This window comes from Rhodococcus sp. NPDC019050 (assembly GCF_055664235.1).
This window is the reverse complement of sequence record NZ_JBVOON010000023.1, coordinates 1-57,671: the sequence shown is the minus strand read 5'-3', so window position 1 is coordinate 57,671 and position 57,671 is coordinate 1. Positions and strand designations below refer to the sequence as shown.

At 66.4% G+C, this 57,671-nt stretch carries 51 protein-coding genes and 1 pseudogene (1 of these 52 running past the window's edge); 23 read left to right on the top strand and 29 right to left on the bottom strand.

Translation table 11 applies throughout. From position 1 onward, the window contains the following. From argJ to infC, 9 genes are all read right to left on the bottom strand, one after another. On the bottom strand, window positions 1-1,026 hold the 5' portion of the coding sequence (gene argJ / locus AC0B44_RS19615) for a bifunctional glutamate N-acetyltransferase/amino-acid acetyltransferase ArgJ (RefSeq protein WP_471904477.1). 207 nt of this gene lie to the left of the window's left edge; the window shows 1,026 of its 1,233 coding nt (coding positions 1-1,026); its start codon is at window positions 1,024-1,026; its stop codon lies beyond the left edge, outside the window. Between the two features lie 32 nt (window positions 1,027-1,058). Then, window positions 1,059-2,132: an N-acetyl-gamma-glutamyl-phosphate reductase gene (gene argC, locus AC0B44_RS19610; RefSeq protein ID WP_471904466.1), complete on the bottom strand. Its 1,074-nt coding sequence runs from the start codon at window positions 2,130-2,132 to the stop codon at window positions 1,059-1,061. Window positions 2,133-2,179: 47 nt separating this feature from the next. Then, window positions 2,180-2,596, bottom strand: coding sequence for a PspA/IM30 family protein (locus AC0B44_RS19605; protein ID WP_471904465.1), 417 nt, complete (start codon window positions 2,594-2,596; stop codon window positions 2,180-2,182). A gap of 78 nt (window positions 2,597-2,674) precedes the next feature. Further along, window positions 2,675-5,161 (bottom strand): phenylalanine--tRNA ligase subunit beta, encoded by a 2,487-nt coding sequence (gene pheT, locus AC0B44_RS19600; protein ID WP_471904464.1) that lies wholly within the window; start codon window positions 5,159-5,161, stop codon window positions 2,675-2,677. Between the two features lie 51 nt (window positions 5,162-5,212). Then, entirely contained in the window at window positions 5,213-6,283 is a 1,071-nt protein-coding gene (gene pheS, locus AC0B44_RS19595) for a phenylalanine--tRNA ligase subunit alpha (protein WP_471904463.1), read from the bottom strand. Window positions 6,284-6,376: 93 nt separating this feature from the next. Then, window positions 6,377-7,207 (bottom strand): TrmH family RNA methyltransferase, encoded by an 831-nt coding sequence (locus AC0B44_RS19590; RefSeq protein WP_471904462.1) that lies wholly within the window; start codon window positions 7,205-7,207, stop codon window positions 6,377-6,379. 38 nt (window positions 7,208-7,245) lie between these two features. Then, the gene (gene rplT / locus AC0B44_RS19585; protein WP_169622984.1) at window positions 7,246-7,626 is read right to left on the bottom strand and encodes a 50S ribosomal protein L20; all 381 of its coding nucleotides are present in this window, start codon (window positions 7,624-7,626) and stop codon (window positions 7,246-7,248) included. 72 nt (window positions 7,627-7,698) lie between these two features. Continuing rightward, window positions 7,699-7,893 (bottom strand): 50S ribosomal protein L35, encoded by a 195-nt coding sequence (gene rpmI / locus AC0B44_RS19580; protein WP_072698932.1) that lies wholly within the window; start codon window positions 7,891-7,893, stop codon window positions 7,699-7,701. Between the two features lie 70 nt (window positions 7,894-7,963). Further along, window positions 7,964-8,665, bottom strand: coding sequence for a translation initiation factor IF-3 (gene infC, locus AC0B44_RS19575; RefSeq protein WP_206037422.1), 702 nt, complete (start codon window positions 8,663-8,665; stop codon window positions 7,964-7,966). Window positions 8,666-9,003: 338 nt separating this feature from the next. Between infC and AC0B44_RS19570 the strand changes: the two genes are divergently transcribed. Continuing rightward, a complete protein-coding gene (locus AC0B44_RS19570; RefSeq protein ID WP_471904461.1) occupies window positions 9,004-9,369 on the top strand; it encodes a DUF1844 domain-containing protein in 366 nt (121 codons plus the stop codon). Between the two features lie 65 nt (window positions 9,370-9,434). On the opposite strand, the gene uvrA is transcribed toward AC0B44_RS19570, so the two are convergent. Then, complete coding sequence (gene uvrA, locus AC0B44_RS19565) at window positions 9,435-12,359, bottom strand: excinuclease ABC subunit UvrA (protein WP_471904460.1); 2,925 nt, start codon at window positions 12,357-12,359, stop codon at window positions 9,435-9,437. Between the two features lie 119 nt (window positions 12,360-12,478). Here uvrA and AC0B44_RS19560 point away from each other — a divergent pair, with 119 nt between their 5' ends. From AC0B44_RS19560 to AC0B44_RS19550, 3 genes are all read left to right on the top strand, one after another. Then, window positions 12,479-13,168 carry an MBL fold metallo-hydrolase gene (locus AC0B44_RS19560; protein ID WP_471904459.1) on the top strand — a complete coding sequence of 230 codons (690 nt, stop codon included), beginning with the start codon at window positions 12,479-12,481 and terminating at the stop codon, window positions 13,166-13,168. A 124-nt stretch (window positions 13,169-13,292) separates the two neighbouring features. Continuing rightward, window positions 13,293-13,424, top strand: a complete 132-nt coding sequence (locus tag AC0B44_RS19555; protein WP_471904458.1) for a hypothetical protein — start codon at window positions 13,293-13,295, stop codon at window positions 13,422-13,424. 45 nt (window positions 13,425-13,469) lie between these two features. Further along, window positions 13,470-14,639, top strand: coding sequence for a N(5)-(carboxyethyl)ornithine synthase (locus AC0B44_RS19550; RefSeq protein WP_471904457.1), 1,170 nt, complete (start codon window positions 13,470-13,472; stop codon window positions 14,637-14,639). A gap of 28 nt (window positions 14,640-14,667) precedes the next feature. On the opposite strand, the gene AC0B44_RS19545 is transcribed toward AC0B44_RS19550, so the two are convergent. Together AC0B44_RS19545 and AC0B44_RS19540 are read right to left on the bottom strand one after the other, a co-directional pair. Continuing rightward, window positions 14,668-15,705 carry a beta-ketoacyl-ACP synthase III gene (locus AC0B44_RS19545; RefSeq protein ID WP_471904456.1) on the bottom strand — a complete coding sequence of 346 codons (1,038 nt, stop codon included), beginning with the start codon at window positions 15,703-15,705 and terminating at the stop codon, window positions 14,668-14,670. A 93-nt stretch (window positions 15,706-15,798) separates the two neighbouring features. Beyond that, a complete protein-coding gene (locus tag AC0B44_RS19540) occupies window positions 15,799-16,014 on the bottom strand; it encodes a hypothetical protein (protein WP_471904455.1) in 216 nt (71 codons plus the stop codon). A 165-nt stretch (window positions 16,015-16,179) separates the two neighbouring features. Between AC0B44_RS19540 and AC0B44_RS19535 the strand changes: the two genes are divergently transcribed. From AC0B44_RS19535 to AC0B44_RS19520, 4 genes are all read left to right on the top strand, one after another. Then, complete coding sequence (locus AC0B44_RS19535) at window positions 16,180-17,847, top strand: alkaline phosphatase D family protein (protein ID WP_471904454.1); 1,668 nt, start codon at window positions 16,180-16,182, stop codon at window positions 17,845-17,847. A gap of 331 nt (window positions 17,848-18,178) precedes the next feature. Next, window positions 18,179-19,204, top strand: coding sequence for a DoxX family protein (locus tag AC0B44_RS19530; RefSeq protein ID WP_471904453.1), 1,026 nt, complete (start codon window positions 18,179-18,181; stop codon window positions 19,202-19,204). Between the two features lie 190 nt (window positions 19,205-19,394). After that, on the top strand, window positions 19,395-21,695 hold the full coding sequence (locus AC0B44_RS19525; RefSeq protein WP_471904452.1) for a HelD family protein: 2,301 nt from the start codon (window positions 19,395-19,397) through the stop codon (window positions 21,693-21,695). 128 nt (window positions 21,696-21,823) lie between these two features. After that, entirely contained in the window at window positions 21,824-22,225 is a 402-nt protein-coding gene (locus AC0B44_RS19520; RefSeq protein ID WP_471904451.1) for a DUF732 domain-containing protein, read from the top strand. Between the two features lie 30 nt (window positions 22,226-22,255). Here the strand turns inward: AC0B44_RS19520 and AC0B44_RS19515 are convergent, their stop codons facing one another. Next, window positions 22,256-22,708 carry a universal stress protein gene (locus tag AC0B44_RS19515; protein ID WP_072699162.1) on the bottom strand — a complete coding sequence of 151 codons (453 nt, stop codon included), beginning with the start codon at window positions 22,706-22,708 and terminating at the stop codon, window positions 22,256-22,258. A gap of 212 nt (window positions 22,709-22,920) precedes the next feature. Next, on the bottom strand, window positions 22,921-25,080 hold the full coding sequence (gene uvrB / locus AC0B44_RS19510; RefSeq protein WP_471904450.1) for an excinuclease ABC subunit UvrB: 2,160 nt from the start codon (window positions 25,078-25,080) through the stop codon (window positions 22,921-22,923). 106 nt (window positions 25,081-25,186) lie between these two features. Between uvrB and AC0B44_RS19505 the strand changes: the two are divergent. After that, window positions 25,187-25,694, top strand: a pseudogene (locus AC0B44_RS19505) (ribonuclease FAU-1 family protein). Window positions 25,695-25,712: 18 nt separating this feature from the next. On the opposite strand, the gene AC0B44_RS19500 reads toward AC0B44_RS19505, so the two are convergent. Continuing rightward, the gene (locus AC0B44_RS19500; protein ID WP_471904449.1) at window positions 25,713-26,849 is read right to left on the bottom strand and encodes an LLM class flavin-dependent oxidoreductase; all 1,137 of its coding nucleotides are present in this window, start codon (window positions 26,847-26,849) and stop codon (window positions 25,713-25,715) included. Window positions 26,850-26,956: 107 nt separating this feature from the next. Here AC0B44_RS19500 and AC0B44_RS19495 point away from each other — a divergent pair, with 107 nt between their 5' ends. After that, window positions 26,957-27,229: an alpha/beta fold hydrolase gene (locus AC0B44_RS19495; RefSeq protein ID WP_471904448.1), complete on the top strand. Its 273-nt coding sequence runs from the start codon at window positions 26,957-26,959 to the stop codon at window positions 27,227-27,229. 25 nt (window positions 27,230-27,254) lie between these two features. On the opposite strand, the gene AC0B44_RS19490 is transcribed toward AC0B44_RS19495, so the two are convergent. The 12 genes from AC0B44_RS19490 to AC0B44_RS19435 all read right to left on the bottom strand — a co-directional run bounded on the left by AC0B44_RS19490 (window position 27,255) and on the right by AC0B44_RS19435 (window position 41,595). Further along, on the bottom strand, window positions 27,255-28,130 hold the full coding sequence (locus AC0B44_RS19490; protein ID WP_471904447.1) for an alpha/beta hydrolase fold domain-containing protein: 876 nt from the start codon (window positions 28,128-28,130) through the stop codon (window positions 27,255-27,257). A 34-nt stretch (window positions 28,131-28,164) separates the two neighbouring features. Next, window positions 28,165-29,106 (bottom strand): NAD-dependent epimerase/dehydratase family protein, encoded by a 942-nt coding sequence (locus tag AC0B44_RS19485; protein WP_471904446.1) that lies wholly within the window; start codon window positions 29,104-29,106, stop codon window positions 28,165-28,167. Beyond that, entirely contained in the window at window positions 29,103-29,897 is a 795-nt protein-coding gene (locus tag AC0B44_RS19480; RefSeq protein WP_471904445.1) for a hypothetical protein, read from the bottom strand. Before AC0B44_RS19480 ends, AC0B44_RS19485 begins: the two co-directional genes overlap by 4 nt. Window positions 29,898-29,991: 94 nt before the next feature. Beyond that, the gene (locus tag AC0B44_RS19475) at window positions 29,992-31,836 is read right to left on the bottom strand and encodes a flavin-containing monooxygenase (protein ID WP_471904444.1); all 1,845 of its coding nucleotides are present in this window, start codon (window positions 31,834-31,836) and stop codon (window positions 29,992-29,994) included. Window positions 31,837-31,952: 116 nt separating this feature from the next. After that, a complete protein-coding gene (locus AC0B44_RS19470) occupies window positions 31,953-32,420 on the bottom strand; it encodes a VOC family protein (RefSeq protein ID WP_471904443.1) in 468 nt (155 codons plus the stop codon). Window positions 32,421-32,451: 31 nt separating this feature from the next. Further along, on the bottom strand, window positions 32,452-33,345 hold the full coding sequence (locus AC0B44_RS19465; RefSeq protein ID WP_471904442.1) for a cyclase family protein: 894 nt from the start codon (window positions 33,343-33,345) through the stop codon (window positions 32,452-32,454). Window positions 33,346-33,993: 648 nt separating this feature from the next. After that, window positions 33,994-35,892, bottom strand: coding sequence for a flavin-containing monooxygenase (locus AC0B44_RS19460; protein WP_471904441.1), 1,899 nt, complete (start codon window positions 35,890-35,892; stop codon window positions 33,994-33,996). Window positions 35,893-35,937: 45 nt separating this feature from the next. Further along, complete coding sequence (locus AC0B44_RS19455) at window positions 35,938-37,509, bottom strand: class I adenylate-forming enzyme family protein (RefSeq protein ID WP_471904440.1); 1,572 nt, start codon at window positions 37,507-37,509, stop codon at window positions 35,938-35,940. Next, window positions 37,506-38,315 (bottom strand): enoyl-CoA hydratase, encoded by an 810-nt coding sequence (locus tag AC0B44_RS19450; protein WP_471904439.1) that lies wholly within the window; start codon window positions 38,313-38,315, stop codon window positions 37,506-37,508. The genes AC0B44_RS19455 and AC0B44_RS19450 overlap by 4 nt, the downstream gene beginning before the upstream one ends. After that, window positions 38,312-39,394: an acyl-CoA dehydrogenase family protein gene (locus tag AC0B44_RS19445; protein WP_471904438.1), complete on the bottom strand. Its 1,083-nt coding sequence runs from the start codon at window positions 39,392-39,394 to the stop codon at window positions 38,312-38,314. Before AC0B44_RS19445 ends, AC0B44_RS19450 begins: the two co-directional genes overlap by 4 nt. Window positions 39,395-39,403: 9 nt before the next feature. Then, window positions 39,404-40,561 carry an acyl-CoA dehydrogenase family protein gene (locus AC0B44_RS19440; protein ID WP_471904437.1) on the bottom strand — a complete coding sequence of 386 codons (1,158 nt, stop codon included), beginning with the start codon at window positions 40,559-40,561 and terminating at the stop codon, window positions 39,404-39,406. Beyond that, the gene (locus AC0B44_RS19435; protein ID WP_471904436.1) at window positions 40,558-41,595 is read right to left on the bottom strand and encodes a Rieske 2Fe-2S domain-containing protein; all 1,038 of its coding nucleotides are present in this window, start codon (window positions 41,593-41,595) and stop codon (window positions 40,558-40,560) included. Before AC0B44_RS19435 ends, AC0B44_RS19440 begins: the two co-directional genes overlap by 4 nt. A gap of 435 nt (window positions 41,596-42,030) precedes the next feature. Here AC0B44_RS19435 and AC0B44_RS19430 point away from each other — a divergent pair, with 435 nt between their 5' ends. Continuing rightward, on the top strand, window positions 42,031-43,101 hold the full coding sequence (locus tag AC0B44_RS19430; protein WP_471904435.1) for an alcohol dehydrogenase catalytic domain-containing protein: 1,071 nt from the start codon (window positions 42,031-42,033) through the stop codon (window positions 43,099-43,101). A gap of 72 nt (window positions 43,102-43,173) precedes the next feature. Here AC0B44_RS19430 and AC0B44_RS19425 read toward each other — a convergent pair whose 3' ends face one another. Continuing rightward, on the bottom strand, window positions 43,174-44,202 hold the full coding sequence (locus AC0B44_RS19425; protein ID WP_471904434.1) for a TetR/AcrR family transcriptional regulator: 1,029 nt from the start codon (window positions 44,200-44,202) through the stop codon (window positions 43,174-43,176). Between the two features lie 365 nt (window positions 44,203-44,567). On the opposite strand from AC0B44_RS19425, the gene AC0B44_RS19420 reads away from it, so the two are divergent. From AC0B44_RS19420 to AC0B44_RS19370, 11 genes are all read left to right on the top strand, one after another. Next, window positions 44,568-45,149 (top strand): nuclear transport factor 2 family protein, encoded by a 582-nt coding sequence (locus AC0B44_RS19420; protein ID WP_471904433.1) that lies wholly within the window; start codon window positions 44,568-44,570, stop codon window positions 45,147-45,149. Next, on the top strand, window positions 45,146-46,522 hold the full coding sequence (locus AC0B44_RS19415) for an MFS transporter (RefSeq protein WP_471904432.1): 1,377 nt from the start codon (window positions 45,146-45,148) through the stop codon (window positions 46,520-46,522). Before AC0B44_RS19420 ends, AC0B44_RS19415 begins: the two co-directional genes overlap by 4 nt. A gap of 99 nt (window positions 46,523-46,621) precedes the next feature. Continuing rightward, on the top strand, window positions 46,622-47,440 hold the full coding sequence (locus AC0B44_RS19410; protein ID WP_471904431.1) for an SDR family NAD(P)-dependent oxidoreductase: 819 nt from the start codon (window positions 46,622-46,624) through the stop codon (window positions 47,438-47,440). A 156-nt stretch (window positions 47,441-47,596) separates the two neighbouring features. Then, the gene (locus AC0B44_RS19405) at window positions 47,597-48,538 is read left to right on the top strand and encodes an alpha/beta hydrolase (protein WP_471904430.1); all 942 of its coding nucleotides are present in this window, start codon (window positions 47,597-47,599) and stop codon (window positions 48,536-48,538) included. A gap of 27 nt (window positions 48,539-48,565) precedes the next feature. After that, the gene (locus AC0B44_RS19400; protein WP_471904429.1) at window positions 48,566-49,291 is read left to right on the top strand and encodes an SDR family NAD(P)-dependent oxidoreductase; all 726 of its coding nucleotides are present in this window, start codon (window positions 48,566-48,568) and stop codon (window positions 49,289-49,291) included. 78 nt (window positions 49,292-49,369) lie between these two features. Next, window positions 49,370-51,019, top strand: coding sequence for a flavin-containing monooxygenase (locus AC0B44_RS19395; RefSeq protein WP_471904428.1), 1,650 nt, complete (start codon window positions 49,370-49,372; stop codon window positions 51,017-51,019). A gap of 116 nt (window positions 51,020-51,135) precedes the next feature. Then, on the top strand, window positions 51,136-52,179 hold the full coding sequence (locus AC0B44_RS19390) for a 2Fe-2S iron-sulfur cluster-binding protein (protein WP_471904427.1): 1,044 nt from the start codon (window positions 51,136-51,138) through the stop codon (window positions 52,177-52,179). Window positions 52,180-52,388: 209 nt separating this feature from the next. Continuing rightward, window positions 52,389-53,492 carry an alkene reductase gene (locus AC0B44_RS19385; protein WP_471904426.1) on the top strand — a complete coding sequence of 368 codons (1,104 nt, stop codon included), beginning with the start codon at window positions 52,389-52,391 and terminating at the stop codon, window positions 53,490-53,492. Between the two features lie 56 nt (window positions 53,493-53,548). Further along, window positions 53,549-54,358 carry a MaoC/PaaZ C-terminal domain-containing protein gene (locus tag AC0B44_RS19380; RefSeq protein WP_471904425.1) on the top strand — a complete coding sequence of 270 codons (810 nt, stop codon included), beginning with the start codon at window positions 53,549-53,551 and terminating at the stop codon, window positions 54,356-54,358. A 69-nt stretch (window positions 54,359-54,427) separates the two neighbouring features. Next, window positions 54,428-54,937 (top strand): SRPBCC domain-containing protein, encoded by a 510-nt coding sequence (locus AC0B44_RS19375; protein WP_471904424.1) that lies wholly within the window; start codon window positions 54,428-54,430, stop codon window positions 54,935-54,937. 43 nt (window positions 54,938-54,980) lie between these two features. Next, window positions 54,981-55,730 (top strand): SDR family NAD(P)-dependent oxidoreductase, encoded by a 750-nt coding sequence (locus tag AC0B44_RS19370; RefSeq protein WP_471904423.1) that lies wholly within the window; start codon window positions 54,981-54,983, stop codon window positions 55,728-55,730. 51 nt (window positions 55,731-55,781) lie between these two features. Here AC0B44_RS19370 and coaE read toward each other — a convergent pair whose 3' ends face one another. After that, entirely contained in the window at window positions 55,782-56,999 is a 1,218-nt protein-coding gene (coaE, locus tag AC0B44_RS19365; protein WP_471904422.1) for a dephospho-CoA kinase, read from the bottom strand. 215 nt (window positions 57,000-57,214) lie between these two features. On the opposite strand from coaE, the gene AC0B44_RS19360 reads away from it, so the two are divergent. Further along, window positions 57,215-57,427, top strand: coding sequence for a hypothetical protein (locus AC0B44_RS19360; RefSeq protein WP_407440828.1), 213 nt, complete (start codon window positions 57,215-57,217; stop codon window positions 57,425-57,427). Window positions 57,428-57,671: the final 244 nt, after the last annotated feature.

The window sequence follows — 57,671 nt, the reverse complement described above, 5'->3', positions numbered from 1 at the left end:
TTCGATGGGGGCGATGCCGATGGCGGCGAGAACCCGTCCCCAGTTGGGGTCGGAGCCGAACAGAGCGGTCTTGACGAGGCTGTCGCGGGCGACGGTCCGGGCGCCGATGAGAGCGTCGTCTTCGCTCGCGGCGCCCCGGACGGTGACGGTGACGCGCTTGGTGACGCCCTCGGCGTCGGCCATCATCTGGTCGGCGAGACTGTCGCATACGGCGAGTACGGCCGCGTCGAGTTCGTCCTGCGTGGGGCTGACTCCGCTGGCGCCGGAGGCGAGCAGCAGCACGGTGTCGTTGGTGGACGTCGCGCCGTCGATGTCGAGACGGTCGAAGGTTCTCCGGGTGGCCCGGCGCAGTGCCCGGTCGAGTTGCTCGCGTCCGGCGACGACGTCGGTGGTGAGCACGCACAGCATGGTCGCGAGTGCGGGGGCGAGCATGCCGGCGCCCTTGGCCATGCCGCCGACGTTCCAGTTGCCGGCGTGGTGGAGTGCGGCCTGCTTGGGGACCGTGTCCGTGGTCATGATGGCGTGGGCGGCGTCGGTGCCGCCGGAGATGCCCCCGGCGAGTTCGTGGACGATCTCACCGACGCCGGAGAGGACCTTGTCCATGGGCAGCCGGTCGCCGATGAGCCCGGTCGAGCACACGGCAATCTCGCCCGCGCCGGTCTCGGTTCCCCAGTTGCTCAGCGCGTCGGCGAGGGCCTCGGCGGTGGCATGGGTGTCCTGGAAGCCGCCGGGGCCGGTGCAGGCGTTGGCACCGCCGGAATTGAGGATCACGGCGCGCAGTGCCCCGTTGGTGAGGACCTGCTGGGACCACAGCACCGGTGCGGCCTTGACCTTGTTGGTGGTGAACACGCCTGCTGCGGCGAGTTCGGGTCCCTCGTTGAGGATGAGCGCCAGGTCGGCGTTGCCGTTGGCTTTGATGCCCGCCCGGATGCCGGCGGCCCGGAAACCTGCGGGGGCTGTCACACCCTGGGTGCGGATGAGCCGTCCACCGGCGATCTCCTCGGCGTGTGCGTAGGCGCTGTCCACGCTGTCCTCCGTCGTGCTGTCGGTCAGGTCGGTCACGGCGCCACTCCTACGGTGGACAGGCCGGCGCCTTCGGGCAGTCCGAGCGCCAGGTTCATGGACTGCACCGCGGCTCCGGCGGTGCCTTTGGTCAGGTTGTCGAGCGCGGCGATCACGATCAGCAGGCCCGCGTCGGGATCGACGGTCACGGCGAGCTGGACGGCGTTGGAACCGATCACCGAGCCGGTGGCGGGGAGCACGCCCTCGGGGAGCAGGTGCACGAACGCTTCGTCGGCATAGGCCTTTTCGTACACGGCGCGGACCTCGTCGGCGGTGGCCGTGGTCGGCGCCGTGCAGGTCGCGAGGATGCCGCGGGGCATGGGCGCGAGAACCGGGGTGAACGACACGGAGACGTCGGTGCCGGCAAGCACCGAGAGGTTCTGCTTGATCTCGGGGGTGTGGCGGTGGGCGCCGCCGATGCCGTAGGCCCGTACCGAACCCATCACCTCGGAGCCGAGCAGGTCGACCTTCGGCGACTTGCCGGCGCCGGAGGTGCCGGAGACCGCGACGATCTGCACCGCGGGTTCCACGATGCCGGCGGCGACCGCCGGAGCGAGGGCGAGCGATGCGGACGTCGGGTAGCAGCCGGGGACCGCGATACGGGTCGCGCCGATCAGCTTGTCGCGTGCGCCGGGGAGTTCGGGCATGCCGTACGGCCAGGTGCCCGCGTGGTCGGTGCCGTACCAGCGCTTCCAGTCGTCGCCGGAATTGAGCCGGAAGTCGGCGCCGCAGTCGATGACGACCGTCGTCTCGGGAAGTTGCTCGGCGATGACCGCCGAGTGGCCGTGCGGCAGGCCGAGGAAGACCACGTCGTGCCCGGCGAGGGTCTCGAGGTCCGTGGGTGCGAGGACCCGGTCGGCGAGGGGCAGCAGATGGGAATGGAACTCGCGGAGAGTGGACCCGGCGTTCCCTCCGGCGGTGAGCGCGCCGATGACGAGCGAACCGTCTTGGTACGCGGGATGGCCGAGGAGGAGGCGCAGGATCTCGCCGCCCGCGTAGCCGCTCGCTCCCGCGACGGCCACACGTAGCGGCGACTGCGGCGTCGCCGTGAATGCCGGTGAATTACCCATACGATTGATTATGCACGATGATGCAAATCATTTCATCGAGCGGTGGATCACTCCGCGCGCAGCGACCGCCGGATCTCCGCCAGCTTGTCGGCCGCCGCCGCCTGCCGCGCCTCGTATTCGTCCTCGAGGCTCCGCCCGGACGCACCTTCGCGCGCCAGTTCCTCCGCACCGATCGCCGTGGCCGACCGGTGTTCGATCTTCTTCCGCACCGAGTCCAGCGTGGGTACTCCGTCGCGGGTGTAGCCGGTGATCTCCTCGATCGTCGGCGCCCGGACTCCCGAACCGGTAGGGCCGGGGTCGGTCGTCGGCTCGGGATCGGTCGGCGGCACATCCGGAATATCCGGTCCCGGCGGAACGTCGGGCACCGAGGGCGTCCCGGGTTCGGCCGGTGTGACGTCCGGCGCGGGCTCAGCCGGCGTCTCGGGCTCCGGTGTACTGCCGTGGTTCCGCTCGTCCGTACTCATATCTCCAGGTTACGTGCCACGGACAACCACCGGGAGTGTCGTGCGGCAACGCGGCGCGACACCCCGGCGACGACGTCCTCAGCGACGCAGTTCCGCGCCCACCGCAGCGGTAGCCGCCGCGACGGCAGCGTCACGGGCCGCGCTCGCCTCGTCTTCGGTGAGCGTGCGGTCCGGTGCCCGGAAACGCAACGCGAACGCGAGCGACTTACGGTTCTCCCCGACCTGCTCACCCTCGAACACGTCGAACAGCCGGATGTCCTCGAGCAGTTCACCTCCGCCCGCGCGCAGCGCGGCTTCGACCGAGGCGGCCGGCACGGACGACTCCACCACCACCGCGACATCCTGGAGCACCGCCGGGAACGGCGAGACCACCGGAGCGGGCAGCGACTCCACGATCGGCAGGGCGTCGAGATCGAGTTCGAACGCACACGTCCGCGCGGGCAATCCGGCCCGCTCGACCACTGCAGGATGCAACTCGCCGGCGTGCCCGACGACGACATCGTCGACGAGGAGCTCGGCGCAGCGGCCCGGATGCCACGGAAGGTGTTGCGCTGCACGGCGTCCGAGCTGCACACCTGCGGCCCGGGCGATGGTCTCGGCGGCGGCGAACGCATCGGACGCCTCGGCGGCGCGCCCCGGTCCCCACGGCCCGGCGGGCTCGCGCATGCCGGCGAGCACACCTCCGACGTGCACGGGTTGCGCCGGAAGCGACCCTTCGAGCGTCGCGATCTCGTCGTCGCTGGGACGCCGGTCGACAGGCAGCGGCGCAACCGACACCGTCTCCGGTCCGGGCTGCACCACCTGTGCGATCGAGAACAACGCCAGGTCGCGCTGGCCACGCGAGACGTTACGGACCATCACCTCGAGGAGACCGGGCAACAACGTGGTGGCCAACTCCGGGCGGTCCGCTTCGAGGGGGTTGAGCACCTTGGTGGTGACGCGACGCGGATCGTCGGCGTCCAATCCCCAGGTGTCGAAGACGCCGGTGGGCAGGAAGACAGGGGCGAGCACCTCGACGTATCCGTCGTAGGCCAGCGCCCGGCCGACCGCCCGGCGGCGTTTCTGCGCCGGGGTGAGTCCGCGTCCCGCGGGAGCGGCAGGGAGCACCGACGGGATCTGCTCGAGTCCCTCGAGGCGCAGCACTTCCTCGACGAGATCTGCGGGCTGACGCAGGTCTGGGCGCCACGACGGCGGCGTCACCACAAGCTGGCCGTGGCCGTCCTCTCCGACGCCCACCTCCACGGCGCATCCAATCTGCGTCAGGCGACGGGCGGCGGTGCCGTTGGGATAGCTCACCCCGGCGATGCGGTCCGGGAGGTCGATGTCCATCCGGATCGAGACGGGTTCGGTCGGAAAGACGATGTCGGTGAGCGTCGACTCGACGGTGCCGCCGGCGATCTCGACGAGCAGCGACGCGGCGCGGTCGAGCGCGGCGCGCGCGACGGCGGGGTCGACCGTGCGCTCGAAACGCTTACCGGCCTCGCTCGTGAGCTTGTGTCGCCGGTTTCCTCGGAACACCGCGAGCGGATCCCAGGTGGCCGCTTCGAGAAGGACGTCCGTGGTGGAGTCCCCCACCTCGGTGGTGGCACCGCCCATGATTCCGGCGAGGGAGATGACGCCCGAATCGTCGCAGATCACGACGTCTTCGGGATCGAGGTCGCGCTCGACCCCGTCGAGGGTAGTGAGCTTCTCCCCCGCACGTGCCCGGCGCACCACGATGTCACCCTGGAGCGTCGCGGCGTCGAAGGCGTGCAGCGGCTGGCCGAGTTCGAGCATCACGTAGTTGGTGACGTCGACCGCCGGGGAGATCGGGCGCACGCCGGCGGTGTGCAAGCGGCGCTGCAGCCACCACGGCGACACGGCCTTCGGGTCGATTCCGGTCACTCGCCGGGCGGCGAAGCGGGACGCGTTCGTCTCCGGCTCGAGCCGGATCGGGTACGCCTCCCCACCGTCGGCGGGCAGCGGGGTGACCTGCGCGGGATCGACGAACTCGAGGTCGAAGCCGCAGGCGAGTTCGCGGGACAGGCCGCGGGCGGAGAAGCAGTATCCGCGGTCCGGCGTGATGTTCAGTTCCACGATCGTGTCGCCGAGCCCCAGCAGATCGTTCGCGTCCGTTCCGGGTTCGGCACTGCCCGGCTCGAGCACCAGAATGCCGGAGTGGTCGGTGCCGACCCCCAGCTCGCTCACCGAACAGATCATCCCGTCGGACACCTGCCCGTAGGTCTTGCGGCTCGCGATGGCGAACCCGCCGGGCAGGACCGCGCCGGGAAGAGCGGCGACGATGAGGTCACCTTCGGCGAAGTTGCGGGCACCGCAGACGATGCCGCGCGGCTCGTCCTCGCCCACCTCGACCTTGCAGAACCGGATGGGCTTCTTGAATCCCTCCAGTTCGGTGATCTCCACGACCCGCCCGACCACCAGGTTGTCGATACGTTCGAGGGTCTCGATGTCCTCGACCTCGAGCCCGACCCGGACGAATCCCGCGTCGAGTTCCTCCGCAGTGACGCTCCACTCCGGGGTGGCACGCTGCAGGATCTCGGTCAGCCAGGATTGCGCTACTCGCACTTGGGTTCAGCTTTCTCGTTTTGTTCGGGGCACGGACGGCGGTGGAGGGCGTCAGCCCTGCACACCGAAGGGCAGGGTGAAACGCACGTCGCCTTCGACGATGTCGCGCATGTCGGAGATGCCGTTGCGGAACTGGAGGGTGCGTTCGAGGCCCATGCCGAACGCGAATCCGGTGTACACCTCGGGATCGATGCCCGAGGCCCGCAACACGTTCGGGTTCACCATGCCGCAACCGCCCCACTCGACCCAGCCGGCGCCGCCCTTCTTGTTCGGGAACCACACGTCCACCTCGGCGGACGGTTCGGTGAACGGGAAGTAGTTGGGCCGCATGCGGGTCCGTGTCTCCGGGCCGAAGAGGGCGCGGGCGAACGCGTCGAGGGTGCCCCGCAGATGACCCATCGTCAGGCCCTTGTCCACCGCGAGTCCCTCCACCTGGGAGAAGACGGGGGTGTGGGTGGCGTCGAGTTCGTCGGTGCGGAAGGTGCGGCCCGGGCACACCACGTAGATCGGGATGTCGCGGTGGAGCATGGTGCGCACCTGCACCGGCGAAGTGTGGGTACGCAGCACCTGACGCGACCCCTCCGGTGCGATGTGGAAGGTGTCCTGCATCGTGCGGGCCGGGTGGTCGGGCAGGAAGTTGAGGGCGTCGAAGTTGAAGTGCTCGGTTTCGACCTCCGGCCCTTCGGCAATCTCCCAGCCCATTGCGACGAACACGTCGGAGACCTGGTCGGAAATGATGCTGATGGGGTGCCGGGCACCGAGCGGGCGACGGGTCGCGGGCAAGGTGACGTCGACCGCTTCGGCGACGAGTACCGCCGCGTCACGCTCGGCCTGCAGTTCTTCCTTGCGGGCGTCGAACGCGGCCTGCGCGGCGGCGCGGTGCGCGTTCACCCGCTTGCCCGCATCGGCGCGTTCGTTGCCCGGCAGGGATCCGAGTGCCCGCTTGGCGAGGGAGATGGGCGCCTTGTCGCCGAGGTGGTCGACCTTGGTGCGAGCGAGTTCGTCGAGGTCGGAAGCGGCCGCGAACGCCTCGATTGCGGCCTTCTCCGCCGCGGCGAGAGCTTCCTCGGTCAAGGCGCTCGGATCGACTGCAGGCGGAGTGCCGCCCTCTTTCTTGGCCACGACCGGTGCAACTCCTTCTTCGGCAAACGGTGGTTCGAACTTGTTCTCGCAGGCGCGACCGTGACCGGATGGTCGACGGCGCACCGACAAATCCTATGTGATGGGTCCGGAGGCCCGAGTCTGCACCGGGGGCCGGTGCTGCACCCGGGAGCTGGCGTACAGGCAGATCGACGCTGCGGTAGCGAGGTTGAGAGACTCGGCACGACCCCGGATCGGGATACGGACCCGATGGTCTGCCCGCGCGGCGACCTCCGGATCGAGACCGTGGGCCTCGTTACCGAACAGCCACGCCGTGGGACGGGCCAGCAGTTCGTCGGCGTCGTCGAGTTCGACCTCGCCGTCGGCGGCCGTCGCGAGGATCTGCACGCCTGCGCCGGAGAGGGCGTCGAGAACACGCAGGGTGTCCCGCTCCCGCGCAACCGGCAGGTGGAAGATGCTGCCTGCCGACGCACGCACACACTTCCCGTTGTGCGGGTCCACCGAGTCGCCGGCGAGGATCACCGCGTCGGCGCCGACAGCGTCCGCGACACGGATCAGGGTGCCGGCGTTGCCGGGTTCCGCGATCGCGACGGGTACCGCCAGCAGACGGGGCCGGGGCGAGAGCGCCGAGTCGAGCGACACGTCGAGGGTGTCGCACACGGCGACCAGACCCGGCGGGGTGACGGTGTCCGAGAGCCGGGACGCGGCCTTCTCGGTCACGACGGCAACCCGCGCGCCGGCGCGCTGCGCCGCGTCGACCGCAGCCGGGTAGCGCAGGGCGGCGGCCTCGGTGACGAACAGTTCGTGGACGTGACCGGCCGCGAGAGCTTCGGTGACCGAGTTCTCACCTTCGGCGAGGAACCGTCCCGTCTTGCGTCGTTCGGCGGCCCGCAGCAGTTTCACAGCAGAAACGACCCGCGGGGTGCGCTCGGTGAGCGGATCCACGGGCCGTTCCTGTGTTGTGTCGTCGTTCAGCGTCGTGCTCAGGCAGCCGGAGCGTTGACGTCGGCCGGCAGCGCAGCCTTGGCGAGCGCGACCAGGCCGGCGAATGCCTCGGCGTCGGAGACGGCGAGCTCGGCGAGGATCTTGCGGTCGACCTCGACACCCGCGGCCTTGAGGCCCTGGATGAAGCGGTTGTAGGTGATGTCGTTGGCGCGAGCCGCCGCGTTGATACGGCTGATCCACAGCTTGCGGAAATCACCCTTGCGGGCGCGACGGTCGCGGTAGGCGTAGGTCAGCGAGTGAAGCTGCTGCTCCTTGGCCTTGCGGTACAGACGCGAGCGCTGCCCGCGGTAGCCCTTCGAGGCCTCGAGAATCGAACGGCGCTTCTTCTGGGCGTTGACGGCCCTCTTCACGCGTGCCACTGGTTAAGTCCTGTCAAAGTTCGGGGGACGACATTGTTTCGTCCCCGGAGAGCGGGAAACGGTCGGGGAAGCTCAGAGGCCGAGCAGGCGCTTGACCCGCGGGGTGTCCGCGGGCGCGACCACTGCCACGCCGTCGAGACGGCGAGTGACGGTCGAAGGCTTGTGCTCGAGAAGGTGGCGGCGCCCGGCCTTCTGGCGCAGGATCTTCCCGCTGCCGGACACCTTGAATCGCTTCGCGGTGCCGCTGTGGGTCTTCGACTTGGGCATGGAGTCCTCAGTTCTTGTCGGTGTGTACATCGGTGCTCGCACGCAGCACCGGGTGTGCTGGTTCGAGCGGCTAGCTGCTTGGGGCGTCGCCCTGCTGCGGCGCCGGCGGCGGGGTCGCAGGGGCAGATGCCTGCGTTGCCTGCGCGGTGCTCGAGGGCTGCGCGGTGTTGACCGGTGCAGCATGGGCGGCTTCCTGCGCCTTCGCGCGGGTCTTCGCGCCCTTGTGCGGGGCCAGCACCATGGTCATGTTGCGACCGTCCTGCTTCGCGGAGGTTTCGATGAAGCCGAGTTCGGCGACATCCGCACCCAGACGCTGCAGCAACCGGTACCCGAGTTCGGGACGCGACTGCTCACGGCCACGGAACATGATGGTGACCTTGACCTTGGACCCGGCCTCGAGGAAGCGAACGACGTTGCGCTTCTTGGTCTCGTAGTCGTGATCGTCGATCTTGGGCCGGAGCTTCTGCTCCTTGATCACGGTCATCTGCTGGTTCTTGCGCGATTCGCGCGCCTTCTGCGCGTTCTCGTACTTGAACTTGCCGTAATCCATGATCTTGCAGACCGGCGGCCGAGCGTCGGGCGCCACCTCGACGAGGTCGAGGTCGGCTTCGATAGCCAGGCGGAGTGCATCTTCAACACGCACGATGCCGACCTGTTCCCCGCCAGGTCCGACGAGACGGACCTCGGGAACTCGGATGCGTTCGTTGATGCGGGTCTCAGCGCTGATGTGGCCTCCTAGGTAGAACGGTGGGTCGGTGTGACCGCACCGCAGCTAGTGGCCCGAATTCCTCGACGAAAAGACCCCGCTGTGGTGCCGAGGCTCCACGCGGGGTCCGATACCGACCGGTCGACGATCTGCAGTTGGACTGCACATTCGTCCTGCATCCTCGAGGATGCGGCATCCACGGTGCGAGCACCGGGAAGACCGGACCACTGAACTGCATCTGAGTGCCGCCAGAGGTGGGAGTCGGACTCCACTTTGCTGCCCATGCCGCGAGGCACGGGCGGTCGTAGATTCCAGTCTAGCAAAGATGGCTCCCGGCTTCGAATCGGCCCGCGAGCACACACCCGCGCGGCGGCGCTCCGGCCCGCAGTGGAATCCTCGACGGTATGACCGAGGCACCCGATCCCCAGGACCCCAACGTTGCGCCGGAGGACGTGCGCGAACTCGCCGAGATCCCGGCCGTCGAGGTGATCAGCCGCGCCGCCGTGATGCTGATGAGTTCCGCCGCCGAGAAATTGGGCCTCGGCGACACCGATCCCCAGCAGAGCAGCCACCTCGACCTCGACGAGGCGCGGCGCGTAATCACGGCGCTGGCCGGTCTCGTCACCGCGTCGGTGGAATACCTCGGACCGCACGCCGGACCGATCCGAGAGGGCCTGCAAGCACTGCAGCGCGCGTTCCGGGAGGCATCGTCGACTCCCGACGAGCCCGGATTCGGTCCCGGCGAGAAGTACACCGGCCCCGTCTACTGATCCGACCCGCACAGCACGACACCCGGGACGCAGCGCTCGGCGCCGCTCCCGGGTGTCCTGCGTGACTATTTCGCCGCGACCTTCTTCTTCGCCGCCCGCTTCCGGGCCGGAGCCTTCTTCGGCGCGGGCGGTACAGGCGCGAGCGCCTCGGCGAGGAAGCGCCCGGTGTAGCTCGCTTCCACCTCGGCGATGTCCTCGGGCGTGCCCTGTCCGACGACGGTGCCGCCCCCGGCTCCGCCTTCGGGTCCCATGTCGATCACCCAGTCGGCCGTCTTGATGACGTCGAGGTTGTGCTCGATGACGATGACGGTGTTGCCCTTGTCGACAAGCCCGTTGATGACGCCGAGCAGTTTGCGGATGTCCTCGAAGTGCAGGCCGGTGGTCGGCTCGTCGAGGATGTACGCGGTGCGCCCGTTCGACCGCTTCTGCAGTTCCGCCGCGAGCTTGACGCGCTGGGCTTCGCCGCCGGACAGCGTGGTGGCCGGCTGGCCCAGCCGCACGTATCCCAGTCCCACCTCGGTGAGTGTCTTGAGATAGCGGTGGATCGAGGTGACGGGCTGGAAGAACTCGGCCGCCTCCTCGATCGACATGTCGAGGACCTCGGCGATCGTCTTGCCCTTGTAGCGCACCTCGAGGGTTTCGCGGTTGTACCGCGCCCCGTGACACACCTCGCACGGCACGTAGACGTCGGGCAGGAAGTTCATCTCGATCTTCAAGGTGCCGTCGCCCGAGCACGCCTCGCAGCGTCCGCCCTTGACGTTGAAAGAGAACCGTCCGGGCTGGTAGCCGCGCACCTTCGCCTCGGTGGTGGCCGCGAACAGCGTGCGGATCTTGTCGAACACCCCGGTGTAGGTCGCGGGGTTGGACCGCGGCGTGCGACCGATCGGAGACTGGTCGACGCGCACGAGCTTGTCGAGCTGGTCGAGACCGTTGATGCGGGTGTGCCGGCCGGGCACCTGGCGCGCCCCGTTGAGCTTGTTCGCCATCACCGTCGCGAGAATGTCGTTGACCAGCGTGGATTTACCCGAACCGGATACGCCGGTGACGCAGGTGAGCACACCGAGCGGGAACGAGACGTCGATGTCGTGGAGGTTGTTCTCCCGCGCACCCACGACGGTGATCTGCCGCTTGGGGTCGACGGGACGACGGATCGCCGGGATCTCGATGGCTTCGCGGCCGGACAGGTACGCGCCGGTCAGCGACTCGGGGTTGTCGAGCAGTTCCTTGTAGGTGCCGCTGTGCACCACGCGGCCGCCGTGCTCGCCGGCGCGGGGGCCGATGTCGACGACCCAGTCGGACGCGCGGACGGTGTCCTCGTCGTGCTCGACGACGATCAGGGTGTTCCCCAGATCGCGCAACCGCGTGAGGGTGTCGATGAGCCGGCGATTGTCGCGCTGATGCAACCCGATCGACGGTTCGTCGAGCACATAGAGGACGCCGACGAGACCGGACCCGATCTGGGTCGCGAGCCGGATGCGCTGCGCCTCGCCACCGGAGAGCGTCGCGGCGGCGCGGGCGAGCGACAGGTAGTCCAGGCCGACATCGAGCAGGAACCCGAGCCTTGCCTGCACCTCCTTGAGCACCTGACCGGCGATGGCCGCCTCACGGCTGCCCAGGGTCAGGGTGTCGAGGAACTCGGCGCACTCGGCGATCGACAGCTCGCAGACCTCTGCGATCGACTTGCTGTCGTGGTTGCCGGCGGTGATGGTGACCGAAAGGATCTCCGGCCGCAGCCGGGCGCCTTTACATGCGGGACAAGGGATTTCCCGCATGTAGCCGTCGTAGCGTTCCTTCATCTGATCGGACTCGGTCTGCTCGAGGCGCCGATGCAGGAACGGCATCACACCTTCGAACTCGGCGTAGTACGAACGCACCCGGCCGTACCGGTTCTTGTACCGCACGTGCACCTGGTCGGTGCTCCCCTCGAGGACTGCCTTGCGGACCTTGGCGGGAAGCTTCCTCCACGGCGTGTCGATGTCGAACCCCATGACGTCGGCGAGACCGGTCAGCAGGCGCGTGAAGTATTCCGCACTCTGGCCCATGGACCAGGGCGCGATCGCGCCGTCCGCCAGGCTGACGTCCGGGTCGGGCACGACGAGATCGACGTCGACCTCCTTCCGGACACCGAGACCGGCACATTCGGGGCACGCGCCGTAGGGCGAGTTGAAGGAGAACGAACGCGGCTCGAGATCGTCGATTGCCAGGGGATGGCCGTTGGGGCACGCCAGAGATTCGGAGAACCGGCGCTCACGATCCGGCGCGTTCTCGTCGCGGTCGACGAAATCGAGCGCGACCACGCCTTCCGCGAGGCGCAGAGCGGTTTCGATCGAGTCGGTCAGACGCTGCTTGGCGCTCGGTTTGACGGCCAGCCGGTCGACCACGACCTCGATGTCGTGCTTCTCCTGCTTCTTGAGCTTCGGCGGATCCGACAGCGGATAGACGACGCCGTCCACCCGCACACGCGAATAGCCCTGCACGCTGAGCTGCTCGAACAGGTCCACGAACTCGCCCTTGCGGGTACGCACGACCGGCGCGAGGATCTGGAACCGCGCGCCCTCCTCCATGTCGAGGACCTGGTCGACGATCTGCTGCGGGGTCTGCCGGGAGATCTCTTCACCGCAAACCGGGCAGTGTGGCGTGCCGGCGCGCGCATAGAGCAGACGGAGGTAGTCGTAGACCTCCGTGATGGTGCCGACCGTCGACCGCGGGTTGCGGTTGGTGGACTTCTGGTCGATGGACACAGCCGGCGACAGGCCCTCGATGAAGTCGACGTCCGGCTTGTCCATCTGCCCGAGGAACTGCCGGGCGTATGCCGACAACGACTCGACGTAGCGCCGCTGGCCCTCCGCGAAGATGGTGTCGAACGCCAGGCTCGACTTGCCAGATCCCGACAGGCCGGTGAACACGATGAGGCTGTCGCGCGGTAGGTCCAGGTCTACACCCCGCAGGTTGTGTACCCGTGCTCCACGCACGATCAGGCGGTCCGCCACGCCATATCCTTCCTGTAGACACGACCGATGTCCGGCCTTTTTCCATGGTAGGCGGGGGCACCGACAGCGGCCGGGCGTGCTTCGTCTCACCCACGGCCGTACGACGGTAGGTTTGCCGTATGACGCAGCAGCCCGTGATCATCGAGGACACCTACACCGGCGATGTCACCCCCGGGGGTCCCGCCCAGCGACGCACCGTCCCCGGCGCGGAGATCGTGAAACTCGCCGTCGGCCCGATGAACAACAACACCTACCTCGTCACCGATACCGCGACCGGCAAGTCTGTATTCATCGATGCCGCAAACGATCCCGACATTCTCGTGCAGTTCCTCCGCGACAACGCTCCCCACCTCGAACTCGTCGTCACGACGCATCAGCACTGGGACCACTGGCAGGGACTCGAGCAGGTCGCGCAGGCGACCGGCGTACCCACCGCCGCGCACGCCCTCGACGCCGGGCCGCTGCCGGTGGTTCCCGACCGGATTCTTACCGAGGGAAAGTCGCTTCGGGTGGGTGACCTGGATCTCGAAGTGATTCACCTCGCAGGGCACACACCGGGCTCGGTTGCGCTGGTTCTCACCGAACAAGGCACCGGTAAGCACCACATCTTCACCGGCGATTCCCTCTTTCCCGGAGGGGTCGGCAAGACGCCGGACGACGACGCCTTCCGCTCGCTGATGGACGATGTCGAATCGAAGATCTTCGACCGCTTCGACGACGAGACGGTGTTCTACCCCGGGCACGGCAAGGATTCGACGCTGGGCGCGGAACGTCCGCATCTGGGTGAATGGCGCAAGCGCGGTTGGTGACCGAGATCCCCCTCCGGGAGTGACCGCCAGGATGTCCGTTTCGGTTCACGGGCGTGGATCGGGCCCGTGATCCCGTAGTGTCAGGCCATCAGGACCGTTCAGGTCCTCGAATGAGGGTGGCAGCATGGCCGACAAATCGCCTCGCAGTTCCATGTCCAAGAGGTCCGGCAAGTCGCTGAAGGAAAAGCGGGCCGACAAGAAATCCGGGAATGCCAAGGCAGACCCCGAGATCGTCGCCCACGTCAAGAAGCGCTGACGCGACTCCCACTCACCACCCGAATTTGCAGGAGCACAACTACATATGCTCGATCTCGGTGTTCTGGCGCGCTCTCGGAAAAAGAACGAGCGTCGCCTCCCGATCCATCCGCACCATTTCTCTCGCATCGACGAGGATTTGCGTGCACACATCTATCTCGAACCCGGGTACGGCGAGCCGTTCGGGGTGTCCGACTGCGAGATCGAGCCGTGGGTCGCCGGTTTCCGTTCCCGGGATCAGCTGATCGCGGAGTGCGACGTGATCGCGCTGCCCAAGCTCCAGGCGGCGGACCTCGCGGAGTTCCGTGAGGGGCAGACCGTCTGGGGTTGGCCGCACTGTGTCCAGGACACCGACGTCACCCAGCACGCCATCGACCGGCGGCTGACGCTGATCGCCTTCGAAGCGATGAACCACTGGCGCAGCGACGGCAGTTTCGGCCTCCACGTGTTCCACAAGAACAACGAACTCGCCGGATACAGCTCCGTCATCCACGGCCTGCAGATCATCGGCTCCACCGGTGACTACGGCCGGCGTCTGCGAGCCGTCGTCATCGGGTTCGGGGCTACGGCACGCGGCGCGGTGACTGCGCTGAACGCGCACGGCGTCGACGACGTCCGGGTGCTGACTAACCGCGACGTCGCGGCGGTCGGATCCCCGATCCATTCGGCACAGATCGTCAGGTTCGAACACGACGCCACCGATCCGCACCGGAGTTACGTGCTCACCGACGAGGGGCGGGTGCCTCTCGCGCCGTACCTCGCGGAGAACGACATCGTCGTCAATTGCGTGCTCCAAGATCCCAACGAGCCGCTGACCTTCCTGATCGAAGAGGATCTGGCGGCCTTTGCGTCCGGCAGCCTGATCGTCGACGTGTCGTGCGACGCCGGTATGGGTTTCAGCTGGGCGCGTCCCACCTCGTTCACCGAGCCGAGCTTCGTGGTGGGCGACAACGTCACCTATTACGCGGTGGACCACAGTCCCTCGTACCTGTGGAACTCCGCGACCTGGGAGATCAGCGAAGCGCTGCTCCCTCACCTGCGGACGGTCTTGTCCGGCCCCGACGCGTGGGACGACGATCTGGTCATCACCCGTGCGATCGAAATCCGCGACGGGGTGATCCGGAATCCGGCAATCACCGCGTTCCAGCACCGCGCCGCCGACTATCCGCACGAGCGGACAGCGGCGGCGGTGGCGGGCGCTTCTTCGGCGCGATGACGCGGCGCCGGACCGCGGCCGGCGCGAACTACACGATTGCCGGCAAACGTACGACCTGCCCGGCATAGGACAGTCCGGCGCCGAAGCCGAGCAGCAGCGCGAGATCGCCGGGCTTGGAAGCACCGGAACGGAGCAGTTGCTCCATCGCCATCGGTATCGAGGCGGCACTGGTGTTCCCGGTTTCGGCGATGTCACGGGCGACCGCTGCGGTTTCGGGCAGTCCCAGGGTCCGGATCAGCGCGTCGGTGATGCGGCTGTTGGCCTGGTGCGGGACGAACGCATCGAGATCGTCGGCTGTGACGCCGGACCGGGCGAGGGCGTCTTTGCAGGCCGACTCCAGGAACGTCACGGCCCACCGGAACACCGCTGCTCCGTTCATTCGGATGTACGGGCGTTCCGGGGCGGGTCCACCGGCCAGCGCGGCGTCGACCTCGGCAAAATACTGCTGGAAGTCCTTGTCCTGCTTGATCGCGTCGGTCTGGCTGCCGTCCGAACCCCAGGCAACCGGTCCGATCCCCTCCGAATCCGACGGCCCCACGATCGCGGCACCGGCGCCGTCGGCGAAGATGAACGCGCAGGACCGGTCGGTGGGATCGAGAAGATCCGACAGTCGCTCCACGCCGATGACGAGGACGTTGCGCGCCTGGCCTGCGCGCACCAGGCTCGACGCGTTACCGAGCGCGTAGCAGAAACCGGCGCAACCGGCGGAGACGTCGTAGGCGGCCGTGTTGTGCATGCCCAACTCGGTGGCGACCACAGCTCCTGCCGACGGTCCCAGCACCATCTGCGACGAAGTGGCCAGGACGACGGCGTCGATCTGGTCGGCATCCATGCCCGCCGCGGTGAGCGCGTCGCGGGCGGCCGCGGTACTCATCGACACGATGGTTTCGTCCGAGTCGGCCCAGCGGCGCGCGGTGATCCCGGAGCGTGTTCGGATCCATTCGTCGGTGGAATCGATGCGCTCGACGATCTCCGAGTTGGGCACGACACGACGAGGCCGGTAGACCCCCAGACCGAGGAGCGCGGTGTGAACCGTGGGCGGTGCGGTGGTGATGTGTGCAGGCATCCGCACATCTTGCACCACCGTGGCCTCCTCGCGTGCGATTCCGCGCCATCGCCACCGACCGGAGATCCGGCGTCCGGCAGGATCCGATCGCTCCTACTGCCGGTCCTTTCCGGATTCGTCCTCGCGGTTGTCTTCGTCGGGGTCGGCGAAGGCCGTACCCGAGACCATGCCGTCGGTACCCGGAACGATGGCGGTGCGCCGGACGCCGGGTTCGTACATCATGCGTACCTCCTCGGCTTTTTCCTTCGCCTGCCGCTTCGCGTCGTCGTCGAGGTTGTTCCAATCGGTGTCGTCCTGGCTGTCGTCCACGCCGGGCTCCCCTCGTTGCGCGCTGTGCCGGGCCGAGCAGTCCGGCATGACCAAGAGTCCTCCGATTCCGTTTTCCCGTGCTCGTTTCGCGGGGATCGACCGGCCGAGCCGGTACCATTCGGTCGCATCAGACCTCGCGCTTGTGACCTTCCGGCACGGTGAATCATGGCGGCACTTCTGCTCGGCCCCGTCCTCAGACACGTCGGCTCCACGGATGCGACGGTCTGGGTGGAAACGTCTGCGCCCTGCACCGTCGAGATTCTCGGTCGTTCCGAACCGACCTGGTCGGTGGCTGGACACCATTACGCCCTCGTGGTGATCGAAGGCCTGGAGCCGGGCTCCACCACCCCGTACAACGTCCGGCTCGACGACATCGACGTCTGGCCGACCGCGGACGATGATCCTTCCGTCATCCGCTCCCTCGCCGATGACGGCCGCTTCGAACTTGCCTTCGGGTCGTGCCGGGTCGCTACCACCGAGCACGGAAACGACGATTCTCTCGGCGCGGACGCGCTCGCCGTGTATGCCCAGCGGATGAGGACGCAGTCGCGCGAAAAGTGGCCCGACGCCTTGGTCCTCCTCGGTGACCAGGTGTACGCCGACGAATTGTCGGAGGAGATCCTGCGCCGCGTCGGTGAGCGGCACGACCTCGACGAACCACCCGGCGCCCAGGTGCGCGACTTCGAGGAATACACATGGCTGTATGCGCAGTCGTGGTCGGATCCCGAGGTGCGGTGGCTGCTCTCGACCGTGCCGACCTCGATGATCTTCGACGACCACGACGTGCACGACGACTGGAACACTTCGCAGTCGTGGCGCGCGGAATTCGAGGCGAGCAACTGGTGGGAGGAACGCATCGTCGGTGCGCTCATGTCGTACTGGATCTACCAGCACCTCGGGAACCTCTCACCGAACGAACTGAAGTCGAACGAGTTGTACGCGAAGGTTCGCGGGGCCGGCGAGGACGCGACTGCAATTCTCCGCGCGTTCGCCTCCGACGCCGACGAGGAAGCCGACGGCGGCAACGGAGTGCAGTGGTCCTATCGCCGGGATTTCGGGTCGGTGCGCCTTCTCGTGATCGACTCGCGTTGCGGCCGCGTGCTCACCTCGGAGCGGCGCGAGATGGTGTCCGACCCGGAGTTCGACTGGATCGAAGACCAGACGGTCGGCGACTACGACCATCTTCTTGTGGGAACGTCGTTGCCCTGGCTGCTTCCCCGAGCGCTGCACGACGCCGAGTCCTGGGACGAGCAGTTGGCGTTCGGAGAGCGGGGTCCGCGACTCGCACGGTGGGCGGAGACGCTGCGCCGCGGTGCCGATCTCGAACACTGGGCAGCGTTCCACGACTCGTTCGACCGGCTCGCTCGACTTTTCGGCGAGGTTGCCAGGGGAGGCCGCACCGGTTCGTCCGGTACCCCGCCGGCGACGATCTGCGTGTTGTCGGGCGACGTGCACCACGCCTACGCGGCACAAGCACGCTTCACTTTTCCGACACAGTCACTGGTGTATCAGTTGACGTGTTCACCACTGCACAATCGCGTTCCGGCGGTGGTTCGGGCCGGATTCCGGGCAGCGTGGAGTCGCGCCGCGGAACGTTCGGTACGGGCACTGCTCCGGCTCGTCGCTCCCGCGCCTCCCTCACCGGTGGAGTGGGACCGGATCGCCGGGCCCACTTTCGGCAATCAGATCGCGACTCTCCGGCTGGACGGCCCGGCCGCGCGCGTGTCGGTGGAGCGGACCACGAGCCGCGGTACCGACGCGCCATATTTCGAGGTCGTCGCCGACCTTGTGCTGTCACCCGGGAAAGCGAAGACGAACCCAGCACGGGTTTGATCCCCGGCGCGTACAGAGCTGAGGGTGCGTCTACGACCGAACTTTTGGCACCACCCGGTCGCCGATGTCAGACGTCGTGCGCGAGACCTTGCACGGCTCATCTTCTCGAAACCGTTGGGGCACAAGCCTTCAACGGACGGCCACCTCGGCCGCGGCGAAGGGTGGAGCCGCCTTAATTCTGCTTATCTCTCTTTTCCGTCCGATGCGAATTGACCCTTCGGGACGGAAAAGGGCATCTCGGGCAGCGCTCCGGGATGCCCGGGGCATATTCCGACGGCAGTGGGGGTACACGGGGTCCGGTGGCAACACACCCGACAACGGGAGGAATTACATGATCGTCCGGAGACTCGCGAGACCGATGCTCGCGTCCATTTTCATTGCCGGGGGCGTCGATGCTCTCCGCAATCCCGCTCCGCGGGCGAAGGCGGCCCAACCCGGGCTGGATCAGGCGGTGAATGTACTGCCCGCCTCGGTCACCGATCGGCTCCCGAGCAACCCCGAGACGCTGATCCAGCTCAACGCAGCGGTGCAGATCGGCGCCGGCGCACTGTTCGCGCTGGGCAAGGCACCTCGACTCTCGGCACTCGCCCTCGCCGGAACTCTCGTACCCAGCACTGCGGTCGGCCACGACTTCTGGAACGCACAGGACGCCGAAACGCGGTCCCGGCAGCGCACCGAGTTCATCAAGAGCGTCAGCCTTCTGGGCGGACTTCTCATCGCCGCGGTGGACACCGAAGGCAAACCGTCGCTCGGATGGCGAGGCCGCCGCGCGGCGCGGCACGCCCAGGCTTCCGTGGCTGCGGCTCTCCCCCTCGCAGCTTCCTCCGATCGCGGCACTGCGGAGGCTTTCAGCAACGTCGCCGATCGCGTGAAGTCCCTGACCGGTGACGCAGCCGAACACGGTGGTCATCTGCTCGATGTCGCCAAGGAACGTGGTCCCGTCCTCGCCGAGGTGGCGAAGGAACGCGGCACCGACTTCCTCGAGGTTGCGCGTGATCGTGGCCCCGTACTCGCAGAACGCGCACGGGAGCGCGGCACCGGCCTGATCGACATCGCGAAGGAACGCGGCCCCGTGTTCGCGGACACCGCACGCGAGCGCGGCACCGAACTGCTCGACGTCGCGAAGGAACGCGGCCCCGAGATCGCCGAGGTCGCCCGTGTACGCGGCACCAAGTTCCTGGACACCGCCCGTGATCGCAGCAGCGAGTGGGCACAGCTTGCAGACGAGCGTTCGGCGGTGCTCAACGCCAAGGCGCTCAAGGCCGCTGAGAAGGCCCGGATCAGCGCCGAGAAGGCCCGCAAGCAGGCAGAAAAGACCATCGAGAAGAACCGTAAGGCGCTCGAGAAGAAGCGGTAAGACCGCCTCGAAACGAGCACAGCGAGCCGAGTGATCGGCTTCCGCGGCAGGCACGTGGATCCACCCGGATCCGCGTGCCTGCCGCTTTGTCTCCGGGTGTTCCTCGACGCCCCCGGCGATCCGACTAGACTTCTCGGGCACTTCCGTCGACGCCCCACGCGTTCGATCTGTTTCTATCCGAGGAGTTCATGTGCCGGCCGATGGCGCGTCCCACCCCGACCTCGACCACGAGCAGGCATACGTCTCGATGCTGTACCGGCACCTCGACGACCTGCGCGACTACGCGAAGAACCGTCTCACGCGCGTACTCCGCGAATCGGGCGGTACACCGCAGGCACGCAGCGAACGTGAGTCGTTCACGCAGATGTACACGGAAGATCTCGCGAAGTACGACGCCGCGGAACACGGGTTGTGCTTCGGGCGCATCGACGTGCGCGACACCGTCGACGGCGCAGAGCAACTCGACAGCCGGTACATCGGCCGCATCGGCATCCTGGACGAAGACAACGACTACGAGTCGCTCCTGCTGGACTGGCGAGCGCCGCAGGCGCGGCCGTTCTACCTCGCCACCCCCGCGACACCCGACGGGGTGGTGCTGCGCCGCCACCTCCGCAGCCGCGGCCGGTCGGTGACCGCCCTGAACGACGAGTACCTCGACCTCGACGCGGCGCGCGAGCACTCCGATACCCCGGCCGCTGGCGGAGTGGCCGGCGAGTCGGCCCTGCTGGCTGCCCTCAACGCGGCGCGTACCGGACAGATGCACGACATCGTCGCCACCATCCAGGCACAGCAGGATGCGATCATCCGGTCGGAGCACCGCAGCGTGCTCGTGGTGCAGGGCGGGCCGGGCACCGGCAAGACCGCGGTGGCGTTGCATCGCGCCGCATATCTGCTCTACACGTACCGCAAGCAGCTTGCGAAGAGCGGCGTGCTGATCATCGGCCCGAACTCCACGTTCCTCGACTACATCGGGCAGGTGCTGCCGTCGCTCGGTGAGACCGGCGTGCTGCTGTCCACCGTCGGGGATATGTATCCCGGCGTGAAGGCGACCCTGGACGACAACCGCGTGGCCGGTGAACTCAAGGGCTCGTCGGCGATGATCGACATCCTCAAGAAGGCGGTGCGGGACCGGCAGGAGGTCCCGGCCTCCCCCGTCGTCCTGTCCTTCGATACCTATCGCCTCACCCTGGACCGGAAGTCGGTCACGCGGGCGCGCGGGCGGGCACGCTCGTCGCGGCGGCCGCACAACCTGGCTCGACCCATCTTCGTGTCCGCGGTCATCGAAGCACTCGCGGATCAGCTCGCCTCGATCATCGGCACCGATCTCGTCAACGGCGGCAATCTGCTGAGCCGCGACGACATCGACGACATCCGGTCGGAGATGCGCGCGGACCGGGACATCGTGTCCGAAATCGACGCGTTGTGGCCGGAGCTGACACCGCAGCAGGTGCTCACGGATCTGCTGGGCTCGCGGGAACGTCTCGCCTCGGCCGCGCCCAGGCTGTCGGAGGACGAGATCGACGCGTTGTACCGTCCGCACAGCGGTGGCCGGTTCAGTGCCGCCGACGCTCCACTTCTCGACGAGATCGCCGAGTTGCTCGGGGTGGACGACGCCGCGGAACGGGAGCGCGCTTCCCGCCGGTGGCGCCGGCAGATCGCCGACGCCCAAGGAGCCCTCGACATCTTGACAGGGTCGGCGCCGCAGGATCTCGAAGACGACCTCGACCCCGAACTCCTCATGGCCTACGACCTCATCGACGCGTCGCAACTCGCCGAGCGACAGGACCACCGCCGTTTCGAGACGACTGCGGAGCGGGCTGCCGGTGATCGCACCTGGACCTACGGCCACGTGATCGTCGACGAGGCGCAGGAGTTGTCGGAGATGGCATGGCGTGCCCTGATGCGCCGCATCCCGAACCGCTGGATGACCCTCGTGGGTGACACGGCGCAAACGGGCGATCCCGCGGGCAGCACGTCGTGGCAGCAGGTTCTCGAGCCGTACGTGGCGAACCGGTGGAAGAAGGCGGAACTGACCGTCAACTACCGCACCCCGGCCGAGATCATGCGTGTCGCGCATGCGGTGCTCGCGGAGATCGACCCCGCACAGGTCCCGCCGGAGTCGGTCCGCGAATCCGGGTACGAGCCCTGGGCGCGGCCGGTGGACGCCGCCACGTTGGCCGAGGCTGTCCGTGAGGCACTCGGCGAGGAGTCGGGCCCGGGCACGACGGCAGTTCTGGTCCCGCCGCGGCTGGTTCCCGAGTGGGCGCATCTGGCGTCGCAGTCGGTGACGGTGGCCGCCGTCAAGGACGTCAAGGGCCTCGAGTTCGATTCCGTGCTGTTGGTGGAGCCGTCCGAGATCCTCTCCGAATCACCGCGCGGCATGAACGACCTCTATGTGGCGCTGACGCGAGCGACCCAACGGCTCGGCGTGCTGTACACGACCGAACTTCCCCGGGTGCTCGACGGCATCGCCGCTCCGGTGCCCAGCTGAGCAATGACGGCGGGGGGCATCGGAACCGTTCCGTAATGCGGGGGCGGTACGGTCCTGTGCACGGTGCCGTCGCTGCGGCCCCCCGCGACACGTGCGTCCGGTTCGTCAGAGGGTGTGAGGTGAAGGTGATGGGACGGTTGCCGATCGGCGCCGCCGCTCGGGTGGGGCTCGCCGCTGCGGCGGTGCTCACCGCTGCTGCCTGCTCGGGGAGCACGGACGTCGACCAGGTCGAGGCGACAGAGACACCTGCTCCCACTGCGGCGGTCGAACCACCCGTGCTGGACGGCCGCGCCACGCACCTGAAGGAGACGTTGACGAAAGCCGGCCTGGTCGCGGACATCCCGGACGAGACACTGCTCGCGGTGGCTCGCGGACTGTGCGATCAGGTGGCAGCGGGTGTGCCGGAGGAGCGCATCCTGGAGACGGCCCGGCCGCTCGCCGCGTATGCAGCGGAAGCGACGCACACGACAGTGCCGGACGACGACGCCGCCCGGCACTATGTCGAGATCACCCGCGACACCTACTGCTGACTTGGTGCCGGTTGCCCGGCGCCGGCGGTATCAGCGGACGGTGTGCACGACCAGCACGTCGGAGGTCGCCTTGCGCGCGACATCCGAGGGGACCGAACCCAGGAGCCGGCCGGTGAGGGTGTTGAGTCCACGGTTGCCGATCACGATGAGGTCGGCCTCGACCTCGGCGACGAGCGCGAGAAGCGACTCGACGGGCGACCCGACGATGGGCCGCTCGACGATGTTCTTCGCGCCGGCGACGGTCGCCTTCTCCCGCGCGGTACGGAGAATGTCGTAGGTCGGTGCGGAACCGGTGACCTGATAGGCCTCGTCACGCAGCACGTCCACGGCCTGCGCCGTGTCCTTGGGATCTGCGGGGTAGTACGCGCAGGCGATCACCAACTTCGCGCCGGCGTCCCCCGCCAGAGCCGCTGCCTTCTCCACCGCCTTGTACGACGATTCCGAACCGTCCGTCCCGACGACAATGGTCCGGTAGGCGCTCATTCGTTCCTCCATCGAGTATCCGGTCACCGACGCATACCGCCGATGGTGCCGGTGGAAGACGTGGGTGCCCTCCCTCGCCCGGCGCTGGCGTAGACAGTATCGGTGACATCGGGGCGCATGGGGCATTTGGGTCCCACACCACACCGTGGCGCGACAAATCCTGCAGGTGAGGCCTACGTCACGGGATCCGCTACGGGCTGCGTGGGCCTCGGCTACTTCAGGCCGGCAGCGTCCATCCCTCGCAATTCCTTTTTGAGATCGGCGATCTCGTCGCGCAACCGGCCCGCAAGCTCGAACTGCAGATCGCGTGCGGCCTGCATCATCTGGTCGGTGAGTTGCTGCACGAGATCGGCCAATTCGGCACGGGGCATCGTCGAGGTGTCGCGACCCTCGACTACGCCGGAACTCGTCGCGCGTCCCGACTCGCCCTGAGCCCGGCGCCCTCGCGACGCATTGCGGCCCGAGCCGCCCACCTCGATGGCTTCGGTGTCCTCTGCTTCCTGATACACCTGGTCCATAATGTTGGCGATCTTCTTGCGCAACGGTTGCGGGTCGAGGCCGTGCTCCTTGTTGTAGGCGACCTGCTTTTCGCGGCGACGGTCCGTCTCGTCGATGGCGCGGGCCATCGAGTCGGTGATCTTGTCCGCGTACATGTGTACTTCGCCGGACACGTTGCGCGCCGCGCGTCCGATGGTCTGGATCAGCGACGTGCTCGACCGGAGGAAGCCTTCCTTGTCGGCGTCGAGGATCGCGACGAGCGACACCTCGGGAAGGTCGAGACCCTCACGGAGCAGGTTGATGCCCACGAGGACGTCGTACTCGCCCAGACGCAACTGCCGGAGCAGTTCGACGCGGCGCAACGTGTCGATGTCGGAGTGCAGGTACCGCACCCGGATACCGAGTTCGAGCAGGTAGTCGGTGAGGTCCTCGGCCATCTTCTTGGTCAGCGTCGTGACGAGCACGCGTTCGTCGCGGTCGGCCCGCTCCCGGATCTCGTGGATCAGGTCGTCGATCTGGCCCTTGGTGGGTTTGACGACGACCTTCGGGTCGACCAGGCCGGTCGGGCGGATCACCTGTTCGACGAATTCGCCGCCGGTACGTCCGAGTTCGTACGGTCCGGGCGTCGCCGACAGGTATACGGTCTGGCCGATTCGAGACGCGAACTCCTCCCAGGTGAGCGGGCGGTTGTCGACGGCCGAGGGCAGCCGGAAACCGAACTCGACGAGGTTGCGCTTGCGCGACATGTCGCCTTCGTACATGGCACCGATCTGGGGCACCGTCACGTGCGACTCGTCGATGACGAGAAGGAAGTCCTCCGGGAAGTAGTCGATCAGCGTGGCGGGTGCGGAACCTGCTGGCCGGCCGTCGATGTGCCGCGAGTAGTTCTCGATACCGGAGCAGAATCCGACCTGCCGGATCATCTCGAGGTCGTACTGCGTGCGCATCCTCAGCCGCTGAGCCTCGAGAAGCTTTCCGCGGTTCTCGAGGTCGGCAAGGCGTTCCTCGAGTTCGGCTTCGATGCTCTTTACGGCCCGTTCCATCCGCTCCGGCCCGGCCACGTAGTGGGTCGCCGGGAAGATCCGCAACGAATCGACCTTGCGGACGACGTCACCGGTGAGCGGGTGCAGGTAGTAGAGCGCCTCGATCTCGTCGCCGAAGAATTCGATGCGTACCGCGAGTTCCTCGTACGCCGGGATGATGTCGACGGTGTCGCCCTTGACCCGGAACGAGCCACGGGTGAAGGCTAGGTCGTTGCGGTTGTACTGCACGTCGACGAGCAGACGGAGCAGGGCGTCGCGCGGAACCTCGAGGCCCACATCCAGTTGGATCGACCGGTCGAGATAGGACTGCGGGGTACCGAGGCCGTAGATGCAGGACACCGAGGCGACCACCACGACGTCGCGGCGGGACAGCAGCGACGAACTCGCGGAGTGCCGCAACCGCTCGACGTCGTCGTTGATCGACGAGTCCTTCTCGATGTAGGTATCGGTCTGCGCGATGTACGCCTCGGGTTGGTAGTAGTCGTAGTACGAGACGAAGTACTCGACGGCGTTGTGGGGCAACATCTCCCGCAACTCGTTTGCAAGCTGCGCGGCGAGGGTCTTGTTCGGTGCCATCACCAGGGTGGGACGCTGCAACCGCTCGATGAGCCACGCGGTGGTCGCGGACTTACCGGTACCGGTCGCACCGAGCAGAACGACGTCCTTCTCCCCCGCCTTCAGCCTGCGCTCGAGTTCGTCGATCGCAGCAGGCTGGTCGCCGGCGGGTTCGTACTCGCTGACGACCTCGAACGGGGCATCGGTGCGTTCGATCTCGCCGACAGGACGGAACTCGGAATGGGCGACTACGGGATGCTCACTTGCGAACGCCATGATTCCAGGGTAATTGCTCCCACCGACACGTGCCGCCGGCCGACGGGCCCACCGATCCCCCACCGAGGCGCAACGCCGGTTCCTGCACGGGCGGTAACGTGCGGGCATGCCGCCGCACCTTCACCCCATCAAAGTGGAACGCTTCGACGTTCCCGCGCAGACCAACACCGACCCGAAGGGCAACGTGCGACCGGTCGAGGTCTACCGGGTCGAACCCTGGGGCCTGTACATGGCGCGTCCGGCGGACCATCACGAATTCGGCTATATCGAGTCCTGGGTCCTACCGTCCCGGCACCTCCGGGTGACCATCTTCCATTACCGTCCCGGGCACGAGCGCGACCTGGATCGCTACGTCGATGTGGGCGAATTCTGGCGAGACGGTGACGTGTGGCATTCGCGCGACCACTACCTCGATCTACTGGTCGACACCGGTGTCGGCACCGCGGTCGAAGATGTCGACGAATTGTTCGCCGCCGTCGCCGCGGGCCTGATCGACACCGACGACGCCGAACGCGCGGTGTTGCGCGTTCGAAGCGGTCGACGGCATCGCCGCCCACGGCCACGACGTCGACGCGTGGCTGGCCTCGGTCGGATTGCCGATCACCTGGCGGTGACGCCGGCGGCTCCCTCGCTTATTTCCGGGCTCCGGCGGCGCCGTCGGTCGTAGCCGGGGCGACGAGCCGGTGCGGTGACCCGGGGCCTTCGGTCACGAGCGACGCATGGGTGGGCGGATCGGACGGCACGTGCGCGGGGCGCCGGCGGTCGAACTCGGTGCGGAGCACCGGCACCACCTCACGACCGAGGATCTCGATCTGCTCGAGCACCACGTCGAGCGGCAGACCGGCGTGATCCATGAGGAAAAGCTGACGCTGGTAGTCGCCCGCGTAGTCGGCGAAACCGAGGGTACGTTCGACGACCTGCTCGGGCGTGCCCACGGTCAGCGGAGTCGTCGTCGTGAACTCCTCGAGGGACGGGCCGTGGCCGTAGACGGGCGCGTTGTCGAAGTACGGCCGGAACACCCGCTTGGCCTCCGCCTCGGTGCTCGCCATGAACACCTGGCCGCCGAGTCCGACGATGGCCTGCTCGGCCGCGCCGTGCCCGTACTGCTCGAAGCGGTTCCGGTACAGGGTGATCATCTGCTGGGTGTGTTCCTTGTTCCAGAAGATGTTGTTGTGGAAGAAGCCGTCGCCGTAGAACGCTGCCTGTTCGGCGATTTCCGGCGAGCGGATCGAACCGTGCCATACGAACGGCGGTGTGCCGTCGAGCGGGCTGGGTGTCGAGGTGTAGCCGCGCAGCGGGGTCCGGAACTTGCCCTCCCAGTCGACAACCTTCTCGCGCCACAGACGCCGGAGCAGGTGGTAGTTCTCGATGGCCAGCGGGATTCCCTGCCGGATGTCCTTGCCGAACCACGGATAGACCGGGCCGGTGTTGCCGCGACCCATCATCAGGTCGACACGGCCGCCGGACAGATGCTGGAGCATCGCGTAGTCCTCGGCGATCTTGACCGGATCGTTGGTGGTGATCAGCGTGGTTGCGGTGGAGAGGATGAGCTTTTCCGTCCGTGCGGCGATCCAGCCGAGCATGGTGGTCGGCGAGGACGGCACGAAGGGCGGATTGTGGTGCTCCCCTGTGGCGAAGACGTCGAGCCCGACCTCCTCGGCTTTCAAGGCGATCTCGGTCATGGAGACGATGCGCTCGTGCTCACTCGGGGCAGCGCCCGTGGTGGGGTCCGGTGTGACGTCACCGATGGTGAAAATTCCGAACTGCACGTCCGAACCTCCAGAATTAATTGAATAGTCAACCACCTTACCGCAGGGGGTCCCCGTGCCACGTTCCATCCTTCCGAGCAGTCGCATCCGATCCGCGCGGAGGAGGGGTGACCGTCCCCCTGGGCTTCTTCGCGGACTGGTTCGCCTACCCGCACACATCGCCCGAGCAGTTCACCTCGGCCCCGGTTACGCTCCTGCACCCCGCGGCCGACCGATGGACCCCGCCTCCGCCCAGTCAGCGGTTCCTCGACCGCATCTCCGCCCCCACTCGGTCGGTACTGCTCGACAACTGCGGGCACTGGCCGATCGAAGAACCCGGATTCACGCAACTGATCACCGAAGCACGATCGGTGCTCACCCCAATCGCCGAGCAGGCCTGACGGGTCAGGATCTCGGGCGTCTGCCCTACCGGCCGGCGTCCTTGCCTGATCCGATCGAGCGGACGAACCGCACGCACGACTCGATCGACGCGAGGGTGACGCTGTGATCGGGTTGGATCAACGGCCACGTGTGCCCTTGGCCTGCAACCACTTCCAGAACGCAGGTGATGTTCGCGGTCGCGAGGGATCCGGCCATCGCGAGCGCATCACCGACAAGCGCCTCGTTGCCGCCCACCTGGATCAACGTGGGCGGGAATTCGGTGTGGTCGGCCAGCAACGGCGAGGCCAGCGGGTCGCTTTCCGGGGCGCCCTGCAGGTAATCCTCGCGTGCCGACTCTGCTGTTGCCAGCGGGAAGAAGACGTCGGGCGCGGTTTCGTAGAACGACGACGAGCAGCGCAAGTCGAGCCACGGTGACAGAAGCATCAATCCGTCGGGAGTGTGCAGGCCACCCGCCCTTGCCGCGACGACCACCGAGGCGGCGAGACCAGCGCCCGCCGAGTCACCGGCAAGGACGATCGGCCCCTCCGCTGCGGATGCGAGTGCTTCGTAGACAGCGACGGCGTCGCGAAGCCCTGCCGGGAACGGGTTCTCCGGCGCAAGTCGATACCGCGGCAGGACGACAGTGGCCTCGGCGCCGGCCGCGATCTTCGCTGCGTAGGCGTTGTACGCCTCCGGGCTGCCCATCCGGTATCCGCCCCCGTGCAGATAGAGGATGGTGGCACGGTCACCGGCCCGGACGGTCCGGCACTGCACACCCGCGAATTCCGCGTCACCGGTCGTGATTCCCAGCGCGGGGTCGACCTCGGTAGCGGCGAACATTGCGCGGCGTTCCAGAAGTTCCGGGCTCGCCGGCGTTCCGGTCCGTTCGGTAGGCAGCACATCGTGCTCTGTCGTCGGCATGTCTTCTCCCAAATGGTGTTCTACGAAAGGATTCTCACGAGAGGGCGGACGCGACGAGCTTGTCCGGATGGCGAGCGGCGATCGTCCGGCGGATGCCTTCGCGCCAATCCACTGCGCACGGCCCGGTGATAGAGGCACGAAACGTGGTGTCCGCGATGGATCCGCGCAACGTTCCCTCGATCGGAGCCACGTCGACAACGGGGTCGACCCCCATCAACTCGCCGGCGTAGGCCGCCCATTCCTGGACGCTCACCGGTTCGTCGCCACCCCAGTTGACGATGCGGGTAGGGGTGGAAGCCCCCTCGAGCAGAGCACTCACCTGGGTATTGATGTCGTCTTCGTAGATCGGGCTGTACATGCACGGATCCCAGCGGGTGGTGATCGGCCGGCCTTCGGCGATGGCATCGATGTGCATTGCAGGCAGTCCGCCGTTGGGACCGTACGAGGCGTTCATCCGAGCGATCGTGACCGGGATACCGAATGCGCGCGCGGCAAGCCGGGCGGTGGCTTCCTGGCTGATCTTCGACACCGAGTAGGTCGGGGTGTGCGTGCTGTTGCACTCCCCCAGCGGCGACTGTTCGGTGAACACGTGCAAGGGGTCGTCCTGCGGCCGATAGACCGAATGGGTCGACATCACGAGGGCGCCTTTGGCAGATCGGCAGTGCTGCAGAAGGAGTCCGGTTCCTTCGGCGTTCGCGCGGATCGCAGCGTCGTAATCCCATCCCGCAGCCAGACTCGCCGCCAGGTGTACTACGTACGTGAAGTCGGCCGGGACGCCGGCGAAGTCGCCCTCACCGAGATCGCATGTCACCGGGGTGATTCCCGCTTCGCTCACACGCTGCCGGTCTTCGGGCCTGCTGAACCGAGCCAGACCCCACACCTCGTTCTCGGTCGCGAGCATTCTCGCGATCGGGAAGGCGATCTGCCCGGTCACCCCGGTCACCAGGATCTTCTCACCGTTCAACACAGGCGTCACCACAGTTCGTCGGTGTACTTGTCCGTACCGACCACCGTCGGGATGAACGGTGACGCGAAGGTGACGCGACCGGCACCCGAGCTCTCGATGTTCGCGGCGTAGTCGACGATGTGCTGCCAGCTCTCGGCGGGATCTCCCTCGAGGAAGCACATCTGCAGGATGCGGTCGGTGGATCCGCCGTCGTTACCCATCTTCATCGGCACGCTGTGATCGGCGGGCCAGGGCTTCATGCGCCAGTTGCTCACGAGATCGACGGTGCCGGTGGCGAGGAGCTTCGCGACGGGGCCGTTATTGACGGTCTCGAGCGCGGTGGCGCGGTCGACGCCGTCGGCCGGCTCGATCATGACTGTGACGAGCCCACCGTAACGATGATCGTGTGCGAGCTCGAGCGGGACACCGTCCTCGTGTGCCGAGATGTCCGAGTCCGGCAGGTACTGCCCGGTGTGGACGTGCTCACGCTCGGCGAAACCACGTCCGGCGGCGTAGAGTTCGCCGACCTGCTTCTGAGCCCAGGCGTCGGCGACGTCCGCATCGGGTTCGTGCACCCAGTAGATCGCGAGGTACGAGCCGTCCTCGGTCTTGGTCGCGACCGGTCCGGTCTCCGGGAAGCGCAGGTCCTTCAGAGCCTTCGTGGCGACCCAGCGGCTGCCGGCGAACCAGCCCGGACCGACCATGCAGCCCGAATAGCGGTGGTCGCGCTCATACCAGCGGTTGTACTCGACCTCGTGACCGCGCGTCGGATCCACCATGGTGAACAGTGCGTATCCGAGTCGCGCCGGAACCAATGTCATTGCTTTCTCCTACTTTCGTGAACCGGACGCGCGGGCAGCCCCGGAAGGTCGGCTGCCCACGGTCCTCGAGAATTGCTGCGGGTATGCCGCCGGCTCAGCGAGTCACGGCGATGCCGTCGAAGGCGTCGTCTTCACGCCACTTGCGGAGCAGGTCGAAGTACTCGTAACCGGGTCCGTACAGACCGCCCGCGAGGGTGCTGCGCTTGTCGTCGACGCGGCCCTCGTTGTTGTAGTGGCCCGGGGTGCACGAGAGGTTCCATTCCCGTCGCATCTCCGCGTGCTCTGCGATGGTCGCGTTCCAGCCGGCCTCGGCCCCGGCGGTCGGTTCGACGGCCCGGATTTCCTCTTTCAGGCACTTACCGACCATGTAGACCATGTGCCGGGCTTGATTGTCGATGAGGTTCGAGATGTTCGAAACCTGCGTCGACTGAACGAATCCCAGGAAGAACAGATTCGGGAAGTCCGCGCTGAGGAAGCCGTGGTACGTGCTGGCCCCCTCGGCGAACTTCTTCGACAGCCGGTTGCCGTTGCGGCCCAGCACGTCGTAGCCGGCTTTGTCGGTCCAGGTGCGTCCCTGTTGGAAGCCCGTCGCGTAGATGATGAGGTCGACTTCGTATTCGCGGTCGCCGACGACGATTCCCTTCTCGGTGATCCGGTCGATCGGCGTGTCGGAGGTATCGACGATGTCGACGGACTCCTTGTTGAAGACCGGCAGGAAGTCGTCGCTGAAGCCCGGCCGCTTGCACATGGTGCGGTAGTAAGTCTTGAGCTTGTCGGCCTTGGCCGGGTCCTTGACAATGGCGTCGACCCGGTCGCGCAGCATCTCGTTCCACTCGTAGTCCGAGCGCTCCATGGCGTCCATGTACTGCTCGAGGGTCGGTTCCGCTCCGCCGGCCTCGTAGATCTTGCGCATCTGGTACTTCGCGAACTTGATCCAGCCGTCGTCCACGTCGCAGTCGACGGTGGCGCGGTCCATCGCGCACTTGTCGAAGGAGTTGCGGCGCTCGCTCTGCCAACCTGCGGGCAGGGACTTGAACCATTCGACGTCCGTCGGGGCGTTTTCGCGGGGCGCGATCTGGCTGGGCGTGCGCTGGAAGACGACCAGCGACTTCGCGTGCTCGGCAAGATGCGGGATGGCCTGGATGCCGGTGGCGCCGGTACCGATGATGGCCACGCGCTTGTCGTGGAGCCCGGTCAGGTTCCCGGTGGTATCGCCTCCGGTGTAGTCGTAGTCCCACCGGCTGGTGTGGAAGCTGTGACCTGCGAACTTCTCGATACCGGGGATGCCGGGCAACTGGGGGCGGCTGAACAGGCCGCTCTGGGTGGAGACGAACCGGGCGCGGAACAGATCGCCGGCGTCCGTGCGCACCGTCCACCGCGCGGCGTCCTCGTCCCATTCCATCTCGGTGACCCGGGTCTGGAACAGGGCGTGGTCGTACAGGCCGAACTGCGTGCAGAGGGACTGCGTGTAGGCGAAGATCTCGCTGCCGCGGGTGTATCGCTCCGACGGAACGTAACCGGCCTCCTCGAGGTAAGGCAGGTAGATGTACGACTCGATGTCGCAGCGCACGCCGGGGTAGCGGTTCCAGTACCAGGTTCCGCCGAAATCGGCTGCGACGTCGAGGATCTTGAAGCTCGTGACACCGATCTTCTTCAGCTCGATGCCGGTGCTGATGCCCATGAAGCCGGCCCCGATGACGAGCATGTCGAGATCGGCGGTCTGCGGAGGCGTGGTGCGGGGGCCGTCCGCGTGCGGATCGGCGTCGAATGCTGCGAACTTGCCTTCGAAGTCGATCGCCTGGAAGGTGTCGGCGCCCGTTTTCGGCAGGCGCTTGTCGCGCTCTTCAGCGTACTTCTGGCGGAACCATTCGAGATCGTCGATCTTGCGCTGAGGTTCCCAGAGGTGTGGATCGCGTGCGGTGGTGTCGGGGGCGGTCATGAAAGTCCTTTGGTCGTCGCTGCGTCGGGATATGCGATCGGGCGGCGGAGGGGATTCGCCGCCCTGGCACACTCAGCGAGATATCGAGGGGAAGCCGTGATCCGGCGCAGGTCCGGTCACCAGGGGGTGCCGGCAGGGATGTGCATGAGCTCGACGCGGTTGCCGTCGGGGTCGGCGACGAACACGAACTGCGGGGCGGTCGGGTCGCCCACACCGGCGCGGGTCTCCGGCATCAGCGTGCCGCCGAACTCGCACAGCGCGTCGGCTGCGGTGTCGATGTCGTCGGCGAAGAACGACAGGTGGGTCATGCCGAGGTGATTACGACGGGTGGGAGGGTTCCCGATCACGCCGGGCTGCCGGTAGGACAGCAGTTCGATGCGCAGACCGTCCTTCTCGAGGAAGGTCGAGGTGAGGCTGCACGGCGCATCGACCTCGGGGATCTGCTCGTCGACGTCGTATTCCATGATTTTGGTGAAACCCAGTCCGTCGCAGTAGAAGCGAAGGCTTTTGGCGAGATCGGAGACACACAGCCCAACGTGGGAGGTGCGGTACGTGTGCACTGCACTTTCGGTGTTCACAGTCATCCGGGGTCCTGTTCGGGGTGAAGGGGCGCGGTCAGCCGACGGCGACGGGGGTGACCGGGCTGGCCGTGCCGCCGGTGATCTTGAGCGCGCCGATGGTCAGCAGGAACTCGTAGCACCTGTCGGCCGCGAGCTCGGCGAGGTTCATGTTCTCGACCAGGTAGATGCCGTGCTCGACGAGCAGGATGATGTGCCCGCCGAGGTAGACGTTCCGGTCGAAGGGGATGGGTTCGATCGCGGCGTTGTCGGAGCCGACCAGCGCGACGTCCTTCTCGGCGAGGAAAGCGGCCGCTTCGAGGCCGATGCCCGGTTGCGGCATCATGTCGCCCTGGTTGGCCAGGTAGTCCTCCAGCCATCCCGTGCGGATGAGCACCAGATCGCCCGTCTGCAGTTCGACGTTCTGGTCGTCCAGTGCCTTCTGCAAGTCTGCGACGGTGATGACGTAACCCGGTTCGAGCAGGTCGACGCCCTTGGACGCGGCGACGTCGATGAGGACGCCGCGGCCGGCGATGCCGCCGACCTTGTCGATGCTGCACTTGGCGGCGCCCGAGTACGGCGTGACCTCGTCGGCGGGGTAGCCGTTGTAGATCTTGTTGTCGGCGTAGACATGGCACAGTGCGTCCATGTGCGTCGAGGTGTGCGACGGCATGACGAGTTGGTCCTCGTTGGCGCCGACACCGGGAGCACCGCCGTTGGCGCGGGCCATCGCCTCGTCCTGGTGGTTGGTCAGGGTCAGCCGCTGCGGGATTCCGCGGTATTCGAGGTTCGGTACGCCGGACCGCTGGATCGGGATGCTGAGGCTGTAGGTCTTGCCCGTCTTGGGCAGGCGGAGGGCGGAGAGGACCCGCTCCGGTGTGAGGTGGTTGAGGGCGCCCAGCTCATCCGCTTCGCCCCAGCGGCCCCAGTTCGACTTACGCGTGCTCAACATCGACTCCTCAACATCGGGTCCTCGGTAGCGAGGTTCGGGGGTGGTTGTCGGTCGGTTCGGGACGTGCCGGACAGCAGGTGCGATTCGGCTTGGTGACCGGCGCCATCCACCCACACGACTTGTGACCCGACTCACTGTAGCCATCGGCTACGTGTGCGTCAACAACTCGGCCGAATTCGGTTCGGCTTCCGACGGGATTCCGTCACGACGCAGTACGAGACCGTGAAACAGCGGCCACACGTGTGGATTCGAAGTCCACCTGGCGTAAAAGGGCCGCAATGTCCCACTTCCATACTTGCGCCCACTTGCCCCGCGGGGACCGGGGCAGAACGCGACGCAACTCCCCCGTCAACCCGACTGCGGCCGGATGATCTGCTCCCCGAATCCCGCGACGAACTCCGACGCAGCGTCCGTGGACCGGGCGTAGGCATGCACACACCGGTGCGTGACACCGCCGGTTCGTCGGCCTGCTCGAAGAACCGCATCGCGGAACGAGAAGCGCCTCGTTTCTCGCGGACCACGGGAGTCGACTGCGAGCCACATACGGCGCACATACCCCCTACGCCGGTGCGACCCGCCGCAGAGACGGCAGGCCGCACCGGCGATCACCGGGATACTTCGGAGGGAACTGCTTCGAAGAAGAGTGCGTCACTGCCCGTCGGTGAAGTCGTAGTGCGACTCGTCCGGCTTCTCGCACAGCTCGTAGTACTTCTCGCCGCCCCACGGGGCGTTCATCTGCAGCCGACCGAACTCGTTGACGTAGTAGTTCTTCTCCATCGCCGAGTTCGGCATCAGATAGATGAGCTTCTTGGCCTCTTCGTGCAACTGCTCGTTGTACTCGTCGAAGGCATCCTTCCGGACGACCATCGACGCCCGTCCCTTCTCGAGCATCCCGACGATGCACTCGGCGATGTAGCCCGTCCAGACCTCGAACCACACCGGCAGGCCCGCACCACTGGCCACCGGCTGCGAGTTGGGGCCGTACAGCATGAACATGTTCGGGAATCCGGGCACGGTCATGCCGAGGTGCGCTTGCGCTCCCTGCGCGGTCCACACGTCCTCGAGGGTCACACCTCCGACGCCGAAGTACTGTGTGGGCCAGATGTACTTCTCGGTTTGGAATCCGACCGCGGCAATGACGAGTTCCGTCTCGCGGGTCTGCCCGTCTGCGGTGACGATTGCGGTGTCGGTCATCCGTTCGATCGGGGTCGCGACGAGTTCGACATTGTTCCTGGTCAGCGAGGCATACCAGTTGTTGTCGACCACCGGGCGCCGCGTCATCGGCGGGTAGTCGGGGATCAGCTTGTCGATGAGGTCCTGCCGGCCGTCGACCTGTGCCGAGATGTAGCCGACCAGGATCTCGCGCAGCATGTCGTTGCGCTTGCTGATCTTCCCGCCGTTTGCGATCCACTCCTCGTCCGGCATGAGCACGTTGCGCAGGTCGATGGTCGCGAGGCCGGCGACGTACTTGTTCCAGTTCCAGTAGAACGGCATCTTCCGGATCAGCCACTGCAGCTCGTCGGAAATCGGTACGCCGTAGTTGGTGCGCGGCGAGATCCACTGCGGTGTGCGCTGATACACCGTTACGGATTCGGCCTTCTCGGCGATCTTCGACAGCAGCTGCACGCCGGTCGAGCCGTTGCCGATCACGGCGACCTTCTTGCCGGCGTACTCGACATCCTCGCTCCACCGGGCGGTGTGCACGATATGGCCGGTGAAGTCGGAAACACCCTCCACCGAAAGCTCACGCGGTGTCGCGAATACACCGCTGGCGGCGACGACCACGTTCGCGTCGACCTCGGAGGCGGACTCCTCGCCCTGCACGGTCAGCGTCCAGCGCTGCGTCGACTCGTCGAAGCGAGCCTCCGTGACGTCGGATCCGAACCGGATGTGCTCGTACACACCGTACTTGCGTGCCACGTGATCGATGTACGCGCGTACGTCGGACTGACGGGCGAAGTACTCGGTCCAGGGGTATTTCTTCTCGAAGGCGTACTCGTAGGTGAAGCTCACCGTGTCGACGCGCACGTCCGGATAGGTGTTGATGCTCCACACCCCACCGACCTCGGCGCGGCGCTCGTAGATCGTGAACGGAACCCCGAGGTGCGCCAGTTGCACACCCATGGCGACACCGGCGAAGCCGGCGCCCACGATCGCGACGTGGTATCCCTCCGGAATCACTTTCTCTCCGTGCCATTCCGCCTGGTAGGGCATCGCGGAAAACGCTGGGATCTTGTGTCGCATGATCAGATCGTCGCGCCCGAGTTCGCGGGCTTCCGCCATCTCGAGCAGTTCGACGATCTCGTCCCGGGAAGGGACCGGCAGCGTCGATTCGTCCGGTTCGGTGAGCAGGTAGTCGACAGCCTTGGCCCGGATGAGCGAGGTGTCCTCGTCGGAGAACACGAGGGCGTCCGTCGTCGGACCGAAGACGCGTTCCGGGATGATCGCGGCGACGTCCGCGTCACGGGTCGCCTGGTACAGCGCCATCCGCAACGCATTGATGTCGGCGCACTCGACGGCGCGCTCTATGAAGCTACGTCCTGGCATGGGAACTTCCAATTCTCGAATTCGGGGGAAGACACGGGCGCTGTGTCACTCGGCGGTTGCGCCGGACAGGGCTCGCTGGTCGATGACGGACTGCCTGAGTTGCTGCTTGCGGATCTTCATCGTCGGGGTCTTCGGCATCTCCGGGACGATCACCACGTCCTCGGGAAACTTTGCCGGCGAGATACCGGCCTGCCGGCAGTACGCGCGAACCTCGTCGACGTCGAGATCGGCTGCACCGTCATGCAGTTGCAGCACCGCACAGATGCGCTCCCCCGCCCGGTCGTCGGGCAGACCGATGACAGCGACGTCCGCTACGGCAGTGTGCGCCGCGAGCACCTCTTCGATCTCGGAGGGGCTGATCGATTCGCCCTTGCGGATGATCAGGTCTTTCTCCCGCCCCACGAGGACCAGATGTCCCTCCGCGTCGAGCTTTCCGGTGTCGCCGCTGAACATCCAGCCGTCGGCGTCGAAGGGACGGATGCTCTCGCCGTCGGCTCGGTACTCCTTGAAGAGCATCGGCCCACGGAGCCACACCCGGCCGACCTCACCGGTGGGCAGCACACGGTCGTCCTCGGTGCGGATCTGCACCTCGCAGCCGAGCACGGGACGTCCCGAGGTGGTGGCCAGTTGCTCGATGCTGTCCCTCATCCGAGCCGAGGTGATCATCGGGCACTCGGTCATACCGTAGGCGTGCAGGATCGGGACACCCACCTCAGCGAGCACATCCCGGAAAAGCTTCTCAGGCATGGGTGCTCCGCCACCGGCCAGCATGCGCAGAGTCGGAACCACTCGCGCGCCCGGATTCTTCCGCTGTTCCTCGAGCAGCGAGGCATAGTGCGGGGTCGAACCACCGGTGATTGTCACACCCGCACGACGCATCAGCTCCACTGCGGCAACCGGCTCGTAGACCTCCATGAGTGTCAGTGCCATGCCCGTAGTCAGCGAGACGATCAGCAGGTCGGGACCGCCGATGTGGGCGTACGGAAAGAAGATGGTGCCGATGTCCTCGCCCGTTGCACCGATCGCATCCGCGAGGGAGACGCCGCCGGCGATGAGCGTACCGTCGGTGTGGCAGACCCCCTTGGGCGCCGACGTCGTTCCGGAGGTCGTGTATATCCAGCGCACCTCGTCGGGGCGAACCGGTGCGGGAGGAAGCGTGGCCGGGTCACCGTCGGGCAGTTCGGAGGACACGATCAACAGGTTCAGGCGGTCGCCGCTCGCAGCTCGCAACTCCTGGGCCATGGCACCGTGGTCGAAACCGCGGAACTCTTCCAGGGTGATGAGCCATTCCGACTCGCACTGGGCGAGCATCGCCCCGACCTCACGTGCCCGGTAGAGCGGGATGATCGGGTTCTGGATCACGCCGAGACGCGACAACGCCAGGCTGAGCACGACAGTCTCGATGCGGCTGGGCAGTTGCCAGCTCACCGTGGAGCCGGGGCCGATCCCGCGGGCGAGCAGGCCGGCCGCGACGCGTTCGGCCACAGAGACGACTTCGGCGAAGGTCATGCGGCGATCGTGCGCGTCGATGAGGGCGACGGCATCACCCGAGGCCTCGGCCCGCAAGGCCAACAGATTCCATAGGGAGACTGCATCTTTCGACACCGTGTTCGTCACGAGTTGTCCTCCTTCGTACGAGCCCCCGACGGAAGCGGGCCTGGCGTCAAAAGCGGGTAGCCGGTCCGGAGCAGCGCGTTCGCGTGTCCGTGCCAGTGGATGTCGAAGGCCGATTGCAGCGCCGCCTGCTGGCCCATGATGTCGAGGGTCTGGTTGACGGCACGCTTGGCGGTCGCCAGCCCCCACGCGTCCATTTCCGAGATCTCGCGGGCCAGTTCCATCGTCTGCGATTCGAGGTCACCGAGCGGGACCACCCGGTTCACCATGCCGGCGGCGAACGCCTCCGCAGCGGTGAATCTCCGCGCCGTGAACAGCATCTCCTTGGCGCGCCGGGCACCCAGTTCCCAGGTATGGGCGTGGTATTCGACGCCACCGACGCCGAACTTCACCACCGGGTCGCTGAAGTAGGTGTTCTCGGCTGCGACGATCAGATCGCACGGCCAGATGACGTTGAGCGCACCGGCGACGCAGGCGCCCTGAACTGCCGCAATCGACGGTTTCGGAACGTCACGCCACTTACGGGAGAAGCCGAGGTAGTGCTCGGCCTCCCACCCGTAGGCGCTCTCGAGGGTCGTCTTGCCCTCCTTGAAATACCCCGGCGCCACAGTCTTCAGGTCGTGGCCGGCGGAGAAGTTGTCGCCGTTGGCGCGCAAGACGATCACCTTGACCGCGTCGTCACGGGCAGCCTGCTGCCATCGGGCGTCGAGGTCCTGTAGGAGGGATGCGTCCTGGGCGTTGTGCTGTTCCGGCCGGTTCAGGCTGATGACGGCGACGGCATCGTCGACGCGGTAGTCGATGTAGCTCATCGTCCCGTCCCGATGTAGATGCGATCGAGAGCGTCGACGATCTCGGTGTCGTTGCGTGCCGCTGAACCGAAGTCGAACTGCCAGCGCTTGGCGGCGTCGGTGAACAAGTGCACGTTCGACTCGATCATGTATCCGATGCCTGCGTGTACCTCGTGCGCGGAGTGCACGATCTCCTGCGCTGCCTTCGCCGCCTGTTTACGCATGAGGCCGATATGAGGTTGCGGATCGACGCCGGCGTCGAGAGCCGAGGCGGCGGACCGCGCGTGTACCGAGGTGAGGTGTGTGGCGACCGCGATGTCGGTGCACAGGTACTGCACGGCTTGGAATCGACCGATCGGTCCACCGAACTGGTGCCGCTGCTGCGCGTACAGCACCGTCATGTCGAGTAGCTTCAGACCGGCGCCGTAGAGTTGCGCTGCGCGCAGCACCGCCCCTCGCTGCCCCGCGACCTCGACGGCACGGTCGGCATCGTTGCCTCTCGCGAGCACGGCGGCATCGGCCACCGGCACGTTGTCGAACCTCACCGCGAACATCGGGTATCCCCCCATGTTGGGCATCGCTTCGATATCTGTCGCGGAACTCGACTCCACCACCGCGACAACGCTTTCCTCGCCGGATGCATAGACGAGGAAGCTGTCGGCATCGTCGGCGTGTTCCACGGCGAGCGCGACTCCGTCGAGTGTGTCGTTCGCGTACGTCACCGCTGAGCCCCACTCCGGGGACGGGAACATCGGGACAACCACGGCCTCACCGTTTCCGATGCGCTTGGCGAGGTTCGTCGCCTCGTCGGTTCCGATCACCAACGCGGCGTCGCGTGCCATCGTCAGCTCGAGCAGCGGTGTGGAAGCCAGCGTCCGTCCCGCCTCGACGAAGATGCCGGCGATCGTCGCGAGCGACGGGCTGTCGGCATCGGTGCCGGTCGGATCACCGAGTTGCAGCCAGCCGAGTTCGGCGAACTGTGCGATCTGGTCCGCGAACGGAACAGTGTTGGATCGGTCCTCCAGCGGCGAGTACCGCGCGAACACCGACTTGCTCACATCTGCGAGGGCAGCGAAGTCCTCGCCCCATGTCAATTCCATGTTCAGCTCCTATCGGGGCAGGCCGAGGCCCCGCGTCGCGAGCACCATCCGCTTGAGTTGGGACGTTCCTCCGGCATGGTTGGCGAACGACTGCCGGTACCACGCCTCGGGCTTTCCGTTGAGGGGGGCGTACGACGATCCCGACCGCAATTGACTGGTCGGGCCGAGCACCCGGTCGTAGATCTGGGCGAAGAGTGGCTCGTACTCCTTGGCAGCGACCTGCTGCACTCCACCGCCCCAAGGGGTCTGGCGGCCGTGCGCGTTGTCACCGATGATTTCGTAGGCGAGCAGACGCTGGGACTGGGCGATGGCGGCGAGCTCAGCCAGGTCGGCCTTCACGTGCGGGTCGTCGAGCTTGCCCGGGATCGCCTTGCAGTACTCGATGAGGTCGCGCAGTCGCGCTTCCTGCATCGCGTAGATGGGCTCGACGGTTCCCGACGCGTAGAAGGCGCGCATGATGTACTGCCAGCCCTTGCCCTCCTCGCCGATGAGCGAGGATGCCGGCACACGGACGTGGTCGAGGAATGTGCTGGACTGGACGCCGCCGCCGTAGTTACGCATCGGGTGCAAGGTGACGCCGGGGGTCTTCAGGTCGACGACGAAGATGCTGACTCCGGTGCTCAGACTCGCTTCGGGGTCGGTGCGTGCGGCCACGTACAGCACGTCGGACATCGGTCCCCACGACGTGAATGCCTTCTCGCCGCTGATGATCCACTCGTCACCGTCCTTGACGGCCTTGGTCCGCAGGGAGCCGAGGTCGGAGCCGGCTCCGGGTTCGGTCAGCCCCTCGGCCCAGAGAGTGCGCATGTTCGCGATGTCGGGTAGCAGCCGCTTCTTCTGCTCCTCGGTGCCGCCCACCAGGATGGTGCCGGCGGCGAGGAAGATGCCGACCGAGTTGATCAGCGGGGCGTCGGCCGCGTACAGCTCCTCGAGGAGGATCTGGTTGGAGATCGGGGAGAGCTCCTTGCCGCCGTACTCCTTCGGCCAGGTCAGACCGATCCATCCCTTGGCTGCGATCTTCTTGCTGAATTCGACGGCGACGGCCCATTGTTCGGGGGCATCGTCGAACTCGGGGTTGAAGGCATGTTCCTTCGGCAGTTCGGCATCGAGGAACTCGCGGATCTCGGCGCGCCAGGCCTCGTGTTCTGCTGTCAGAGTCGGTCTCATGAGGCGGTTCCTGCCTGGAATTCGTCGGTGCCCGCGGTCTGCTCGGCACTACCTTGGCCGAGGTGACCTTCGGGGTAGAAGCGGCGGGCCCACTGACGGATGTCGCGGAAACCCGCGGCCTCGGCGGTCGCAAGACCCGGAGGTTCGGTGTAACGCTGGTGTTCCCAGATCGCGATGTCGGCCTCGAGCTGGCCGATTGCATTGTGTTGCCGCTTCGCCACCCGCACGTCGTTCTGGCCGTCCTCCTTGCTCGCCCATGCGGAGAAGCGCACGACCGACCGCTCGTCGTCGATGGGGGTCACTGCGGTCAACGAGCAGATGGCGCCGACGCCGTCGGCATACGAGAAGCCGAGTCCCACACCGAGGAGCGATGCCTTGGTCCTGCCCTCGACGAGTTCGAATGAACCATCTGCGTTGCGACGCTTAAAGTTCAGCGCCAGTTCGGTCTTGAAGTCGTACTCACCGAACTCGCGGTGGACGACGGTCGGGATCTCGTCGGCGCGATGGACGTACTTGAAGTGCGCGAAGTCGACGCCGTTCTCGGCGGCGTACTGGGGGTGGATCGGCAGGTGAGCCGATTCGAAGCGGCCGGCTTCTCCCGGCGCGTGGTAATCGTTCGCCGTCCCGCAGCCGGGAAAGAGGTCGAAGATACTGGGCACGTCGTACAGCGGGTCGCGGCCGTCGGCGTCGTGCCAGAGATACATGATTCCGTCGCGTTCGGCGGTGGACCAGGTACCGATCCTGCGAACCCGATTGGTGGCCTTCTGGTACGGAATACAGGTGTTGCGGCCCTCGGGGTTCCACTGCCAACCGTGGAATGGGCATCGGATGTCGTCGCCGGCGACCGTGCCACCGTGGCCCATGTGGGCGCCGAGGTGCTCACAGTATGCGTTCAGAACCACCAGGCGGTCGCTCTCGGTGCGGTAGGCGACGAGGTCGTGACCGAAGTACCGCATCGGCTTGACGTCGCGGATCTCGAGGTCGGTGGACCAACCGATCTGGAACCACCCCGTCGGCTTCATCGATAAGGCCATGGGTGACACTTAATCCTCCTGAAATATTGCAACAGAAGCGTTTTCGGGCACCTGCGCAGAAGACTTTTCACGACGAGGCATTCACGGATCGCAAACGACAGGTATGCGTGGGCACACCCGCCCACCCGAGGTCGGTCGAGACTCACTCCCCTCGATCCCGGGGGCCACTGCGACCTCATGTCGTGACTGGCATCACTGTAGCCAGTGGCTACGTATGCGTCAACAGGTTGAGCATTTCTCGTCGTTTCGCCAACTGGAGGCGGTGTCGACGCCGCGCTTGACGGTCGGACCCACCGGCCCTAGCATCACCAGCATCGATACGGGCGGCACATCTGTTGCCCCGAATTTCCCACCACCCCTTCGTTTCCCACCCGTGACACTGTCGCGTTTGCGCGTACCGCACGGTTGGGTTCGCATCGACAGCGAGGTCGAGAATTGAAAGCGATAGTCTTCGACGGCACCGTCAACAAGCTGGTCGACGGTGTCACCGTCCGCGAGCCCGGCCCCGGTGAAGTCCAGGTCCGCATCGTCGCGAGCGGCCTGTGCCAGAGCGACCTGAGCGTCGTCAACGGCAAGATCCCGTTCCCCACTCCCGTCATCCTCGGACACGAGGGCGCCGGCATCGTCGAGGCCGTCGGGCCGGGAGTGGATGTGCCCGTCGTCGGCGACCACGTCGTGCTGTCGACGCTGGCGACCTGCGGTCAGTGCGCTGCGTGCACCTCCGGACGCCCCACGATGTGCCGCGCCTCGTTCGGTAACCGCGACACCCCCTTCGAACTCGACGGCACCCCGATCCACAACTACGCCGCCCTGTCCACCTTCACCGAGCGCATCGTCGTCAAGGCCGGACAGGCAGTGCCGATCTCGAAGGAGGTCCCGCTGTCGACGGCTTGCCTGATCGGTTGCGCGGTGCTCACCGGGGCCGGAGCGGTGTTCAACCGTGCCCGCGTCGCCCCCGGCGACTCGGTGGTCGTCATCGGCGCCGGCGGCATCGGTCTCAACGTCATCCAGGCCGCCCGCATCGCCGGGGCCACGACGATCGTCGCCATCGATACCAACCCCGACAAGGGGGAGAAGACCAGCCTGTTCGGCGCAACCCACTTCGTCGACGCCACCGTCGGCGACACGGTTGCAACGATCCTGGAACTCACCGACGGCGGCGCTGCCCACGTCTTCGACTGCGTAGGCGGAGAGGCCATCACCGGGCAGGCGATGGAGATGCTCGACTGGGGCGGACAGCTGATCATGCTCGGCGTCGCCGGACCCGAGGCCAAGCTGTCGGTTCCGGCCACCACCTTCTACATGGACCGCTCGGTGCTGGGATGCCGCTACGGTTCTTCACGACCGGGTGCGGACATCCCGAAGTACGTGGAGATGTACCGGTCCGGCCGACTCCTCCTCGACGAGCTCGTCACCAAGACTTACGAGCTGGAGAACTTCGAGTCCCTCGTGGACGACGCCCGGGCGGGAAAGCTCGACCGCGGCGTGCTGCTGATGCCGTCCTGACGACACCTCTCGAAGGGAACAGGCGGAAGATCCCTTCGGGAGTCTTCCGCCTGTTCCCTTCGTCGATGCGTCTCACCTGTCGGGCCGGGACGCGTAGACGAGCAGCTTGAGCAACTCGGTAACCTGCTGCCGGACATCTTCCGGGCCCCGCCAGGTACCGTCGGCGAGTTCGGTGAGGTATGGCTCGTAGACCTCCCACGCGGACGCTACGAGACCGATCAAAGCCGCCACCACGCTCGAGTCGAACTCGGACCGTAACTCGGGCTCGACCGGCTTCTTCCACAAGGCTTCTATGTGCGCACGGTAACCGCCCGAACGCGCCTCGCCGATCAATCGATCCGGCGAGATTCCTTCGAAGATCGACCACATCAGCATGCGGCCGAATTGACCCGAGTCGAGATCGGCACCGAAGGAGTTGTCGATAGCGGCGTAGGCGTCCTTCTCCTCGGACAGACGTATGCCACCGTAACTGACCAGCAGCTCCATCACCGCCATGAGCAAGTTTTCCTTGGTGCGGTAGAACCGGTGGATCAATCCGTACGACACATCTGCCGCGGCGGCGACCTCCCTGAGCGTCACTTTCGCGGGGCCCTTGCGCGCGAAAAGGTCTGCGGCGGCGAGAAGGATCGCCTCCTGCGCTCCGGACGCCCCCGGGCGAGTGGGTCGCCACTCGGCGATCTTCTTCTCCGCGACTTCGGGGTCGGGCTCGACCTGCAGTGCAGGATGTTCCTCGATCGAATCGGTCGTGCAGGTGCCGGCCAGCCGCAGCGCGTCGCCCTTCGTGTCCGGATTCAGCAACAACTCGGCAGGCGTCCGATCGAATCCGTCGACCTTCGTGATCGCCCACAGGGCGATGGCCGCAGGTTCGATGTCCTCGTCGATGGCCGCGAGAAACTCGGGGACCACGGGATGGATCGCGTGACTGTCGGTATCGAACTGCCACACCGGAAAGAGCGTCACCCCATCGCCTGAATATCCGAGCATCTTCCGGCTCCGGACACGCTTGTTGATGGCCTGACGACTGATACCGAGGAAGCTCGCCACCTGTGGTGTGGTCCAGACGTCGTCGGCGAAGGCGGCGGTCTCACTGAGGTGCTCCATATGGCGAAGACCCTATCATTTTCGGCGACAGCGGGATTCGCGTTACGAATCCGCTTGCCGGTACAGACGGCGACCGATCGGTGTTCCGACGTCGCACCCCATCTTTGCGAATCTCCTACGCTCTGTCATCCCGCTCGGCAAAACAACGCACGACACATATTGACGCAGGCGTAGCCACTGGCTACTGTGACGACACTCACTAGCTCGGTGAGGGTATGGCACGACCCCAGAGGTCGTCCGGCGCCGTCGAAACGTCGTGTCGGCAAACGCTTCCGCCGACTACGACCCGCCTCGACCTCCGTCGCGGATCGCCTTATCCGCAATCTCCGAAAAAAGCCACCGTTGCCCCAGCTCAGGAGGGTGAAGTGCCACAGACAAAGTTGCCCGGAAACACCATGGACAGCGAGTACAGAATTCGCGCGATGGAGGATCGACTGGCGATCCTCGATTTGGAGGGCGTCTACGCGCGTTCCTTCGACGATCGCGACGGGGCAAAGTGGTCGTCGCTGTTCACGCCGCACGGGATCTACCGGTCGCGCGATCTGGGCCCGGAACTGTCGACGGGCACACGCGTTCAGGGCAGCGAATCTCTCCGTATGTTCTGCGACGAGGCTCCGTTCACCGGCATCCATCTGATGCACCTCCCGCAGATCACCATCGACGGCGATCGAGCCACGAGCCGGATCCACATGGAATGGTTCGGCTCGTTCGACACTTCCGGATCACCGTCGCAGCGGCTCGTGGGCTACTACGACGTCGAATACATGCGGTCCGGGTCGGCCTCCGCTTGGCTGATCTCCGACCGCGTCACCACCACATTCCTGTCCGAGTCCCGGACACTGCTCGGCTATGTGCCCGGCAGCGGCCTGGACACGTCGAATGTGCATCGGAATCGAACTTTCCCCGGTGAGCACACCGGAGGACACAACCGAACAGGATCGAAATGAACTCACCCGAGATCGAGCCGTCACCGAGCCTGGCCCGGAGAGCGTCGCTCGCAGGGTTCTTCGGAACTGCCGTCGAGGCCTACGACTTCATGGTCTTCACCTTCCTCATCGCCTACCTGTCGCCCCTGTTCTTTCCCAGCGACAACCCCGCGGCCGGAGTCCTGAGCTCACTAGCGGTTCTCGGTACCGGATTCCTCGCACGCCCCATCGGCGGTGTCGTCTTCGGCCGAATCGGTGACCGATACGGTCGTCGCTTCGCGCTGATCGTCACAATCTCGGGGATGGGTGGGGCCACCGTTCTCATGGGCCTTTTGCCGACGCATGCCACCGTCGGAATCATGGCGCCGGTCCTGCTCGTATTCACGCGCATGCTGCAGGGATTCTTCGCCGGCGGCGAGCAGATGGGCTCGGCCACGTTCGTCGCCGAGCACGCGTCCGCCAAGAACTACGGCATCCTGAGCGCGATGACCCCGGTGGGATTCGCATTCGGCGGCGCCCTCGCTCCTCTGGCCGTTGCCCTCACCACCTCTCTGACCTCGGAAGACGCGATGTCCGAGTGGGGCTGGCGCATTCCGCTTATGATGTCGCTGCCGTTGATGTTGTACGTGCTCTATCTGCGCAAACGACTGGAGGAATCACCCGATTTCCAGGAACTCGCCGGTGCGCACAAGGTCCAGTCCTCCCCCGTGCGTTCGGCCGTCACGCAGTATCCCGCGACCCTGCTCCGGGTGATCGCACTCAGCGCCTCCGTACTCGCGATCGGGTACGTGGTCCCGGCATACATGCCGTTGTTCCTGCAGCAGCAGGTCGGTATGGCCCCGGGCGTCACTGCCTGGATTGCCACCGCAGGGTCAACCTTCGCCGTCGTCATCGGATTCGGGGCCGGCTTCCTCATCGACAGGAGCGGTCGCAGGAACACAATGATCCTGGGGCTGGGCACGATTCTGGTCACGATGTTCCCGATCATGTACTTCATGAAGGCCACCGGCGGAAACCTGATCGTCACCGCCGGAGGTCACATGCTTCTCGTCGGCCTGGCAGGGGCATCCGCCGTCCCGGTCTACGCGACTCTCACGTCTGCATTCCCGGCCGCGATCCGCTACACGGGCGCTGCCATCGGATTCGGCCTCGGTTCGGCGATCGGTGGCGGGCTCGGTCCCTATCTCGCAGGGAAGTTCACCGCGGTCACGGAGAATCCCTACGCTGCGTCCGGCGTCGTCGGTGTTGCAGCCCTCCTGGGCATCGTGGTGATCGCCACCATGCCGAACAGCAACAGCAACGCGGCACCCGAAGCCTCGCTCATCGCGGGTAACACCGCATCCGTCGACGCGGATCCGGTCGAGGAGCCTTCACCGGCCCCGAAGATGGCCTGACACGTACCGATCGTGGCCGCGATGCACCCGCACGCATCGGGCCATGCCCATGACTCCCACGGCCAGAAGGCCGCCCCTTTTCTCTCGATCGGAGTGCGTATGCCCCAGAATGCCGCCCCGCCGCACGGCCCAGTAGACAGCGACCGGATCATCGACTACCGCAGTCGATTCGGTCTCTCACACCGTCGATATCTCGTGCTCGGCGGCGGGCAGGGAATGGGACGGCAGGTCTCCCACGCCCTCGCCCAGCTCGGCGCCGAGGTGATCGTCGTCGACGTGGACCGGGACCGCGCCGACACGGTGTGCGCCGAGATCGGCTCCGGGGCAACATCGGAGCAGGTCGATGCCACCGACAACTCCGACATGGCCGCGCTGGCGGAGCGGGTGGGTGAGCTCGACGGCGTCGTCGACGTCATCGGGATGGCACGCTACGGCCCCCTGCTCGACATCAGCGACGACGACTGGATCTGGGCGGAGTCCATCGTCCTGCGCCACGCGGTACTCGCACTGCGGCATTTCGGTCGTCGGCTGCGCGACCGTGGCGAAGGGTCCATCACGTTCGTCTCGTCGGTCTCCGGACTCGGCAGCTCCCCCGTGCACGCGGCCTACGGCGTGTACAAGGCGGCGCTCGGCTCGCTGGTTCGTTCAGCGGCAATCGAACTGGGCCCTTTCGGTATTCGCGTGAATGCGGTGGCCCCCGGGTTCGTCGTCACGCCCCGTATCTCGGCGATCCTCGATGCCGAGGCACTCGAGAACACCCGCATCCAGATTCCGCTGCAGCGGTTGACGCTGCCGTCCGACGTCGCGAGCGCCCTCGCCTTCCTGACAAGCGATCTCGCACGAACGATCACCGGCCAGGTGATGATCGTCGACGGCGGAGCCACCAACCAATACCCGTACGACATGTCGGGTTTCTGAGCTGATAAGAGCCCGCCACGCGCAACATCACCATCGACGGTTGACGAGTGAGTAGCCAATGGCTACATTTGGCTCCAGCCGAGTGATCGTGGTCACGTCACGCCGTTCCGGCCCCCGTCCAGCGCACTCGTTCCTACTGCACAAGGAAAGGAATCGATGTCCTACGCCGTCGATCCCGAGTACCGGCCGATGATGGGATTCCTCCCCGAGCTCGACGTAGCCGACGCCGACAAGGCGCGCGCAGTCATCCGGTCGATGAGGACCGAGGATCCGATGACGGCCGTACCCGCAGGCGTCGCAGTTCGCCACCGAACCGCACCCGCAACCGACGGCTCGGACATCGGTCTCGTCGTGTTCGAACCGGAAGACCGCACCGCGCAACGACTCCCGTGCGTCGTGTACTTGCACGGCGGCGGATTCGTCTTCGGCGACGCCGCAACCGATGTCCGGGTTCCATCGGCCCTCGCCGCGAGTCTGGACGCGGTGGTGGTCTCCGTCAACTATCGACTCGCTCCGGAACACCCCTTCCCCACACCGTTGGACGACGCCTTCGACGCCCTGACCTGGGTCACCGGCGACAACGACCTGCGAATCGACCCGACCCGGATCGTTCTCGCCGGAATCAGTGCCGGCGCCGGCCTCGCCGCCGCGGTCGCGCTCGAGGCCCGCGACACCGGTGGTCCCGCGGTGATCTTCCAGGCGCTGGACTCCCCCGTGCTCGACGACCGCATGCTCACGACATCGGCAACCGAATACACCGATTCCCCGTTGTGGAACCGGCAGAACGGAATCGACAGCTGGTGCCACTATCTGGGAGCCGACGCCGACCGGACGGCCACCTCGAAATACGCCGCCCCCGCACGAACCACCGACCTCAGCGGGTTGCCCCCGACGTACATCGCGGTCACCTCCTTCGATCCGCTCCGCGACGAGGGAATCGACTACGCCCAGCGGTTGACGCAGGCAGGCGTGCCCACCGAACTGCATCTCTACCCCGGCACCTTCCACGGATCGTCCGGAGTGTTCCCACAGGCAGCGATCTCCCAGCGGATCGACGCCGACTACACCGCCGCCATCCGGCGAGCACTGACCAGCTGAACCACGATCAGCGAAAATCGGAGAATCATGCCGCACCGCTTCGAAGGAAAAGTCGCGATCGTCACCGGTGGCGCACGCGGACAAGGCGAACGGATCGTCCGGACGCTCGCGCAGGAAGGCTGCTCGGTCGTGATCGGTGACGTCCTCGACGACCTGGCAAAGACCGTCGCCGACGACCTCGGAGACTCCGTCGTCCACACTCACCTCGACGTGACCTCCCCGCAGGACTGGGCTGCCGCAGTCGCTCTGGCGACCTCGACCTTCGGCGGTCTCGACGTCCTCGTCAACAACGCGGCGATCTACCGCAAGCAGTTGCTCGAGGACGAGACCGTCGCCGGTCTCGACAAAGTCCTCGCCGTCAACCTGCACGGACCGTTCCTCGGCATCCAGGCCGTCGCTCCCGCAATGCGCGCCCGCGGTGGCGGCTCGATCGTGAACGTCTCGTCGCTCGCCGGAACGACTTCCTATCCCGGGCACGGCTCCTACAGCATGTCGAAATGGGCGCTGCGCGGACTGACGAGGACCGCAGCGATCGAGCTCGAACCGTCGATGATTCGGGTGAATGCGGTGCTGCCCGGCAACATTCGCACCGACATGTCACCGACGACCACCTCCACCGAGACTCCGACCGGCCTCAAGCGTCAGGCCGACCCGCAGGAGACCGCCAACGTCGTGGTGTTCCTCGCCTCGGACGACGCGTCCTTCGTCAACGGCACCGATGTCGTAGCGGACGGCGGCTCCCTGCTCGGGTAGCAGCCGCCGTCCGGTTCCACCGTCTCTCAGCCGACCGCGGTACACGCTGCTGAGCCAGATTCGTTCCTTGGAGGAAACATGTCCACCTCGACCCCCGACGCCCGCCGTACCGGCGAACGCTTCGACGTCGTCGTCATCGGCGCGGGATTCAGCGGAATGTATGCGATTCACCGTCTCCGTCAGCAGGGCCGCCGCGTCGTCTGTCTCGAGGCAGGTGACGGTGTGGGCGGCACCTGGTACTGGAACCGCTATCCCGGCGCCCGCGTGGACATCGAGTCCATGCAGTACTCGTACTCCTTCGACGAAGACCTCCAACAGGAATGGTCGTGGTCGGAACACTTCTCCCCGCAACCGGATCTGGAAGCGTACGCCAACCACGTGGCCGACCGCTTCAGGCTGCGCGAGGACATCCGCTTCGAGACCCGCGTGGATCGACTGACGTACGACGACGCCACAGACGAATGGCATGTCGGCACGGCCTCCGGTGACCGCTTCGTCGCAAGGCACGTGATCGCGGCAACCGGCAGCCTCGATGTCTCCAACGTCCCCGACTGGCCGGGCCTGGATCGTTTCCGCGGACACGCCTATCACACCTCGCGCTGGCCCAAGGACGGCGTCGACCTCGCCGGCAAGCGCGTGGGTCTGATCGGCACCGGATCCACCGGTATCCAGATCACCCCGGAAGTCGCCACGCTCGCCGAGCACCTCACGGTCTTCCAGAGGACCCCGAACTTCAGCCTTCCCTCGCGCAACCGGAACCTGGATCCCGAGTACGTGCGGGAGTGGAAAGCCGACTATCCGGAGCGGCGCAAGCAGATACTCGACACCCACGGCGCGGTGCTGATGAGCAATGTCACCGAGCAGCGCTCGATCTTCGACTACACCGAAGAGGAACGCGAAGAGGTCATGGAGCGGGCATGGAACGCCCGGAACGGACTCGAATTCATCCGGACGTTCACCGACACCTCCAGCGACCCGAAGGCGAACGAGATCCTCGCCGAGTTCGTGCGCAACAAGATCCGGTCCATCGTCCACGACCCGGAGACGGCCGAGCTCCTGTGCCCGAAGACCTATCCGATCGGTGGCAAGCGGATCTGCATCGACTCCGGTTACTACGAGACGTTCAACCGGGACAACGTGACCCTGGTCGACGTGCGGACCCGCCCTATCGAGGAGATCACCGAGTCGGGTCTTCGCACCACCGAGTCCGAATACGACCTCGACGTGATCATCTTCGCCACCGGCTTCGACGCCATGACCGGTTCGATGCTGAGGATGAACGTGACCGGGGTCGACGGTGCACGACTCGCCGATCATTGGGCCGACGGACCGAGGACCGTCTTCGGTTTGATGACCGCCGGTTTCCCGAACCTGTTCATGGTGCACGGCCCCGGCAGCCCGTCAGTCCTGGCGCAGATGATCACCACAGGTGAATGGCAGGTCGACTGGATTCTGCAGGCCATCGATCATCTCGAGGAGAACGGGATCTCCCGCTTCGGCGCCACCTCCGCCCAGGAGAGCGAGTGGGCAGCGGAAGTCGACACGGCCGCCTCGCGCACGATGCATTCCCGTACCGACTCCTGGTACACGGGTGCGAATATCCCCGGCAAGCCACGGACCCTGCTGATGTACGTCGGCGGTTTCCAACGCTATTCCAACTGGTGCACCCGCGCCGCGGCGGAGGGATACACGAGCTTCGAGAAGAAGCAGCGCGTGCCCCTGACCTGACTCGGAACCCTTTTCTCGCAGTCGAATTCACGAACAACGTAGTCAACCAACAACGTAGTCAACCAACAACGCAGCCAACCAACAATGCAGTCGACGGAGAGCGCAGGCGACCGAGAGTGAGCACCTTGCAGATCGTCGGTGTCGGATACGAGCTGACCGTGTCCGACGTCATCGAAGAGACCCCGGATTCGAAATCCATCGTCCTGCGCACACCGGAGAACTCTCGTGAGCTTTTCGCGTACCGACCCGGGCAATTCCTGACCGTCCGGATACCGAGCGACCGCACGGGGCATGTGGCCCGGTCGTATTCGCTGTCCAGCGCACCCGGCATCGACGACGATCTGAAGGTCACCGTCAAGCGCACCACTGACGGATACGGGTCGAACTGGTTGTGCGACAACGTGAAACCCGGGTGCTCCCTCACCGTCCTGCAACCCTCGGGTCGCTTCACCCCTGCGGACTACACGAACGATTTCCTCCTGTTCGCGGCAGGAAGCGGCATCACGCCGATCATCTCGCTCCTGAAAACCGCGCTGCTCCGGTCCGATCGCTCGGTCGTTCTGTTCTACGCCAATCGTGACCGGAACTCGGTGATCTTCCACAGCGAACTCGAGGACTACGACGCGATGTTCGGCGAGCGTCTGACCATCCACTACTGGTTCGACGACGTGCACGGCATCCCGCCCCGGGAGAGATTCGCAACTCTGGCGGCGGAACACTCGCAGCGTGAAGTATTCGTCTGCGGCCCCGGTCCGTTCATGGGCGGCGTGGCCGAGGGAGTGCGGGCGGCCGGCATTCCGATGGAGCGGTTCCATCAGGAAGTCTTCGTTTCGATCTCAGGCGACCCTTTCGAAGCTCCCCGGCCGATCGTCGACGACGATCCAGCTTCAGCGGTCGAGACCGTCGTGCATCTGGACGGCGAGTCGCATCGGTTCGAGTGGCCGAGCGGCAACACCCTCGTGGACGTGTTGCTGGATCGGGGTGTCGACGTGCCGTTCTCCTGCCGGTCGGGTGAATGCGGATCCTGTGCGTGCACAGTCGTTTCGGGCAAGGTCGTAATGGACAAGTCGGACATACTCGATCCGTCGGATATCGCCGAGGGTTACATCCTCGGATGCCAGGCGCGCCCCGACTCGGGGCCGATCGAGATCGAGTTCTGACGTCGCTCGCTCGACGTGCCGACTGTTGACGCTCCGGGAGCCAGCGGCTACAGTGATCACCATCACGGCCGCCGTGACTGAAAGCTGTTTCACTCCAGAGCTTTTCGCCAATTCTGTTGCGCTTCGATCCTGCGGCACCACGACCCGATCGAGTTCTGCGCCGCGGCCGTGAACAAGAGTCGTAGACCTCCTCCAGAAAAGAGACAGCGTTGACTCGCTTGTTCGACACCCACCGGCTCGGTGGACACGCTCTCGACAATCGTCTCGTAATGGCGCCCATGACACGGGCACGGTGCGTCGACACCATCCCGACCGCGGAGACTGCGGAGTACTACCGCCAGCGGGCGACCGCCGGACTGATCATCACCGAAGGCACACCGATCTCCCCGGAGGCACAAGGCTATGTGCACGTCCCGGGCATCTGGTCTCCGACACAGGTCGCCGGATGGCGCACGGTCACCGATGCCGTCCACAGCGAAGGCGGGCGCATCTTCAGCCAACTCTGGCACGTCGGCCGGCTGTCGCACGCCTCCCTCCAGCCAGAAGGCCGACAACCGGTCAGCGCCGGCGCCGCACCTGCCTCGGAGAGCAAGATCTTCGCATTCGACGGCAACGGGAATGTCGGGTTCGTCGACGTCAGCGATCCCCGTCCACTGAACACCGGGGAAGTCGGGCGCGTTGTCGACGACTTCGCCAGGGCGGCAACCAATGCCGAGGCGGCCGGCTTCGACGGGATCGAATTGCACGGAGCCAACGGCTATCTGTTCGAACAGTTCCTCAACCCCGCGACCAACACGCGATCCGACCGGTACGGCGGTTCCTGCACCGATCGCGCCAGATTCCTGATCGAGACGGTCGACGCCGTGATCGACGTACTCGGCTCCGCCCGGGTCGGGGTCCGGCTCTCTCCGTTCAGCGAGCTGTTCGACATGCCTGCCTATCCCGAGGCAGCAGAGAACTATCTGCACCTTGCCTCGGAACTGTCGCGCCGCGACCTGGCCTACATCCACCTCATCGACCAGCGTCCCGCCGGTGGCCGACTTCTCGACACCGACTTCCTCACGATGTTCCGCGCTCGGTTCCGAGGAACGATCATCCTCGCCGGTGGAATGACTCAGGAATACGCCGAGGAACTGCTCGAGCGGGACCTGATCGACCTCGCCGCTTTCGGACAACCGTTCATCGCGAACCCCGACCTCGTCGCGCGTCTGCAGAACGCGTGGCCGCTGACGGCACCGGACCCGACCACCTACTACGGCGGGGGCGTCGAGGGATATCTCGACTACCCGCGCTTTGCCACGGCGAACGTGTGACCGGACAGACCGACCGACCACACGCGCGCCGACAACACCTCGAAGGATCCCCCTCGATGACCGATACGATGTCGACCCCCATCCGGTGGCGTGGCCTCGACCTGGGCACCCGAGTGGTCGGCTACGACGAGCGCGGCGCCGTCCTGTACGCGCTGGCGGTCGGCGCCGGCGCCGCCGACCTCGACCTGGTGTTCGAGGATCGGCTCCGTGTCCTGCCCACCTTCGCCTTGACCCTGGCACAGTGGGCACCCGATGCATTGGGCGCGCTCGGGGCGTTCGACACGACGACCGCTCTCCACGGATCGCAGAGTCTCGACGTGCTCGCTCCCCTTCCCCGATCCGGTGAGATCACGTTGTCGGCGCGGGTCGGTGAGGTCTGGGACAAGGGCCGCGCGGCGGTCTTCGAGGTGGTCGTCGAGAGCGACTGTTTCGTGGCAACCTGGTCGCTGTTCGCGCCCGGCGCCGGCGGGTTCGGCGGCGATCGCGGCCCGTCGGCACCGTCCTCGCCCGAAGGGGATCCCACCGTGGTGGGCACCCTGACAACCGATCCCGATCAGGCCGCGCTCTACCGGCTCACCGGCGACCGGCACCACATCCACATCGATCCCGGCGCCGCAGCACGCATCGGGCAACCGCGTCCGATCCTGCACGGGATGTGCACTCTCGCCGCTACGGTCCTGCCCCTCGCAGAGATGCTGGGCGCCCACCCGGCCGACCTGACGCACCTGTCCGGCCGCTTCGCGGCACCTGTCTTCCCCGGCGACACCGCACAGGTCCGCGCCTGGGGCGACGCGACCGATGTGTGCTTCGACGCCACCACCGACGGCGGTGCCGTCCTGACCGGTGGACACGCGTCCTTCACCTGATTCCGATCGCCATCACTCAGGTTCCGAACGGAACATCATGGCGAGCATCCGTTGACAACAGGAGATCCGATGACCAACCTATCCATCCCCCAATACGATTCCGCAACCACCGTCCGCTCGATCGAGGTCGAGATCGACGCGCCTGCGAGTGTCGTCTGGGAGGTTCTCACCGACCTCGACAACTATCCTCACTGGAATCCTTTCTGTGTCGTCGCGAAATCGACACTGGAAATCGGCGCGCCCGTGGAGATGACACTGACCGACTACTCGGGCGCGGCAGAGACCTTCCCGTACACCGAGTACGTCTGTGCGGTGGTGCCGGAACGACTGCTGTCGTGGGAACTTCGACCCACCGAGTTCTCCGCGCAAGCCGCCCGACGCGATCAGGTCGTCGAACCGATCGACCAGACCCGGTGCCGCTACTACTCCACCGACGCCTTCCTCGGCGAGGAAGCACACCAGATCATGGCCGACAGCGGTGCATGGGTGAAGCGGGCCTTCGACGACACCGCCGTCGCACTGAAGAAGCGCAGCGAGGCACTTCACGCCGAGCGCGCCCTCGGTTCGCCCACCGCCTGACACTCCCCGTCCACTTCCCGGCACGACCATCCGAAAGGCCGACATGTCACATCGTATGCAGGACAAGATCGTCATCGTCACCGGCGCATCCTCCGGTCTCGGACGGGCGACCGCCGAACTGATGACCGCCGAAGGCGCTCGCGTGGTCATGGCGGACATCAGCCAGGAGGCGGGCGAGGCCGCAGCACGAGAGATCGGCGCCGACTTCGTTCGCACCGATGTCGGTGACCCGGCCGAGGTCGACTCTCTCGTCAGCGGGACCGTCGCTCGGTACGGACGGCTCGACGTCATGTGCAACAACGCCGGCGTCCACGCCGCCGGCCCGCTTCTCGACACGACGAACGACGACTTCGAGCGTATGGTGGCCGTGAACTTCGGCGGCATCTTCTACGGCACTCGAGCGGCAGGTCGCGTCATGGCGGAACAGGGATCGGGGGTCATCGTCAACACGGCCTCGAACGGCGGCTTCCTGCCCACCGAAGGCATGGCCGTCTACTGCGGCACAAAGGCGGCCGTGGTCGCGATGTCCAAGGCGTGCGCACTCGAACTCGCGCCCAAGGGTGTTCGTGTGAACACGATCTCCCCGGGCACCATGCTGAGCGGCATGGTCCCGGACGTGGAGGGCATCGTGGACGTGCTCGACAAGCTCCAGCCGGTCGGATACGCCGCGAATCCCGCCCAGATGGCCACGGGACTCCTGTACCTCGCCTCGGACGACGCGAACTATGTCACCGGGCACGATCTGATCGTCGACGGAGGGGCCACCGCGGGTCGGGTCGCTCTCGGAATCTGAGGTGTCGCCGGTGACCGGCGCCGCAACCGGAATGGGAGGAAGGACTTCCAGCTATCCCTTCCAGCCGGTGTCCTTGGCCCAGGACCACGCGCGATGGTACGCGCGGTCGAACCACGGAGCCTTCGCCTCGCTGTATGCCGCTGCCGCCTCGAGCGGGTCGCCGTATGTTGCCGCGGTCTCTGCGGCGCTCCGCTTGACGTCGGCGTATTCCGCCGCTGCGGCTGCGTCGGCACGCAGCCAGTCGCGAAGCAGCAGAGCGAACTGCTGCCCGGGCCAGCCGTCGACGCGCACCGCGACGCGCGCCGGCTGCCCCGGGTCGGCGCTTCCGTGCAAGCGCATCGCCCACATCGCCGGGTCCGTCTCACCGCCGGCACCGTACGAGGGTTTCGGCTGGTCGTGATCGATCCGGTCGACACGCGGGAAGCCTGCCACGGCAAGGGGTTCCGCGAGCGCGTCGGCAGCCGCGAGATCGGGCACCGTGACCTGCAGATCCAGGGCGTCGACGGCGTCGAGCCCGGGCACCGCGGTCGAACCCACGTGGTCGATACGCAGCGCGCTGCCGCCACAGGCCACAGCGAGTCGTGCGACCAGCCGTTGCGCGCTCGGTTCCCACTCGGGACGAGCCGGAACCAATACCGGTGCCGGTGCCACCGGGAGGCGGGTGCGCACGTTGCGTTCGAACGGCACCAGGCGGTCGGCCCACAGCGCCCGCACGCGGCGGACGACCTCGTCCGGCTCTCCGGTGTTGTCGAGCCAGACATCTGCGACGGCGCGACGCTGGTCTTCGGTGGCCTGTGCGGCGATCCGGGCGCGAGCGTCCGACTCGGGCATGCCGCGCAACTCCACCAACCGGCGGAGCCGCTCGTCTTCGCCTGCGTGGACGACGGCGACGAGATGGAAGATCGGCGCCATGCCGCCTTCGACGAGCAGGGGGATGTCCTGCACCACGATCGCGTCTTCGGGCGCCGCGGCGACGAGTTCGGCGGTGCGTCGGCCGACCCGCGGGTGGGTGATGGCGTTGAGGACGGCACGCGCATCGTCGGTCGCGAACGCCTTGGCAGCGAGTGCGGGACGGTCCAGCGACCCGTCGGGTAGGAGAATGTCCTCGCCGAACGCATCGACGAGTTCGGCGAGACCCTCCGAGCCCGGCTCGACGATTTCCCGCGCGATCGTGTCGGCGTCGACGAGCACCGCCCCGAGATTCACGAGTTCCTTGGCGACAGTGGACTTACCCGCGCCGATACCTCCGGTCAACCCCATTCGCAGCACGCCGCCCAGTGTTGCACCACACAACCGGGAGGGGTGAGCCGACCCGCCGCTGTCACGGCACAGTCACGGAGCGGTCACAGGCAGGTCGCGGGAGCCGTCGTCCTGGGGAAACACGCCTCTCACCTGCAATAAATGCGCGGTACGGGGCCGGACGTCGGTTATCGTCTTGTCCAAGCGTCCGACTCCGGATATTCCGTACATCGAGAAGGCAGGCTATGCGTTCCTCCCCCTCACCTTCCGGTCGACATCGCCTCGGCATGGAACACGGTGTTCACTGCGTCCTCATACCCGAGGTGGCTGCCGCGCTCGCCGAGCATCGGCGCAACTGGTTCACCACGTTGCTGAGCAACGCGCGGCACAGCCACGCCGCCATGCGCAAGCGCGCTGCGGCGATTCCTGCGCAGTGGGCCACTCCCGCCGTGGGCTAGATCCCCGCACAGTCGGACCGCTGACGGTCACGCTTACGACGACGGCGACCCCTCCGGACAGGAGGTGGTCGCCGTCGTCGTCGTATCTCCGGAGCACGCCCCGCCGGTAACGGCACAGCATCCGAAATGCGGAAGACCCCGCACCGAATGGCGGTTTCAAGGGGTCGACGCAACACCGCTGTTAGTTGGTGGTGATTAGATCACGCAGACGCTCGGCTGGGGTATCCCAGCCGAGCGTTTTGCG

Excerpts from the sequence above, each read along its gene's own strand:
- argC (WP_471904466.1), bottom strand. The coding sequence starts at position 2,132 with ATGGGTAATTCACCGGCATTCACGGCGACGCCGCAGTCGCCGCTACGT.
- AC0B44_RS19605 (WP_471904465.1), bottom strand. The coding sequence starts at position 2,596 with ATGAGTACGGACGAGCGGAACCACGGCAGTACACCGGAGCCCGAGACG.
- rpmI (WP_072698932.1), bottom strand. The coding sequence starts at position 7,893 with ATGCCCAAGTCGAAGACCCACAGCGGCACCGCGAAGCGATTCAAGGTG.
- AC0B44_RS19570 (WP_471904461.1), top strand. The coding sequence starts at position 9,004 with ATGACCGAGGCACCCGATCCCCAGGACCCCAACGTTGCGCCGGAGGAC.
- AC0B44_RS19560 (WP_471904459.1), top strand. The coding sequence starts at position 12,479 with ATGACGCAGCAGCCCGTGATCATCGAGGACACCTACACCGGCGATGTC.
- AC0B44_RS19555 (WP_471904458.1), top strand. The coding sequence starts at position 13,293 with ATGGCCGACAAATCGCCTCGCAGTTCCATGTCCAAGAGGTCCGGCAAG.
- AC0B44_RS19550 (WP_471904457.1), top strand. The coding sequence starts at position 13,470 with ATGCTCGATCTCGGTGTTCTGGCGCGCTCTCGGAAAAAGAACGAGCGT.
- AC0B44_RS19545 (WP_471904456.1), bottom strand. The coding sequence starts at position 15,705 with ATGCCTGCACACATCACCACCGCACCGCCCACGGTTCACACCGCGCTC.
- AC0B44_RS19535 (WP_471904454.1), top strand. The coding sequence starts at position 16,180 with ATGGCGGCACTTCTGCTCGGCCCCGTCCTCAGACACGTCGGCTCCACG.
- AC0B44_RS19530 (WP_471904453.1), top strand. The coding sequence starts at position 18,179 with ATGATCGTCCGGAGACTCGCGAGACCGATGCTCGCGTCCATTTTCATT.
- AC0B44_RS19520 (WP_471904451.1), top strand. The coding sequence starts at position 21,824 with ATGGGACGGTTGCCGATCGGCGCCGCCGCTCGGGTGGGGCTCGCCGCT.
- AC0B44_RS19515 (WP_072699162.1), bottom strand. The coding sequence starts at position 22,708 with ATGAGCGCCTACCGGACCATTGTCGTCGGGACGGACGGTTCGGAATCG.
- uvrB (WP_471904450.1), bottom strand. The coding sequence starts at position 25,080 with ATGGCGTTCGCAAGTGAGCATCCCGTAGTCGCCCATTCCGAGTTCCGT.
- AC0B44_RS19490 (WP_471904447.1), bottom strand. The coding sequence starts at position 28,130 with ATGCCGACGACAGAGCACGATGTGCTGCCTACCGAACGGACCGGAACG.
- AC0B44_RS19480 (WP_471904445.1), bottom strand. The coding sequence starts at position 29,897 with ATGACATTGGTTCCGGCGCGACTCGGATACGCACTGTTCACCATGGTG.
- AC0B44_RS19475 (WP_471904444.1), bottom strand. The coding sequence starts at position 31,836 with ATGACCGCCCCCGACACCACCGCACGCGATCCACACCTCTGGGAACCT.
- AC0B44_RS19470 (WP_471904443.1), bottom strand. The coding sequence starts at position 32,420 with ATGACTGTGAACACCGAAAGTGCAGTGCACACGTACCGCACCTCCCAC.
- AC0B44_RS19465 (WP_471904442.1), bottom strand. The coding sequence starts at position 33,345 with ATGTTGAGCACGCGTAAGTCGAACTGGGGCCGCTGGGGCGAAGCGGAT.
- AC0B44_RS19460 (WP_471904441.1), bottom strand. The coding sequence starts at position 35,892 with ATGCCAGGACGTAGCTTCATAGAGCGCGCCGTCGAGTGCGCCGACATC.
- AC0B44_RS19450 (WP_471904439.1), bottom strand. The coding sequence starts at position 38,315 with ATGAGCTACATCGACTACCGCGTCGACGATGCCGTCGCCGTCATCAGC.
- AC0B44_RS19445 (WP_471904438.1), bottom strand. The coding sequence starts at position 39,394 with ATGGAATTGACATGGGGCGAGGACTTCGCTGCCCTCGCAGATGTGAGC.
- AC0B44_RS19440 (WP_471904437.1), bottom strand. The coding sequence starts at position 40,561 with ATGAGACCGACTCTGACAGCAGAACACGAGGCCTGGCGCGCCGAGATC.
- AC0B44_RS19435 (WP_471904436.1), bottom strand. The coding sequence starts at position 41,595 with ATGGCCTTATCGATGAAGCCGACGGGGTGGTTCCAGATCGGTTGGTCC.
- AC0B44_RS19425 (WP_471904434.1), bottom strand. The coding sequence starts at position 44,202 with ATGGAGCACCTCAGTGAGACCGCCGCCTTCGCCGACGACGTCTGGACC.
- AC0B44_RS19415 (WP_471904432.1), top strand. The coding sequence starts at position 45,146 with ATGAACTCACCCGAGATCGAGCCGTCACCGAGCCTGGCCCGGAGAGCG.
- AC0B44_RS19410 (WP_471904431.1), top strand. The coding sequence starts at position 46,622 with ATGCCCCAGAATGCCGCCCCGCCGCACGGCCCAGTAGACAGCGACCGG.
- AC0B44_RS19405 (WP_471904430.1), top strand. The coding sequence starts at position 47,597 with ATGTCCTACGCCGTCGATCCCGAGTACCGGCCGATGATGGGATTCCTC.
- AC0B44_RS19400 (WP_471904429.1), top strand. The coding sequence starts at position 48,566 with ATGCCGCACCGCTTCGAAGGAAAAGTCGCGATCGTCACCGGTGGCGCA.
- AC0B44_RS19395 (WP_471904428.1), top strand. The coding sequence starts at position 49,370 with ATGTCCACCTCGACCCCCGACGCCCGCCGTACCGGCGAACGCTTCGAC.
- AC0B44_RS19380 (WP_471904425.1), top strand. The coding sequence starts at position 53,549 with ATGACCGATACGATGTCGACCCCCATCCGGTGGCGTGGCCTCGACCTG.
- AC0B44_RS19375 (WP_471904424.1), top strand. The coding sequence starts at position 54,428 with ATGACCAACCTATCCATCCCCCAATACGATTCCGCAACCACCGTCCGC.
- AC0B44_RS19370 (WP_471904423.1), top strand. The coding sequence starts at position 54,981 with ATGTCACATCGTATGCAGGACAAGATCGTCATCGTCACCGGCGCATCC.
- AC0B44_RS19360 (WP_407440828.1), top strand. The coding sequence starts at position 57,215 with ATGCGTTCCTCCCCCTCACCTTCCGGTCGACATCGCCTCGGCATGGAA.